The sequence below is a fragment of the Raoultella sp. T31 genome (assembly GCF_002806725.1).
GTDB lineage: Bacteria > Pseudomonadota > Gammaproteobacteria > Enterobacterales > Enterobacteriaceae > Klebsiella > Klebsiella electrica.
On the sequence record NZ_PIBO01000010.1, the window covers coordinates 1 to 56736 of the forward strand.

Consider the following 56736-nt stretch of genomic DNA (forward strand, 5'->3'; position numbering starts at 1 on the left):
GCCTGAGCGACCACCTTTAATCGGATGGCAATTACACAGAATTATTTACAGGGTCCAAAATGGTGGGTTTGAAGCGTTCAATCATTTCAACCAGGTCGTTAGTTGCAGGCTCATCATGCGCATAGCGCAACTGCGCAGGGCTGAGGTCCTCACGTTTCTGGTTGATGAGCCCATTGATATCCATTAAGCGGATGTGCTTAACGGCTTCTTCCTCGCTCAACCCCTCTGTTGCCATCTCTTTGACAATCAGTTTGGCGATGCCCAGCCCGGCTGACCCCGCGCCGAGGAACAGAACGCGCTGATCGACCAGCTTGCCGCCGGTGATATTCAGTGCTGCGGAAATACCAGCCAGCGCGATGCTCACTGTTCCCTGAATATCATCGTTGTAGCAGAGCACCTCATCTTTATAGCGGTCGAGATAGCGAATAGCATCAGTGCCCTTCCAGTCTTCAAAATGAATGCAGCATTCCGGGAAGACTTCCTGTACCGCCTCGACAAACTCTGCGGTCAGTTCATCCAGCTTACTCGTGCTGATCGGCTCCTCATGCAAGCCGAGATACATCGGATCGTTCAGCAGTGCCTTGTTCGTGGTGCCGATGTCGAACAGCACAGGCAACAGGCATTCCGGCGGGACACCTGCGCAAGCGGTGTAAAGCTGGAGTTTGCCAATAGGAATGCCCATACCGTTGGCACCGATATCGCCCAGCCCCAGAATACGCCCACCGGTAGTGACGCAGATAAAGCGCACATCTTTTACAGGCCAGTTGCGCAATACTTCCGCGATACGCCCCTGCATATGGTGAGTAATGTACATTCCGCGGGGGCGGCGATAAATGTGGCCGAATTCCAGACAGGCATCCGCAACCACCGGATCATAAAGAACAGGGATAAAGCGTTTCGGATCCGACATAATCGTTTTATAAAACACCACCTCATTACGTTCTTCCAGATCCTGTAAATAACTGTAGCGCTCAAGATCGTTTGCTTTTTTCTCCACGTTTAACAATGCGCGTCTGACCTGCAAATCCAGCGTTTCAACATTTGATGGCAACAGCCCTTCTAAACCACAGGTACGACGTTCTGATTGGGTGAAAGCCGTGCCTTTATTCAGGCCTGGATTTTTTAATAATTCACCCCCTTTCAGGATGGAGTTCTGCAGCACAGTCATATTCAACTCTCCAAATTAAATCATTGTCTATTGATGAATGAAACGTTCATCGCACCAGTGATATTGAATTGCGCGCGCCACTATTTAATAATAATTAACTCATTGATAAATAACGATTAGATTAAATTTTCGGTGTCAGACATTCCGGTTAACCGGAAAAACACGGATATCATGTTCGGTTTTCCGAACGGAACCGCGGGAGTTAAAGTTCTATACCGCTAGTCTGCCGGGTCTTTTTTTACCGAACGACATCGGGGGGCTCAGGAGTTGTCATGCCGGATGCGCACAAAAAAACGCGGGGAAGCACGGGAAACTCATCTGGTGGACGGGTATGTTCTGGCGGTGGTGATAAGGCGAAGAAAAAGAGAGCTGGCGGTGTAAATTTACCCGGTAAAGCAAGCTCCACCGACTCCAGAAGGAATGAAAGCGGGTTACTGCTGAACGGGACATATTAAAAAGATTGCGGCGCACTTCGCAACGTAGCCCGACGACGCTGTCGGGGGCGGGATGGGCATCCAGGGGAGTTTACGCCTGCTCCATCTGCTGTATTTATAACGCCATCAGGCAGATCTGAGACTCACGTGGCAGATCAACCCGTACTGGCTGGCGTCGGGATGCGAACAGTCTGCTTTTGATGAATTAATTTTCGATGGTAAAGTAAGACTGTTTTTTTGGATGCATTTTTATAGTTAAACCTTCGGTTTTGAATGCATTGAATAATATGTCCGCATCACCCGTTGACAGGATATCCATTGATTTAGTCAGATCGCCAGCATCTGAAAAACACTCAACCAAATCAATTCCCAGGATAAAAATAGCCGGCGCTTCAGTATTGATGTCCACATGCTTAACAGCTGTCCAGCTTCGTTGTTTCAGCGTGATATCTGACCACCCCTGACATTTAAGTATCCGGATCACTCGTGTCAATCGTGAGAGTGGAGAACCCTCCTGTGGCCTGATAATACTGGTTTTCCACAGTATGTCTAAACGTTGGCCTAACTTCGCTGATGGCCCCAGATCTCTGCTAAGTTGTATAAGGTAGTCAATGTCTTTTGCAACAGTCTGAGGGAAACGTCTTTGTTTTTTAGCGGTAACAAGCCAGTTTTGCAGAAAAATATGCTCCATTAGTGGTGAGGGAGTTTTTCCATCAATACGTGACAGATGCAGCGCTATAAGCGCACACCATAAAAAACGCTCTGTATCAGCCATTTTTTGTTGATGATTTATGTCAGGCCTGGAATTATTCATAACATCTCCAGTGATTAGTCATTGAATTTATCTGATAAACCCTGTTAACAGTATAATTTCTATACCATTATCTGAAAATTAAAACATCGGCTAAGGATACATTTAATTATACCCGACACATCAGTCATGACTTCCCTTTGGCATGAGGTTTATTATGCACCAGATGCGACGTATAGCTCACAACAACCATCACGATGATGGTACTTCCCAGACAGGAAACAAAAATCAGACCAAACTGTGCTCGCAGTAAACCCGTATATTGTATAACGCCTGCGCCAATCGGAACAAATAACAATGCCATATAACGAACAAGAAGAGTACATCCCGGATTAACCCACCTTTCAGGGATTATCTGAAATGAAAGAAGAACGAACAAAATAATCAACCCCAGAATACTGCCTGGAATAGCCACTGGTAATATCGGGGCTATAAATAAACCCAGATAGAGACAAACATAAATTATGACAAATGCACGTATATATTTCATAATGATAGCAGGCATGACATATCCCTCACCGGCTCGAAGTAACCAGATTACATTTAAAAACTTACAATACCCAGAATAACGCACCTACCAGTAATGATTAAAAATAAAAACATACTCTATATATCCACAGCCAATTATACTTAATGAGTATAAAATGCATTTTCTTACGACCATCCAGATAGGCATGATTAAATATCCTGTTATACTTAATAGTATCAGTATCAATAATAATGTTGGGTTCCGACCTGACGCAAACAGTCTGCCATAGATTTTCTTCTCTCTTTACGCCAGGCACCGGGCGATAGCCCAAAGGTACGAGAAAATACGCGGGTAAACGTTTGCTGAGAATCATACCCACAAGTCAGAGCAACTTCGTAGATACAGGCATCAGTGTGGGTTAACTGCAGAACCGCAAGCTCCATTTTCCTTCTTCTGATATAACTTGCCAGGTTTTCTCCCTTGTAATGAAAAAATAACCTCTGGATATGCCATTTTGAATAGCCTGAATGAATTGAAATTTCTTCAATAGATAGCTTTCGATGTAAATTCTCATTAATCCATTCCACAATAGTGTCGATAACAGAAGCTGAAATATGCATAAATAATAACCTCTGGATTATCTATTCAGTAGCCAGGGTACGAGAAACATGACTATTTTGAAAACATACGGTGCCAGAACTGCGGTTATGATTCCGCATAGCACCAAAGCCACGGAACTAAATGCGGCTTCTTCCGCGTCAATTTCAGCACAGCGGGAAGTGCCCAACGCATGACTTGCAGAGCCCATTGAAAGTCCCCGTGCGATCTTGTGATTAATATGCACAATGTTCAGATACACATGACCAAGCACGGCCCCCAAAATACCAACCAGAATAACGCATACTGCAGTGATAGCAGGGATACCTCCAATCGCGCTACTTGCCGCCATTGCAATGGGTGTTGTCACTGATTTAGGCAGGATGGTCGCGGCCATTTGAGGCGTCGCGCCCATTTCTAAGGCGATAATGCTGCCTGAAAACATTGCTGTAAGGCTACCTATCGTGCAGATGATGATCAACGATTTCCATTTCGCACGGAGCTGAACCAGTTGCTCATAAAGAGGAAAAGCCAGTGCCACAACGGCTGGCTGCAACAGAGCGTTGAGTGAAGAAGACCCCTGGAAATAGCTCGCATAAGGAATGTGTCCAAATGCCAGGATAGCAATGATGATAATCAGCGTAATGAGAAGTGGATTGAACAAAGGGTTTTTTATTTTATTCATTGCCAGCCAGCGAGCTGAAAAGAACAGACATAAAGTTAACGGTAGAGACCAGCAGATATTAAAAATCATTTACTTTTCACCTCGCATCTACATCAACAGATTCTCACCATCGCGACTATCATGGTCATTGCTGAATACATGACTCGACTTAAAACGGGTTCGGTTAAACTCAGATACCCCATGGAATATAAGAGTCGTCCTCAGTGTTCGCAGGACGCTTCACCGTTAGTGAGAAGATGATAGAGATAATGGCTAAAACGAAGATGACCCAGAAAGTTGACTGGAAGCCACCGAAAACCGAAGCAATCACAGACCCCAGGAAAGATCCGATCCCAAAACCCAGATAAATGACGCCATAATTCTTAGTGACATTATTCAGACCAAAGAACTCAGCCACCAGGGATGGAAAAGTGGTAAGGTGACCACCAAAATTAAACGCGACACACCCCAGAGCAAAGAAGAAACTATACTCATTCAGATGGCAAAAATTAAGCAGAACCATACCCACCAGCAGGATTATCTGACCAAAGGTGACAATTCGGATGATGCGTATGCTATCGGACATTATGCCCATCACCAGACGACCGACTAAGTTGGCGACAGCCACAACAGTTACCGCGTTTGCAGCCGTCACGCCATCGAGATGGGCGATGGTTTGCGCAATATCTTTTGCCACACCAATAATGTACAATCCTCCCATCATTGCGGTTCCGAACATTAGACATAACATCCAGAATTGCGCCGTACAAACAGCTTCACGCAGAGTATATTCTTTCTGGATCGCACCACTGGCAACTTTCACATTTTGATATGGCGCATCAGTCATTAATATCCCGCCAATGATGCAAACCACCGCAGCAATAACTCCCCAGTACAGTAATGCGGTATGTAATGAGTTATTGGCAAGCAGATCCATATTAATGAATTTGAAGGCTAGTGACCCCACCCCATAACAACCGATAGATAAAGCGGAAATGAGTCCTTTACGTTCCGGGAACCAGCGAATACAGTTGGTCAGCGTAAGTAAGTAGCCAATACCGTCAGCCAGTCCTACCAGGACACCGCCAAAAATCCACAGCATTGTCAGACTATGAGCGATCCCCGTCAGCCCTAAACCCAGTAACAGTGCGATACCAGAAAATATGGTAAGCACTTTAACGCCAAATTTATCCTGTAGCCTCCCCGCAAAACTGGATGCAAAGGCCAGACAGAGACACAGGATACCAAAGGTGAAAGCAACGTTTGGAACCGTAGTGTGGAGTTGTGTTGCAAAATGACTATTAAACAAACTCCAGGTATATACCGAACCCAAAGCGAACTGGGCCAGAAGAGTGCCTGTGAAAGTCAGCCAGCGAGTAACAGGTTGAGATGCTTGCCGTAAATCTTGTTTATGGGTCATAATGATACCTGTCAATGGATTTTTATTGGCAAATGATTATTTCTTAATTCCTGTATCATTCAGATTATCCCTGGTGCAGGATGATTACTGAACGGATCAGCTCCGTGTATTAAGACGATATTGACGTGGAGTTAAATGATAATGCTGTCGAAATGACCGACAGAAGGTGGACTGCTGTCTGTAACCGAGATACATTGCGATCTCTGTGATTGAACTGTTTGTTTCTTTCAGTAAATCCCTGGCAATAACCATTTTACGCTTTCTTATATATACACCTGGAGACATACCAGTCACTCCTTTGAAACTTTTTTGAAAGTGCCATTGGGAGTATCCTGTTTTTTCTTCCAGGACCCGAAGTGTTAACTCCTCTGTTAAATTAAATTCTATCCACTCCAGTATATCCTGAATGGTTAAACGCATAAGACAGGAAGAGGATTTATCTTTCATTTAAATGCCTTAATTAATATCCATTTTTCATTAGCCAAGGCTGGCGGATTAAAAACAACAGGGCAATCATACCCTAATCCATGTATTCTAAAAGTGAATATTTAGAATACATAACATTCCATTATGGAATGTTATGTAACGGTTGCATATCCGGGGGCGAAGGAGGATATCTGGCGGGAAAACAGCGACTTCTCATGTGTGGATCGGCCAAACTCAGGCAATGTGGAATGGCTGACGGATAATGGTTCGGCTTACAGAGCCCATGAAGCGAGGGGACGCGTCCGAATGGCGGGAACTGCGCGGTCATCCGCAAAGCCACGGTATAGCTCACCACGGGAATATCACGCTCTGCCAGTCGCCGCGATTAAAAGACCTCACGCTGCACGGGCGTTGGCGGCAGATGCTCATCTCTGTCATTGGCGCCGGGCTACGGCATTGCCGTGTCATTCGCCCTGTGGCCTCTGCCCTTCGGGAACAGCGCATGCGCTATTCCCGAAGGGGGATGCTTTGCCCTGCGACGCGCATGATTTAGGGTATCTTACGCGCCACGACGATAAGATTTACCCTATCCAAAGAACGGCGCAGGCGGCAAGAAGACAGTAGCCGCCAAAAAGGTGCCACTTGTCATGTTCCAGCCAGCCCGCCAGCCAGCGAAGCGCCACTAAACCGGCGATAAAACTGAAAACCATACCCAGCAAACTCGGCAGAACGATGGAGGAAACGGTCGGTGAGACCGCCTTGAGTGCGGCGCTGGCATGGAAAGCGCGCGCCACTTCTTTGACGATAACAATGGGCGTCAGCACAACCGCCAGCGCAAAGCTGAATTCTTCTGCGGTTTTTCGGGCAACGCCGACGGATAATGCAGTAGAAATTGTCGCGCCGGAACGGGATAACCCGCGAAAAGGCAGACAAAGCCCCTGCACCATCCCCACAATGACCGACTGGATTAAAGAGAGACGCTGACTATGACTTTCTTTTATTCGCGACGAAACAATAATGAGAATGCCCGACACGACAAGCCCGCAAGCAATCAGTTTACTGTTGCTGAACAGTGATTCAATTTCGAAATCTGGCGTATTGCCAGAGAAATAAACCTTGATGATATGTTGCAGGGTTAAGCCGACGATCCCCGTCATGATGGTGGCAATAATAATGCGCAGAGCATAATGTTTAAACGCCGCGCCAGAGCTAAAATAGGTGACACGCCAGGATTTCCAGAAATGAACGATAACAGCAAACATCGTCCCGGTGTGCAGCATAACCAACAGCAATGTCATGTCTGGTGCACTTGGATTCAGCCCCAGTATTTTTTCCGCCATAATAACGTGTGCCGAGCTGGAAACAGGCAACAGCTCAGCCAGCCCCTGAATGACTGCCAAAATCAATATGTTCAAAAAGGTCATATTTTCTCCGGGTGATGGATTCCCATGTTAAATACTAAGACAAAGCATCAGGTCATGAATCCATTCAGTACCCTGCGTGAATATAATCCTTAGCGGTGACATCTTTAATAGCGATACACAGCGCCGGGTTGAAGAAAACGTTTCGTTTAACCTTCGTTTGACTTTCCCCTGGAGCCGTTGGGGCGGCGGATTTTCGCGTCTCTGTTCAGCCGTTCTTGTTCCCGGATAAAAGACCTGCCCGCTGACATATCCGGCGGTAAAGATCGGCAACAAGCGCGCGGCCTCAGGTCAGGAAACAGGACGATGGGAAAAAATGCCCCGCGCAACGGGTGGCTGAGCGACTGCGCCATCATGGTGCGAAAGTTTGCACCCTGCACACTCTTATGACCCTTAGCGGCAGATTAACGCCGTTTTATGTGCAAAGTGCCCACTTCATTATGTTGCCTGTGCCGCGATATTTTTGGCATATCTCTTGCTAAACCTCTGGTATCGCTATTCGGATAACCACTCAGAGGTTCCACAATGTCAAACAGCAATGATTTTCCACTCGTCGAAGCGCCCGCCTCCGGGCGTAAGGGCGTGTTTTCGATTTCCATGGTCCTGTTCAGCTTCACCTTTTTTACCGGCACCATGTTTGCAGGCGGCAAGCTCGGCGTCTCTTTTTCCATCGTAAACCTGCTGTGGATCGCGGTTATCGGCAACTTTCTGCTGGCCCTGTATGCCGCGTCGCTCGGCTGGATTGCCGCGCGCAGCGGGCTGAATACCGTGCTGATGGGCCGTTTTTGCTTCGGTGAAATCGGCAGCAAGCTCGCCGATTTTATTCTCGGCTTCGCCGAACTGGGCTGGTACGCCTGGGGTACGGCGACGGTCGCTATCTCGCTGGTCAAGATCCTCGCCCTGCCCGAGGCGATGACTATTGTGCTGATGATTCTGTTCGGCATCCTGTTCTGCGTCACCGCCCTGGTCGGCTACAAGGGGCTGGATGCGCTGTCCCGCGTGTCGGTGCCGCTGATGTTTATTCTGCTGGTGGTCTCTATGTATCTTGCCGCTCATCACGCCGGTGGCTGGCAGGCGATGACCCAAATCGAACCGGGCGCAACCATGACCTGGTCGGCGGCCATCACCATGGTATTCGGCACTTTCGCCAGCGGCGCGACCCAGGCGACGAACTGGACGCGGCTGGCTAACTCCAGCCGTACCGCCATCGTCGCCAGCATGAGCAGCTTCCTCGTCGGCAACGGGCTGATGATTGTTGCCGGGGCGTGGTGCGCCATCGTCTATCAGCAGGCCGATATTGTGGAGGTGCTGATTCTACAGGGGCTGTCCGTGGCGGCGGTGGTAATGCTGTGCCTCAACCTGCTGACCATTCAGGGGCCGACGATTTATAACGTCTCGGCGGCCGCCTGCCACCTGCTGCGCAGCGAACGTCGCCGCACCCTGACCGTAGTCGCCGCCGGTGTCGGCATTCTGCTGGCCATTGGCGGGATGTATGAAATGCTGATCCCTTTCCTCGTGCTGCTGGGCAGCATCATTCCGCCCATCGGCGGCGTTATCCTTGCCGACTACTGGTTTTATCGCGGCGGCCGCTATCCTCTGCTGCACACCGCCCGCCTGCCGCGTTTTAACTGGCTGGGGCTTGGCGCCTACGCCGTGGGCGCGGTGGTGGCTTACCTGTCGCCGTGGATTGCGCCACTGGTGGGCATTACCGTTTCTGCGCTGGTCTACATCGCCCTGACGCGTCTGAGCAAACGTCAGCCCGCCGCTGACTCGGTCGCGGAGCAGTAATCATGGGCCTGACGGTCAGTGAAATCCTTGCACTTGACGGGCTCTCCGCCCTGCGCCTGCGCGCGGGGCAACAGGGGCTGCAGCTGGCGGTGCGCTGGTATTACGTGGCGGAAAATGAAAATATCGCCGAATGGATCATGGGCGGGGAGCTGGTCTTTATCACCGGGATCAACCATCCCCGCGATGAAAACAACCTGATTCATTTGCTGATGGAAGGCAAACAGCGCGGGATCGCCGGGATGGTGATCCTCACCGGCGACCAATATATTCAGGCGATTCCGCCGCGCCTGATCGCGCTGGCCGACGAGCTGGGTATTCCGCTGATCGAACAGCCCTATCTGCTGAAGATGGTGATGGTGACCGAACGCATCGGCACCGCGCTGGTACGTAGCGAGAATGCCCTGCAATCACAGCGCGATATTCTGCTGCAGCTGCTGACCGGCGACTACCCCGACCTGCATATCCTGCATCAACGCGCGCTCCACCAGCAGCTGGACTTTACCCGCCCGCTGCGGGTGGCGGCGCTGCGCCTGGAGGGGATACCGCGCCTGTTTCGCCAGCTGCCGCCGGAGCAGGCCGAAACCTGGCTCCAGCAGGCTCGCCGCACCGTGCGCCAGCGCCTGCAGCAGCAGCTCAACCAGCAGGGCAATCCCTTTCCGCTGATTGAACGCAGCAATATGTTTCTCTTCCTGCTTCCGGACGAGGAAGGCGAATTTTATCAGCAGAAAAAGGGGTTAGAACAGTGGCTGCTGACCCAGGCGGAAGGCCGCGACGGGCTGTCGATGCTGTGTGGTCTGTCGGCGCCGGTGCAGCAGCTACAGGGCTATCAGCGCGCGCTGTCGCAGGCGCGCCAGGCGCTGGATCTCAGCGATAACCTGCGCCCGGCCCAGCGCATCAGCGACTATCAGCAACTGGGCTTTATCAAGCTGCTTTCCGCCGTCAGCGACCCGACTCTACTCACCGACTTTATGCATGACACCCTCGGCTGCCTGATCGAACCCGACCGCAAAAGTCCGTGGCTGTTAATGGAGACCCTGGAAACGCTGCTTCAGGAGAGCGGCAACGTGGTCAGGGCCGCCGAGCGGTTGGCTATTCACCGCAACACGCTGCATCAGCGCATCCAACGTATTGAAAAACTGACCGGCTATCCGGTCAGCCATCCGCAATTTCATCTCAACGCCTCGGTCGCCCTGGCTATCTGGCGTATGTCGCAAAACCATTTACGGGAACAACCATGAACATTATCAACGCGCGCCTGCGCCATAAAGAAGCGCTCTATACCCTGGAGCTACAGGATGGTTTGATTAAAAGCATCACCGCGCAGGACGCCGCGCGAACAGCTGACACCGGCGATATCGACGCGCGGCACAAGCTGGTTATTCCGCCGTTTGTCGAGCCGCATATCCATCTCGACGCCACCCTGACGGCGGGCGAACCGGAGTGGAATATGAGCGGCACGCTGTTCGAGGGCATCGCCCGCTGGAGCCAGCGTAAAGAGCGCGTCACGATTGAAGATACGCGCCAGCGGGCGCTGAAAACCATCGGCATGTTGCGCGATAACGGCGTGCAGCATGTGCGTACCCATATTGATGTCACCGCCCCCTCGCTGACGGCGTTGGAAGCGATGCTGATGGTGAAAAAAGAGGCGGCCCACCTTATCGATCTGCAAATCGTCGCTTTTCCGCAGGAGGGCATCGAATCCTTTCCCGGCGGACGCGACCTGATGACCCGTGCCATTGAGATGGGCGCCGACGTGGTGGGCGGTATTCCGCATTACGAAAACACCCGCGATAAGGGCGTCAGCTCGCTGGTTTTTCTGATGGATCTGGCCCAGAGCCATGGCTGCCTGGTGGATGTCCACTGCGATGAAATCGACGACCCGCAGTCGCGTTTTCTGGAGGTGCTGGCGGAAGAAGCCCGGGTACGCGGCATCGGCGCCCAGGTAACGGCCAGCCATACCTGCGCCATGGGCTCCTACGATAATGCCTACTGTTCGAAGCTGTTCCGCCTGCTCAAATCCTCAGGCATCAACTTTATCTCCTGCCCGACCGAAAGCATTCACCTGCAGGGGCGCTTCGATAGCTGGCCAAAACGCCGCGGCGTGACGCGCGTCGCAGAGCTGGATCGCGCCGGGATCAACGTCTGCTTTGCCCAGGACTCCATCCAGGATCCGTGGTATCCGCTGGGCAATGGCAACATCATGCGCATTCTCGACGCCGGACTGCATATCTGCCATATGCTGGGGTATGAAGATTTGCAGCGCTGCCTCGATCTCATTACCGAGAACAGCGCCCGGGCGCTGTGCCTGGGCGCTAACTACGGTATTGCCGAAGGGCGCCCGGCCAACCTGCTGATCCTTGATGCGGAAAACGACTATGACGCGGTACGTCGCCAGGCCAAAGTGCTGACCTCTATCCGCCACGGTGAGGTGATTATGCAACGTCAGCCGGAGCAGATTTGCTATCCGGAGTGAGGCGTCGAGTATGCCCGTTCGACGATGGAGAACGGGCCCTTCCCCCTCACCCTTTGCCCAGTTTTGACAGCATCTCCGGGCGCATAAACTTATGGATGACCAGCATAAACAGCAGCGATGGCACCAGCAGAATCAGGGCGGTAATGGACGACACCTGATAGTTCCCCGACATACTGGCGTTGTACAGCAGCAGCGGCAGCGTGCTGATGTCCGGTGCGCCGACGAAAAACGTGCCGGTAAATTCATCCAGCGATTCGAGGAAAACAAAAATACTGGCGGCAATAATGCCCGGCGAGGCCTGCGGCAGCACAATATGCCAGAAGGTGTAAATCGGCCCGGCGCCGAGGTTACGTGACGCCCTCGCCAGCAACGGATCCACGGCGGAAAAGGCCGCCACGCAAATCCATACCGAGTACATCAGGCCGTGCATGCTATGCACCAGCACCACGCCCGCTACCGTCCCGTTTAACCCCCACTGATAGAAAAGCCGGGCGATATTCATGTACACCGTCAGGTTCGGAAACGCCTGCGGAATCAAAAACAGCAGCATGAACAGCACCCGCAGCGGCATCCCTCGCCGTGAAAGCGCATAACCTGCCGGCACCGAAATCACCAGACACACCCCCACCGCCAGCACCGCAATCAGCACGCTGGTGAGGAGTGAACCGGAAACATCGCTGTAGGGACTGAACACCTGATACCAGTATTTCAGCCCCCACTGGCTGGGCAGCGCATGGGGGAAAAACCAGCTCTCCGCCACCGTCCAGATGAGTAAGTTCAGCAGCGGGCCAAACATCGCCAACAGCATAAACACCAACAGCAGCGTCTGCAGCGGCAGACTGGCGCTCAGTTTTCGCCGCCCTTTCGCCAGCCACGTCTCCGGTAAAGTCATACTGACCTCTTTCATAAATCGCCCCCCTTCTGTTGCAGGCTATGGCGCAGGTAGAACCACGACAGCGCGCTGCATATCAGCAGTGATACCACGCCCAGCGCATTGGCCACCGCGTAGTCGCCGTAAGAGTTGACGCGAAACGCCATGTCCACGGTCATCATCGTCGGCGTGCCGACACCGATCATCAGCGGCACGGAAAGCACCGACATCATGGTCACGGTCGAGAGCACCAGCGCCACGCCGATAGCAGGCAGCACCTGCGGCAGAATAACGTCGAACAGAATACGCACGCGCGAAGCCCCAAGATTGCGAGCGGCCAGGATCTGCGACTGCTCCAGCGCCGCCATCGCGCCGCAGATAAGCAGCGTGGCGAACGCCAGTTGTTTCCAGACAAAGGTAATGATGATCCCTTTCCAGCCCAGCCAGGAGACGGTCTCCATCGGCGTAAACAGATCGGTTGCCACCAGCGCATTGTTCATCAGGCCGTTTTTAGCGAGGAAGGTCCGCATCATCTGCGCGGCGACAATAAAAGGGATAAACAGCGGCAGACGGTACAAGAACCCCAGCATGCGCACAATCGGCCGACAGGGTGACAATGTGATCACCGCCGAGAGGGTGATCGAAATCGCGGCCAGCAGCGCCACGGAGATCAGCACAATCACCACCGTAAAGGCGATATCGCTGGAATAGAGAGCATAGACCTTAGCGAAATGGCCCAGGGTCAACTGCCGCGCATCGTTGGTAAACGCGGCAATCAGCGAGAACCCCAGCGGGTACAAAAAGAGCACGGCGATCATCAGCGCGGCAGGCGCGACCAGTAACAGATATTTCAACGAACGGCGCATAGCAAACCTGACATCAGAACAAAAAACGCTCAGGGCGACGTCATGTCGCGCCTGAACATTGACGGTATACCCTCAATAATTCCCGCTGCAGGCTGGCGGTGAACGAGTGTAGCCAACGCGCCTGCAGCGTGAAGTATGACGGGTATAATTAGTTGGCGACCTGGCTTTCGTAGCCTTCTTTTATGTCGTCAAAGTAAGGGGCGATCGGGAAGCTTTTGCCGTAGTCCGCCAGCGCTTTCGGGGAGATTTCCGCGAACAGCTTCTGCCAGGTCGCCGGATCCAGCTTCGGCTTCACGTACTCCGCATTGATCCCAGGGTACCAGTTAAACTGTTTCACGATCCCCTGCGCCTGCACGTCCGGGCTGGTTGCCAGCTCGATAAATTCACGCGCCAGCTGTGAGTTTGCCGCCTTCGCCGGGATCACGTAGTACATCGGCTGTCCCGGCATCCCCGGCGACAGCAGAGCCAGTTTGATAGACGGCGGCAGCTTGCCCTGATCTTTCCAGCTGTAGAACATATCCACCCACACCGGCCCCATGGTGATCTCGCCGCGGCTGAGCATATCGAGCGTACCGGCATTGCCTGGCGTGAAGGTCACATTCTTATTAAAGGCCTTCAGCTTCTCGTAGGCCTGGCTCCAGTTTTTCTCCACGCCTTTGTCGTAAGGCAGCGCAGACAGACGCCGGGCGTCCGTGCCGTAGGCGTACATCCAGCCCACCACAAAGCTCACGCCGGACATGCCGTTTTTGATGCCGTTATAGCCGAAAGCCTGCGGGTTTTTCTGCGCCCAGCTCACCAGTTCATCGTAAGACGCCGGGGGCGTTTTGATGGCTTCGCTGTTCCATGCGATAGCGGTCTGGCTTAAGAACATCGGCATCACGTAGCCGTCGACGTTCACGCCGAGGGCATTTTTGGCGCTATCGGCGCTCACCATGCTGCCAGTGCTAATCTGCTGGCGGTATTTCTCCAGCAGCCCCTTTTCCACCAGTTCGCCACCGGCTTTCTGATGAACGACCGCCACATCAATATCCCAGGTCTTCGCGCCACTCTCTTTTTGCGCGCTCAGTTTCTCGATGATTTTATTTGAGCCGGCATCGCCGGGACCGGTCCCCACCACCTGCACTTTTACGCCCGGATGCGCCGCTTCAAACTTCGGCCCCAGCCAGGTTTTCACGTAATCCACCATATTCTGATCGCCTGCGGTGGCAACGTTCAGGATGGTGTCGGCCTGCGCGCCGTAGCTCAGAAACAATGCAGTCACTACCGCAGCTTTCGTTTTAGTCAACATGGTCTATCCCCAAAATGAACACAATGAAATTAATTTGCTTGAGACGATGGAAAAATATGTAACGCGGCGGCCGGAACGTGCAGTTGCACGGATGACTGCGCGGGCCAGCACTGGCTTGAATCCGCCAGTAACACGCGGTCGCGACAGCGCACGCTGTGGCGATATAAATTGCCAAGAAAAACACTTTGCTCGACTACGCCATTCAGGCTTAAGCCCTCGTCAGGCATACGGGTGGTTAACGCACCGAGCGCCGTATCGGCGCTGCGAAAATAAAGCGTCCGGTCGCGAAAATCGTCAGCGGAATATTTCCCCTGGACGCGCAGGGAAATGTCCCGAGCGGCAAAGAGTTGGTTGGCAGAAATTTTATTGTCCGCCCCCATAAAATCCGCAACAAATGGTGTCGCGGGACGTTGATAAATATCTTCCGGCGTGCCTGTTTGCTCGATGCGGCCATTATTTAACACCGCGATGCGGTCAGCCATAACCAGCGCTTCCTGCTGATCGTGGGTGACAATTAATGAGGTAAAGCCGAGACGTTTTTGCAGGGTTTTTATTTCATGCCGCACGTTGAGACGCACTTTGGCATCGAGATTCGACAGCGGTTCATCCAGCACCAGCACGTCCGGCTCAATGGCCAGCGCCCGCGCCAGAGCGACACGCTGCCGCTGCCCACCGGAAAGCTCCGTCACCTTCACATCCGCCAGACCGGTCAAATTGACGATGCCGAGCAGTTCCGTGACGCGGCGGTCAATATCGTCACGACGCCATTTGCGCAGTTTCAGCCCATAGCCAATATTGCGCGCCACCGTCAGATGCGGCCACAGCGCGTAGCTTTGAAATACCATCGTGATATTGCGCTGCTCCGGCGCACTGTGGGTAATATCGCGATGGGCAACGGTAATCTCCCCGGTTTTTACCGGAATAAAACCACAAAGCGCATTGAGCAACGTTGTTTTTCCGCAGCCGGACGGCCCCAACAGGGCAATCATCTCGCCTTTCCCGACCTGCAGATCGATATTATGCAACACAATCTTTTCGCCATAGCTAATTTGAAGCCCGGCAATCTGTAAATAACTCATATTCATTACCCAAAAATCGCTGCGTGGACTTTTTTTACTGCAATGAACACGTGTTCATTCGAATGTAAAAAAAATGCAATGTTGACTCGACATTATGTGAGCCTACTTTGTCGGGTATTTGTGACAATTTAATTAAGCGTCAAACATTTTTTGGTGAGGGAAAATGAAAATAGATGTACTTGGGTGCGGCAGCGCCTTCTCCCGTGAACAAAATACCTCTGCGCTGCGGATAATCGATGAGGCGAACCGGCAATGGTTGATTGACTGCGGCCCCACCATTCCCCGGGCCTTGTGGCAACGCGGGGGAGACGCCAATGATATCGACGCCGTCTATTTTACCCACGTTCACCCGGACCACTGTAGCGGGCTGGCGGCGCTGCTCAACTACTGGCACAGCTTCTCGCGCCACAAAGCGTTGATTATTTACAGTCAGCCGCAGCAGCGCCCCGTGCTGAGGCAACTGGCCGCGCTCGCCACCTGGCCGCAGACCACGCTGTGTTTTGATCTCGACTGGCGCGACACCGCCGACGCATGGACGTGGCACGACTGGCATATCCAGACCGCCGAAACCCGGCATGAGCTCACCAACTGCGCCATTCGTATCACCCAGGGCCAGCAGACGCTGTTTTACAGCGGTGACGGCCGCCCAACGCCAGAGTCAGTGGCGCTTATGGAGGGCGCCGATCTTGCTTTCCAGGAATGTGCGTCGCTGACGGCCCTCAGCAGTGAGGCGTCACACGGCGATTTTCCCTCTTGTCTGACGCTGTTTCAGCAACTGAATCTCCCGGCGCTGGGACTCTATCACTGTCACGACGCGATACTGGATGACCTTAAGCGCGCTTGCCAGCCGTGGAACGGATTGTTCGTCAGCCATGACGGCCTGCAATGCGCGCTCAACGCCCCCGTGATTTCTGCGCAGGAACGCCCGGCATGAGTTCAGTCCCCCGTAAACAGAGCGTCACCGCGCAGGATGTCGCCCACCGTGCGGGCGTCTCACGGGCGGTGGTCTCACGCGCGCTGAGCAATAATGGCAGTATCTCCCCCGACACCCGGGAGCGGGTCCTGCGCGCGGCGGAGGAGCTGGGTTATCAGGTTAACTTTCTCGCGCAGGGGCTCAACCGCCGCCGCAGCCATCTGGTTGGCGTGATTGTCTCACGCATCAGCGACCCGTTTCGCAGCAGCCTGCTGGATGCTCTGCTGAGCGAGATCCAGCGCTGTGGTTTTCAGGCGCTGGTGAGTGAAATTCGCAGCGAAAAAGACCTGGCCCGCACGCTGCGCCGTTTTTCCCAGTTCCGTGTGTCCGGGATGATCGTGACCTCGGGTCAGCCACCGGAATCGCTGGTGAATGAGTGCGTGTCGCAACAGATCCCGGTGGTAGGCATCAACCGCCAGCCGGATATCCCCTTTGTGGATTACGTCAGCTCAGACAACGTCTACGGCGCAACCCTCGCAGCCGGGCAACTGGTGCGCAACGGCTGCCATAGTTTCGGCTGGCTTAATACCGCGCACTCCACCTGGGCCGGACGAATGCGCGGCGATGCTTTTTATCAGGCGCTACAGACCTTCGGTGTCGACACCGCCCGCAATCTGCAGGCGATCATCGCGCCCGACGAGGGTTATGACGGTGGGTTTCAGGCCGCAGTCGGAGCCGATGAGACTCTTGATGGCATCTTCTGCGCCAATGCGCAGCTCGCCTGCGGTTTTCTTGACGGGATGCGCCAGCGCGGCAGGCACGCCCCGGACGATTTTCAGCTCATCGGTTTTGACAATACGCCACAAACGGCGCAATACAGTTACCAGCTCACCACCCTGCATCAGGACATTGCGGAGATTTCCCGCCAGGCATTAACCCGCCTGCTGGAGCGCGCGGACGATCCGTTGCAACCCTCGCGGACAACCTGGGTGGATGTAGAGCTCATTTCCCGGCGCACGTCGCCATCACCTCAAAAGAGCAGGCCATGACGGAAGAACAGCAACAATCATTATGTGCATTGATTCGCCGGTTGGGTGCAGAAGCGCAGGCATTACGCAATGCCGGGTTACAGGTGGATAAAAAAGCCCGCCAGGATTTTGTTTCGCACGCCGATCTGTATGTGGAAAAAGAGATCAAAAGCTGGCTGAACACCCACTGTCCGCAGGATGGTTTTCTCGGCGAAGAGAGCGGCCTGCAGGCCGGCGAGCACGGTACCTGGGTACTAGACCCTATCGACGGGACCACCAACTATATTCAGGGGATGGATTACTGGTGCATCTCGCTGGCTTACGTTCGCGAGAACACCACGGAGCTGGGGATTATCTACGCCCCGGATCGGAATGAGTTTTTCTTTGCCCGGCGTGGCGCAGGGACATTTCTTAACGATCGGCGTCTGACGCTACGCGAGCCGGATCCGGAAACGGTGGTTATCGGTATCGGGCGCTCGAGCCGCGCGCCGGTCGAAAACTATACCCGCGCCCTGGGCCGCGTGCTCAATGGCGGAATGGAGTATCGCCGCTTTGGCGCCGGGGCGTTGATGCTCGCCCACGTTGCCAGCGGGCAGGTGCATGCCTATTACGAAGAGCATATGAACAGCTGGGACGCGCTGGCGGGGATGCTGATCATTGTCGAAGCGGGCGGTGTCAGTAATGCGTTTCTCGCCGATAATGGTCTGTTAAACGGCAATCTGGTGCTGGCCGGATGCGCCGCTGTGCTGGCGCGTCTTTCCACCCTGCTGGAGAACCCCTAACCGTTCGTGCCATGCGCCGATAAAAAGCCTGCGCGCAGCCGCTTTTTATCGGCTCACCCTGGCGCTTTGTTTCGCCGCTCGCCTGTCAGCATGCCGGTTTTAGTTCCACGCGCTTTTTGCGATTTCCGGGTTTACCGCTGGCGGCAGGTTATTCAGGCGCGGTTGTATTCCGTCAGTCATTGCGCAATTTCTGATGCATGAAATCAATGAGCGCTCTTGTTTTAGCGGGCAAGTAACGCCGGTCGGAATACAGTGCGAACAATTGCAATGGCGCCGGCGCTTGTTCAAACTCAACCTCAATCAACCGTCCATCGCTAATGTAGGGTTGGCAGGCTTGTTTCGATAGAATTGCAAAACCGACACCTGCTAGCGCCGCGCGGCCTGCCATCTCTCCGCTGTTTACCCGATAATGCCCATTAACCTTAATAGTCTCGAATCCCCCCTTTATATTAACAAACTGCCAGGGCGCGCCTTTCAATGCACTTACCGTTGTAATACAGGGTAATTCTGCAAATTGCCGGATATGAGAAGGGGTACCATAACGCTGAATAACGGACGGGGCTGCCACAATAGTGCAAGGGATAGTCACCAGATGACGGGCTATATAGTCACCGTCCTCCATCTGACCACGGGTAATAATGATAGCTAAATCCAGATCATCGCGCAGAGATTCAAGGCCAGACAAATTTGTAATACAGCTGATCTCCAGGTCCGGGTACAGACAGGCAAAATCGGCAATAACAGAACCCAGCAATGCGGGACCTATTTCATTGGGAATACAGATGCGTAAAGGCCCCTTGAGTTGCATTTGCCGCAACGTTAATTCTATCTCAGTTTGCTCAAGCGCCTCCAGTAATGGCTTCGCTCGGGTATAGAGCAGACGCCCCGCCGGGGTGAGTTTCATATGTCGGGTGCTGCGCTCTATGAGTTGAAGATTGAGTCTTTCTTCTAACTGAGAAATACAGCGGCTGACATTTGATGTCGGCATTTCAAGGACTTTAGATGCCCCAACAAAACTTTCTCTTTCAACCACCGCAATGAACACTTTCAGGGTATTAAAATCAAGAGCCGGACGCATCAATTATCCCATATTTGATAATAATAAATGCCATTTCTATCATATAACACACACCATTGATAGCGGTTAAACTCAGGGTATCTTTTATCCATAGGTTGCTTGCTATGCTACAGGTCACACAGACGTTTAATCATAAAGCCCTCATGCGGATAGCCATTGTCATGGCTTTTATCCAGTTCACTAATGCGCTGGAGTATATGGCGTTAACGCCGGTTTTTGCTTTTATGGCAGACGGGCTTGCAGTTCCCGTATCATTTTCTGGCTATGTTTCCGGTATGTACACACTGGGTGCCGTCCTTTCCGGAATGGTTGCTTTTTATATGATCGACCGGGTTAATAAAAAACGATTCCTGATCAGGAATATGGTGCTGCTGGCAGTGTTAACATTTTTGTCCACACTGATGACTCATTTTGGCGCTCTACTCGCCCTCCGATTTTGCGCAGGACTGGTTGGTGGCACAACAATGGGAGTGGGCATGAGCATTTTGATAAACTGTGCCCCGCTTAACTTACGTGGAAAAATGCTGGCAACGGTGATTGCTTCATTTTCGATGGTCAGTATTGTCGGCATGCCAGCGGTCTTATTTTTGTGCACGCACAATGGCTGGCATAGCGCGCTGTGGTTAATCAGTTCACTCTGCCTGCTTTCTGTACCGTTGATAATATTGATTGTCCCCAGGGATACGCTTCCAGCGGGCGTGAAGAGAAATCTGTCTATTGACGCTCAAACCTTACTTTTCGCCTCTTGCCCTGCACTGGTACAATTTAGTCCCATGCTGATCATTCCTGTTTTGACTCCATTAATGACGCAGTATATGGGCGCAGCACAAAACTTATTACCCTTTTTGTTTTTAAGTGGCGGGATAGCAGGTTATTTGTCTACAAAAATAACAGGTATTCTGATATCGCATTTATCTGCGCTGATGCTGGCAACCATTTCAACTCTGTTGTTTGTCGCAAGCTTGCTGCTGCCTGCAACGGGTTATCATAATGCAGTTCTATTTATAACCTTATTTACTGGTGCTGCATATAGCCGACTTGTTGCCGCTTCATCGGTTGCTGTCCGGTATCCTGAGGATGAACGACGAGCTAGTTTTACTTCACTACAGACAGCAATAATGTACCTGATAACAACTCTCGCATTCTTTCTGTCTTCCTTATTACTACCTGATCCGGGAATAACAACGCAAAATCTCAACAGACTGTTGGTTGTTAGTGCATTAGCCGCCTGTGGATTTCCTGTTATGGTCATAATACTGCAAAAGAAACTGGCTAAACGTATTATCCGGCCTGTTGTTGAACTGTCTGGCAATGATGTTTAGCCTTTGCTGGCTATGAATCGATAAGTCAGTTCCTTGCGGAAAAGACGTCCTGAGCAATTGACCGTGATGTCATTGCTGAAAGTGGCGAGCTGACACGTTTCCCCCACTACCGGCTGTACCTCAACTTTTGCGGTTTTAATCTTTCCGCCCGTCAGAGCGGACAAAAGCACAGGGGTTACAGATTGTCGAAACGTGGTACTGCGCGATTAAGATATGCCTTCTGGCTTGCCGCCACCGTAGCCGTAAGAACGAGAGAAAACAACTTCCGCTACAAATAATGAGCTGGCAGGATCCGTGCACGCAAAAACGGCAGACTCTGCGTCGCAGCGCAAACGGAGTCGTATGCCGAATATACGAATAAAAGCGCCATCCGGTCTGATAAAGATATGAATATTTTCTCAAATTAATGTAAACGACATTTACTTAACTATATAAAACCCAATAGGGAATATGAATTATTGTGCTAAAAACTGGCGGAAAAACATAGAGGTTAAACAATAAATTTGAACTAGAATATAATTTCACATCATCCGCAAATTAATGATTGATTAATTAAAAGAATGTCGTCATTTTAGTATTTTGTTACATAACAGAGCTTTTATTTCATGCTCCTGACAAACTCAAAAACAACGTTTGGCCTTATATCCATAACCTTGCATTGGCTGACAGCAGTAGCAGTCTATGCGATGTTTGCCTTAGGTTTGTGGATGGTCACACTAGGCTATTACGATGTCTGGTATCACAAAGCCCCGGAGATCCATAAAGGAATCGGTATCCTTTTAATGATGGGATTGGTGATTAGGATTGTATGGAGAGTCATCTCACCACCGCCAGCCCCGTTAAAAAGCTATTCGCGACTGACACGCATTGGCGCGAGTTTAGCGCATATATTTCTATATGCTACCCTGTTGACCATTGTCATTAGCGGATATCTAATATCAACAGCAGATGGTAAACCCATTAATGTGTTTGGTTTATTTGAAGTTCCGGCAACATTAACCGATGCGGCAATACAAGCGGATCTCGCAGGAACAATCCATCTATGGGTTGCCTGGGCCGTTGTTATTGTCTCTGTGATGCATGGGCTGATGGCCGTTAAACACCATATTATCGATAAAGACGAAACACTTCTCAGAATGCTTGGTAAATCGTCATCACAAACTGGAGTTAAAAAATGAAAAAACACCTGCTGGGTCTTTCGCTGTTTGCTGTCCTGTTTTCATCCGCTCCTGCTTTTGCAGCTGATTATAAAATTGATAAAGAGGGGCAGCACGCATTTATAAACTTCAAGATTAAACATCTCGGCTATAGTTGGTTATATGGTACCTTCAAAGACTTTGACGGGACTTTCACCTATGATGAATCTAACCCAGCGGCTGATAAAGTGAGTGTGAAAATCGCTACCGGCAGTCTCGACACTAACCACGCAGAACGAGATAAACATCTGCGTGGTGCTGAATTCCTGAACGTAAGTAAATTTCCGGAAGCAACTTTCTTGTCGAAGGAAGTGAAACAAAATGGTGACAACCTTGATATTACCGGTGACCTGACACTCAATGGTGTAACGCACCCGGTCACCCTTAATGCAAAACTAGTTGGTAAAGGGGATGATCCATGGGGCGGTAAACGCGCAGGTTTTGAAGCCAAGGGCAACATCCACCTCAAAGACTTTAATATTAAAAGCGATCTTGGACCAGCGTCACAAGACGTTGAGCTGATAATCTCTGTCGAAGGCATTCAGCAATAAAATCTTACCCCGGCATAATATGCCGGGTTTTTGACTTCACATCAGGCAGATTATTTTTTGATAAGACGCCAACGCATCATTCAGAGACCATCCCAACAGAATTTCATTCCTGATAATAATACTGCGGCGTTGTTGAATAAATCAGTTTTCCCGAACGTCACGGCTACGGCGTTTCTGTGTCCAGAATCATCCGAGAAGAGAAAAATCCTTGTCTGAAAAACCATTGTCTGAAAAATCGATCATGAGACATGATGGTCCACTAAATGCCATTTCCCGCTTAATAACGACAGCATTTTCAGACTGTTTTTCTCTCTGTTATATTTTGATATATCATAAAGTTACCCACTAACGTATGATCTCGTTCCATTGGTCCTCCCTCCCCCGTTTATATCATATCCGGACTCATAAACAGGCGTAGTCCGCTATGAGCGGACGTTAGCAGCAATGTGCAATATTCAGACTGAGCCATACAGACAATATGTGCCCCCATGATCTTTAAACTTATGGCGATTCGGTCAATACCCCCTGACCAATTCATGGCATAAGCTACCGAGTTGTTCCACCGCATGTAAAAGCTGGCGGGTGGGTTCATTCGCGCAGTTCAACCGCAGGTAGTTTTGCAGTTCCGCCGCCCCAGGGGAAAACAGCGGTCCCGGACTGACGCCAATGCCAAGGGCGAGTGCGCGACGATGGACCTCCAGCGCCTCTATCCCGGACGGGAGTTGTACCCAAATCAGAAAACCGGCTTCTGGCGCGGCGACGCGCGTGCCCGGTGGGAAGCTGGTTCCAACCTTTGCGATAATAGCCCGGATGCCTTGCGCAATCCGCAGCTTCAGGTGCCGCAGATGCCTGTCATAATCACCGCTGGCCAGAATCTCGTTTGCCGCGGCTTCCATCAGCGGCGAGCCTGCCCACTCCCCTGCCATGCGGGCCTGCAATACCGTTGCGTGATAGCGTCCGGCAGCAATCCAGCCGATTCTCCAGCCCGGCGCCAGGGTTTTAGACAGCGAGCTGCAATAAATAACATTTCCGCACCTGTCAAAGGCTTTACACGCTGGCGGCCGCTGCGCGCCGCCGGCCAGATCGCCATATACATCATCCTCAATTAACGGAATGCCCTGACTGGCAAGCAGGGTCACCAGATCCCGCTTGCGTTCAACGGGCATGCTGGCACCCAACGGATTTTGCACCGTGGGTGAGGCCAGAACGGCGGCAGGACGGTGGCGCAGAATGGCCTCTTCAAGCGGCGCCAGCAATAAGCCTTCAATCGGGTCCGTGGGGATCTGTAATGCCTTCAGACCCAGACTCTCCAACAGCAGGAGCGTGCCGAAGTAGGCGGGCTGCTCAATCGCCACGGCATCGCCTGGCCGGCACACGGCATGGAGCGCCAGACGTAGCGCCTGTGTTGCCCCGGCGGTAATGATCAGGTCATCCGCGCCAAAAAGGCCCCCCCACTGCGCAGCGCGAGCGGCAATCTTGCGGCGCAGGTCTGCTCTCCCCGGAGGCAGGCTGTAGCTCTGTCCGCGCGCATCAAGCCGACGACCGGCTGTCTGTAACGCCCGCTGCAGCGCATCTACGGGAAGCCAGGCGGGATCGGGTAGCGCGGCGCCAAGCGGGACCAGGCGCGCTTCAGCGCTACCGAACAACGAGCGGGCTATAGCGGACATGGTTACCGGCACGGGCCCTGGTAAAGACGCGGGGCTTTGCGCCTCCCCGCCGGGGGTTATCTGGCGAACAAAGTAGCCTGAACGCGGTCGCGCGATAATCAGCCCCTCCGCCTCAAGACAGCGCAGGGCTTCCAGCGCCGTGGGGAGACTGACCTGCTCGCGCTCGGCCAGTTTACGCGCGGAGATAATACGATCGCCGGTTCGTAAAGCGCCTGACGCGAGCGTAAGCCGCAGCATTTCGGCGATTCGGCGGTAGTGGGGAGTCGGCGGGAAGGGGTCGCACATCGCTATCTGTATAGTCTGGTTTTTGATAAATCTGACTATACAGGCGATGCAGAGCGCCATCTATAGTGTGTTCAACACAAACCAGCCAAGGAAGTCACATGCACAGCGACAATTTTGACCTTTCCCTTTACTTCCGGCGCATAGGCTATAGCGGACACGCGGCTGCGGATACCGCTACGCTGCACGCGCTCATGCGTCACCAGCTCTTTTCGATCCCCTTCGAGAATCTGGATGTCCAGGCCGGTCATATCGTTTCGATGGTACCTGATGATATTGCCGATAAGCTATTACGCCAGAGACGAGGCGGCTACTGCTATGAACTCAACGGACTGTTTACCATGGCGCTGGAGGCGCTGGATATGACCTACCGTTTTGTCGCGGCGCGGCCAATGTTCTATCCTGCGCGCCGACCTAAAACCCATATGGCGGTCATCGCCGAAGTCGATGGCCGTCAGTGGCTTTGCGACCTTGGATTTGGCAGCTACGGTATTCGCGCGCCGATGGCCTTAGACGAACTGGAGACGGACATCATCCAGGATTTCGATACCTTCCGGCTTAGCCGTGATGCGAGCGGCGACTATCTGCTGCAGGCAAAGGTTGAAGGAAGCTGGGCCGATCAATACGGTTTCGACCTCTCACCTCAGGAATGGATTGACTTTGTTCCGGCTAATTACCTTAACTCCACGCACCCCGATGCCGTCTTTGTACAGAAGTTGCTTGTCATACAGCATCGACCCGAGGGACGATTCATCCTGCTGGGCGATACGCTTAAGACGATTACAGCGGACAGAGTAGAGAAGCAATTGCTGACTGAAGATGAAATTGCCCATGTCCTTGAAAACCGCTTTGCGCTATCTGCCCGCGCATAAACCAACCAGCCAATGCGTCCACAGTTAAACGGATACTTTTGCGAAAACGGCCCCATCTCTGGGGCCGTGGCTCGCAAGAGGTCTACGTGCACTATGTCGGCGATGACGTTGGGGCGGGAGTAGCAGAGTGCCCTTCTGCAGCCCAGGGGATTCAGGCAAAGATAAAGTCGTTTCCCTGGTGGCTCATCTTTGCGCTGTCACCTTTCAACACCACGCTGCATGAAATGCTGGAGATGCGATATTTGTGGCAACAGCCAATCCGGATGGACAATGCAAAACCGATCGATTTTCTGGGCTACGAACCACATCCCCCTCTTATTGAGGCCGTGCACAAGACCTTAACGGGTCTGGGCTTATTCATCATGCGCCAGAAACGCCTCAAATTGCACAACATGATATCTTTATGTGGTAGGGTTATATTCTGTCGTTCATAGAGGAAAAGCTAATGATTGTAAGGACCTGGCACGGTTGTGTTCCGCTTAAGCATGCAGAAGGTTTTGCGAATCATCTGCAAAGAACAGGTGTCGAGCACTCAAGGAGTATCGAGGGTAACAAAGGTGCATTTGTACGCAGGGAAACCCAGGGCGAGCGGGAGCATTTCTTTCTGGCGACTTACTGGCAGGATTTACAGGCGGTAAAAGCCTTTGCTGGAGAAAACTATCACGTCGCGGTGACTTATCCAGATGATGAAGAATTTGAACTCCTTTCCGACCCCTACGTTTTTCAACATGTTGTAGAAGCCATTACGCCGCTTTAGTTTTTTCCGCGGCCCCCCGGGACAGGCGCCAGAGGGAATGTCTGACGCCTTTTTAGTGCTCTCCGGCTTGCTCAGATCGCGTGGCAGAGGTCAAAAATCGCCGGGCGCGCACTGCAGACAGGTCAGTCCCGCGCTACGCCAGAAATCCACGACGGCCTGGCGGTCGTCGATCACCAGCCATGGCTGATAGCCATCGGCGATGATTTGCTGCAGTAGCCCCTTTTTGACCTCTTCATCTGCCACATGATCATCGCCTTCCGGGCGCAGATAGAGGCCATCATACGCAATATTGTGCCGCGCCAGCCACGCCTCGGTATGGTGACGAAATCCATCGGGGCGCCCGCTGCAAATCACAATCGACTGCTGCCCGGCGTGCAACAACGCCACCAGTTTGCCGATCGCCGCATTCGGTAACGCCTGCGACATAAACGCAAAAAAAGGGGGCCACTGTTTCTCGCTCCCCAGTACCCAGTCACGCATTTTTTCCGCATCAAACTCCGCCAGGGTACCGTCAATATCCACAATAATGCAGGGCTTAGCGCTCATCGGCTTCCTCCAGCGGAACAATCCGCCACTCATTCGCCTGTTGTCCGGGAGAGATCCACATCGGCACAACGTTACCCGGCCGGGCGCCATAAGGGGTACCGAGAGCATAGCGGCGCAGCACCCGGAACACGCCGGAATGGGCAATAATTAACGGACGGTCGTACTGCGTCAGGATCGTGTTCAGCACGTCAGTCACCCGGCGGCAAAACGCCTCCCAGCTTTCTCCTCCCGGCGGCGTCTCTTCATACGGCGGCTGTTCGGACCACGGGCGCAGCTCTAAATCGCCCCAGTCCCGCTCGCGCAGGTCATCAAAAACCGTATACGGCAGATCGGGGAGCGCCAGCTCCGCCGTTTGCCGGGCGCGCAATAGCGGACTGACGGCAATACCGCTCCAGCGATAGCGGCTCAGCAGCGAGCGCACTTCCTGCGCTTGCCACTCCCCCTCATCGGTGAGCGGCACGTCCGTTCGTCCGCCGATCAGTTTGTCCCGGTTAAGGGCGGTTTCGCCGTGGCGAACAAAAACAAAGGGCTTACAGATTATTGGCATAATTCCATCTCAATCATGGGATGAGTCATCAGCTGGCAGTTCAGCGCCTGTTGCCAGCGGACAGGATTATCAATCGCGGTAAATAGCGGCACAACGTAGCGGCACGACAGTTGAGAGACCAGCTTTTGCAGGCAGGAGAGCGTCGGATGCACATTCCAGCGGCAAAAATCGACCTCGCCTGCCAGCCACTGCTGATATGCGACCCGGTTCATATGGCCGGTGAATAAAACACGATGGTGGAAATCGTCACGCGCCCGCAGCACGCCCGCCATACCGTTCATCCCGTCAGGATCGGCGACCAACACCAGTGGCGCCTGAGTCGAAAATAGCGGGTTTGTCTGCGCCAGCGTCCGTAACGCCGTGGCGATACCCTGCTGCAGACTCCCCTCGTCATCTTCCGCCATCTGCACAAGCATCGCCCGGCAAGCGGCATCCAGGGCAATCTCCGGCTGGCTGTTATCTCGCGCCATCCATAGCGCCAGTTCGGCGGCGCGTCCGGAAGGGGGAACGGGGCACAGCGTGGGTTGCGACAGATAGGCCCGCAGTTTCTCCAGCTGCTGGCTCTGGGGAATATCGTATAAACCGTAGGAAGCATCCACCAGCGCAATGTCTGCGGGGGGCGGCGCATCAAAGCGAAACAGCATCGATTCCATACTGATGTCGCCGCTATAGAAAATGCCGCCCGCCACGTTAAGATGAAACCACACGCCCCCCCAGGCATGGCCGCAACTGCCGGTGGTCACGGTGATGTCGCCAAGGGAAAACTGCCCGCGTACGGCAATGGGATGGACGCGACGCCCGGGCGGCAGCGCCTGGGCCGTGACGGCGCTGCAATAGATGGGGATATCCGCCGGTAAACGGTTCAATCCGCCAATATGATCCACATGGTCATGGCTCAACAGCACCGCATCAATATCGGCGGGTACCGGCCACGGCGCTTCATCTGGCTCCAGCGCGCCGCCCGCATCCAGCAGGATGCGTTGGCTCGGCGTACTCAGCAAAATCGCGGCCGGGGCTTTGCGGTGTAAGCCGCTAACAATCTCTATCTTCACGCCGCCTCCAGACGCCAGCCCTGCCTCAGCTGTACGCGCACGCTCTGCTGCGCCCGCAGCGGCGAGTGATGGAAAGCGCTCAGCGATTGCCCGTCCGCCAGACGTAAATCCAGTAAATAGCGCTCTCCCTGATAGATACAGTTTTCGACTTCGGCACTCAGCCCTTCAGCCGTTAACTGCACATGCTCCGGGCGAACCAGTACCGACTGCCGGGCATAATATTGACCGCCGGAGAACCCCTCATGCAGAACAGCGCGATCCAGCTGTCGGCTGCCGCCGGGGATGGCCAGAGACAAAACCTGCCCCTTGCCAATAAAACGCGCTACCCACGCGTTTTGCGGTTGTTGATACAACTGCTGCGGCGCGCCCCACTGCATTAATGCCCCCTGATGCATCACCGCGATATGGCTGGCCAGCGCCATCGCTTCCGCCTGGTCGTGAGTGACATAGACAAAGGTTGCCCCGGTACGACGGTGAAACTCCCGGAAGGTCTGCTCCATCGTCGCGCGTAAATGTCTGTCGAGGTTAGCCAGCGGTTCATCCAGCAGCACAACCTGAGGCTCTGAGACCAGGCAGCGTGCCAGCGCCACGCGCTGACGTTGCCCACCGCTTAAATCCTGCGGCGAACGTTCGGCGTAAGCGCCCAGTTCGACAATCTCCAGCGCTTCGCTCACTCGCTGGCGACGCGCGGCCCCCTGCACTTTGCGCAGCTTCAACGGATAGCCCACGTTTTCCGCTACGGTCATATGCGGCCACAGGGCGTAGGACTGAAAGACCATTCCCATATCACGCTGTTCCGGCGGCAAATGCAGCGAGGTATCCGCCAGCAGGCGATCGCCCAGCAGCAAACGACCGCCGCTGAGCTGCTCCAGGCCCGCAAGGATACGTAAAGTGGTCGTTTTGCCACATCCGCTCGGCCCCAGCAGCGCGGTAAATGCGCCCTGCGGGATGGTCAGATCAAGATCCCGCACCACGGTCTGGTTGCCAAAGACTTTGCTAAGCTGTTCCAGCCTCAGTTCTGCCATGGAATCACTCCTTTGGGTAAATATTTGCCGAGCGCGCTGAGCAACAGCATCACCACCGCGACCAGTGCGACCACCAGCACCGATACCGCCGACGCCAGCACCTTATCGCCACTTTCATCAAGGTTGAAAATCACCACGCCAAGCGTCTCTTTTCCGGCGCTCCATAGCAGCGCCGATACGGTCAGTTCGTTCACCGCGGAAAGAAACACCAGCAGCGCGCCAGCGAACGCGGCGGGCGCCATCAGCGGCAGAACAATATGGCGTAATCGTTGGGAGACATTGGCTCCGGCCAGGCTTGCGGCCTCTTCCATCGCCGGGTCCAGTTGCAGCATGCTGCTGTGCACCGGCTTCAGGCAGACGGTCAGAAAACGGGCAAGATAGGCGAAAAAGATAATCGTCAATGTTCCGCTGAGGCTGATATTCAGCAACGGCAGCGGACGCGCAAACAGCAGGATGCAGGCGATCGCCAGAACCACGCCGGGGAGCGTGTAGGGAATATCAATGACGCCATGGAGCCAACGTAGCAACCGGGTAGGATGGCGCACCAGCAGCCATGCCAGCGGCAGGCTTAACAGCATCAACACCAGCGCAGCGGACACCGACAGCAGCATGCTATTGGTCAGCGCGCGCCAGGTGGCGCTCTGCGCATCGACGATCCCCCGCCAGGCGGCAAAGGTCAGCGTATCGCCATTCAGCGGAACGCCAAGCGTCGGCACCAGCGACGTCGCCATCAAAGCCAGCAGCGGCGCAATCAGAATAGCGAACAGCACAATCCCCAGCAGCACTTCCATCGCCAGCCGCCATTTCCCCAGCGAAAAGCCCAACGCGCGCCCGGCCATGCCAATCAGCGGCAGCGCGTAGCGTCGCTGCATACGGCTTTGCAGGATAACGATACCGATCGCCAGCACGCCCATCAGCACCGAGAGCGCCGCCACTTCATTAAGCATTGATGGCCCAAAGCTGGAGAGCGTCTGGTAGATATAAACCGGGAGCACAAAGTAGGATATAGGGATCCCCAGCATCGCCGGAATGCCGAAGTTGCCAAGCGCGGAGACGAAGGCGATCGCCGCGCCAGCCCACAGTGCGGTGCGGCACAGCGGTAGCACGATATCGAAAAAGACCCGCCACAGCGAGGCGCCATTGAGTCTCGCCGCTTCAATATGCTCTTTCGGCAGGCATTGCAGCTGCGTGCGCAGAGCCAGAAACACCAGCGGCGCATGCTGGATGCCAAGCAGCAAGGCGATGCCCTCGGCAGAATAGAGCGGATTCGCGCTGCCAAAACCCGGCGCAAGCCCGATGCTGTTAAGCAGAATGCTGCTCGGGCCGAAGAGCTGCAGCCAGCTCAGGGCGGTAACCTGAGGCGGGATCATCATCGGCAGCATAAACAGGAATACCCACACCTGCTTGAGGCGGATATTGGTCAACGCCAGGCAAAAAGCGAACAGGCTGCCAAGCAGCAGAGAGATAAGCGTTCCCAGACCGCTGGTATAAAGGCTGTTATATAGTGCAGTCCATGTGGCGGGATTGCTCAGCACACGCCACAAACTGCTGTCACCGCCCTGCCGCCAGTCAAGCAGCGCCGCGATGAGCAGCCGCAGGCTGGGCAGCAGGCTTATCAACGCAACGAGGCATAATAATAGCCATAGCAGCCCTTTAACCGGGCTGCTGCTGGCGTTCTGACGCAATGTCATATCGCTCATCAATTAACGGTTTCCAAACAGGTCGGCAAAGCGTTTTTTGTTGGCTTCAGCATCCGCCAGCGCTTTTGCCGCATCGAAAGGCATCAGCTTAATGCTGTCGCGTGGCGGAAAGCCTTTGGGTACCGGCAGCGAGGCATCCGCAGGTAAATAACCCTGCTGTAGCACCAGCTTCTGCCCGTCCGCCGACAGCAGGAAATCAATAAAGGCTTTTGCCGCCTGCGTATTTTTGGCATTTTTCATCATCGCCACCGGCTCGGTCACGATGCTGACCCCCTCTTTCGGGAAGACAAATTCGATCGGCGCGCCTTTGGCTTTTTCCCGGATCGCCATGTAATCCACCAGAACGCCGTAGGCTTTGCTGCCAGAAGCGATAGCATTCATGACCGCGCCGTTGCCGCTTTGCGGCATCGCGCCGTTCTCTTTCAGCTTCTCGTAGTATTGCCAGCCGAGATCAGGAGAGTTCATCAGCGTCGCCTGATGAATTTGCGCCGCGCCGGAGTAAAGCGGGCTTGGCAAGGTGGTCATGTTTTTCAGCTCCGGCTTCAGGAGATCCCGCCATGATGTTGGCTTGACCGGCGCTTTGCTATTCCAGGCGATACCGGTAGTAATCAGCTTGGTGCCGTAGTAGTAGCCGTCTTTATCATAGAGCTGCGCATCAAAACGCGCGGCCTGCGGCGAGTGATACGCGGCCAGTAAATTCTGCTGCTTCAGCGCTTCCATGTTGACGCTGTCGGCGATCAACAGGACATCTGGCGTCGCACCGCCAGCGGCTAACTCCGCCTGCAGGCGGGCGGTCAGCTTCGTGGTCCCGTCACGGATCCATTTCACTTCGATATCAGGATGCGCTTTTTCAAAAGCATTAACGGTCATCTGCGCATCTTCGTTGGGCTGGCTGGTGTAGAGCGTCAGCGTGGATTTGGCCAAAGCCGACGCGCTCATCATGGTCAACATCACCGCCGCCAACAGGTTTTTTTTGTTCATCGTTCCGTCCCCAGTGTTTTCGTTGCGACGATTAAAACAAGGGAATCTGACAAAAATATGACTAATTTCTTTCGTAGTAATAGTTTCACATTGCCACGCTAGCATGACCAAAAATAACGTCGCAGGAGGGGAAAATGACCCCCGAAATTCGTCGCAGCGCCATTGTCACCCTGGTGACAGAGCGCGGAGAAATCAGTATTGAAGCGCTTTCCCGGTACTTTAGCGTGTCGCTGCAAACCATACGCAGCGATCTGCGCGACCTAACGGCACAGGGGCTGTTGCTGCGTCGCCACGGCATGGTCGCCCCTTTCGCTCGCGAAAACATCGCCTATAAGCAGCGCGAGATCGTTAATATCAACGGCAAGCGCTGGATTGGCGAACAGGTCGCGCAGTTGCTCTGCGCAGCGCAAAGCTGCTTTCTTGGCACCGGAACGACGGTGGAGATGGTGGCGCGCGCCCTGCCAGAGAACCGTCCTCTCGCCGTTTTCACCAATAACCTGCATGCCGCGCAGCCGCTCAGCCGCCTTCCCGGTTGCGAGCTGACGATCGCCGGCGGGCGTATCCGCAAACGCGATCTGGATATTATTGGTAGCGATGCCCAGACCTTCTTCAGCCGCTATCGGGTCGATATCGGCGTGGTTTCAGTCGGCGGCGTTGGCGAAACGGGCGATCTGTATGATTTTAACGATGATGAAGTGGTGGCCCGGCTGGCCTTAACCGCCAGCGCAGATGTCACGGTACTGGTCATCGACAGCACGAAATTTGGCCGCACGGCGCTCTGTCGTAACGGTAATGTAGGTGATTTCGACTATGTCGTCAGCGAGCGTGCGCCGACGGTACAACAGCGGGCGATGCTGGCGCAGCGCCGGACAAAATGGTTATACCGTGACGACATCGAGGCGTTGGCCTAGCGGCAAATAGCCTGCCACAGCGCCTCCTGTTCCATGAGGTAGCGGCTGAGGGAACGCGAGCAGATAATCTGCGGCGCGATCGGGGGAGACGGTTCCGGTTGAGGATACGGGCAGCGAGAAAAGCCGGGCGTTAACACCAGCCAGCTCGACAGGATATGTCACTTGTCAGATAGCCTCTCCCTGCCGGCCACCGGCAGGAGAAATGACCAGAAAATTGGCAAAGAGTTAGTCGCATCTCTGGAAATTTTCGCCGGTTGGGAGGAGGATAGTCTCTGTGAAGCCGACCGTTATGGGCCCTCGTTATCCCCACCGTACCGGCGATGCGCCCGAGATACTGAACTGGAGATTCTTATGTATGACACGTCAGGAGATATCCCCCTCCACTTTTATCGCTATCAGTGCCGCTTCTACGTCGCCCATTGGGACGGCGGTAATGTGATGAGCGATAATTTCAGGCAGTTCATTGAGTTGATTACCGAAAAAACGGGCATTGATGCTAAGCGCGTCGAAGCCGTGGCGCGGGACTACTTCAATAACGTGGACTGACGCCGGTCGGAATCTGCCTACGTTTTTCTTCCTCATTCGGACACAGCCCCGCTGAGCGTTTATGGATGAACGACCCGCCGAACCCCGTTCCTGAATGACCATCGCGGGCGATCCGCGCGCGTATTGTGCTAAACCGTCCGCTTCAGCAGGTCTCCCGCGAGGCCTGCGCGCTTATTTTTACCCCACGCTCCCGACACGCCGCCCGGTTGCCATTTTCATTGAGTTATTAACCAGATATCGCCAGCTATCGACCTCTTGCCTCTATTTGCCTGCCGCACAGGCCAGCCATTGCGCCCCCGGTATTTTTGAGCGAAAAATCCGTCACAAATAACAATATAAAGCTAATTACCCTTTCATTTTTAGCACAAAACACTACACGAAAAGCACAAACAGAATTAAAAAAACTTTTCTTACATTCTATTAAAATATTTAGTTAGGATTTTTCTTAATCCTGGAGTAGATTCGCTGTCATAAAAGCAAGAATATCCATGAACTTCCCGGGGACTAAACCATATGGCAAACATATTCTTTTTAGTATTAGCTATAGTACTGCTTCTGGTTGCTGTTTTTTCTCTCGTTTCTTATCTCAAAGACAGAAAAAAACAGCAGTTTACGTTCAAAAAAAGACGTTAATAACAAAAGCAAAACCGGAGAGATACACATCCGTGAACTTTCCCGAATGAATTTGACTGAATGAATTTGACTGAACGATCGATAGTCTGACATGGCCAGTTTAACGCGATACCTCGTCAACGATTGATGTCGCTTTAAACACACGGGTCATGCGTATTAGCAACATTACGCATAAGAAAATCCAATTACTAATAGTGTATTAGTAAGATTTTAATTTCTCGTCGGTTAATCAAGCGCGTTATTTGACTGTCTTGTCAACAGCGAAAGGCGATTGACGTTGACAGGCCGTGCCGCGACATTAACATGCTGTTTGCCCTCTCGGTGGTCTGCCGGCCACCTGAGCGCGCTCGCCGCCGTCATCCCGCCGCCCCCTTGCCCGCGAAGGGTGCGCCAACGCCGGGCCATCTCATCCGCTGTGCCGCCAGAACGACGGCTCTTCTCGCCAGCCAGCGAAGTCCGTTGCTGCTCGACAATAAAAAGTCACTATTAAGCCGATCATTTCATTCAAATAATATTATTCTGACAGCGAACTTAATTCCCGTATAACATACATATGGCAATCGTTGAATTTTATTGCTTTTTTATTGTATTGCACCATGAAGGATTTACTTCATATTAATAAGAATATGCGGAGCACGGGGCGCGAATCCAAAAACTGAGCAGATTAAAATAACGGCAATCCGCGAAAGCATGCGGTGATTGAAGAAAATGAGATTTACCTGTCCGCCTGACGCGGCGCTATAGTGGGCCATCGTGGTGGTGCAATATTGCCAAAAAACCCGGGCGCGGATAGCGCGCCCGGGTTAAACGGTGCTGAAGTAAGAATTACGGATGCTTTTCGATATACATCGTACGACTATAGGCAACATCTTCCGGGTTATTAATCGGATAGCCTTTCAGCCACGGCTTAATCAAACGCCCGTTGGTATACTGGTAAATGGGAGCAACAGGCGCTTTGCTCATGATGATTTTTTCTGCCGCATTATAATCATCATTGCGCGCTTTATCCGAGGTTTCCAGCGCCGCCTGGCTCAGAATCTTGTCATAGGTCGGGTCGTTAAAACGGGAAATATTCCCGCTGTGGGTCGAGGTCAGCAGCGACAGGAAAGTGGAAGGCTCATTGTAATCCCCGACCCACGAGGCGCGAATCACATCAAAATTGCCGCTATTGCGGCTATCGATATAGGTTTTCCACTCCTGATTCTGCAGCTTCACCTCCACGCCGAGATTCTTCTTCCACATTGAAGCGACCGCTATCGCGATTTTCTGGTGGTTTTCCGACGTGTTATACAGCAGCGTTAACTTCAGCGGACGACCAGGACCGTAGCCCGCCGCCTGCAATAGCGCTTTGGCCTGGGCATTCAGCTCCGCCTGGCTCATGCTTTCCATCTGCGACGGCTGCGGGGTAAACCCGGCCGTCACGTCCGGCGTAAAGTGCCAGGCCGGCTTTTCGCCGGTTCCCAGTATCTTCTCCGCCATCAGACGACGGTCGATAGTCATACTCAGCGCCAGACGCACGCGCTCATCGGCGGTGGGACCTTTCTGAGTATTAAAGGCGTAGTAATAGGTTCCCAGCTGCGGCGGCGTATACACCTGGCCCGGAATCTCCTTCAGCAACTTCTGATACAGATTCTTCGGGAAAGACTCGGTGATATCAATATCGCCGGCCAGATAGCGCTTCGTTGCCGAGGACTCCTGATTGATTGGGACAAAAGTCACCTGCTGAATCACCGTTTTCGCATTATCCCAATAGTGGCTGTTCGGCACGAGCACCAGTTTTTCGTTAACCACGCGATCTTTTAACACGTAAGCGCCGTTGCCGATAAGATTGCCCGGACGCGTCCAGTTGGCCCCGCTCTCGACGTTAGCCTTCTGTACCGGATAAAACGCGAAGCTGGCCGTCAGATTACTGAACCACGGCAGCGGCTTATCCAGCTGCACGCGCAGGGTACGCGCGTCAACGGCGGTGACGCCCAGCGTTTGCGGCGCCGCTTTCCCGTCGATAATATTTTGCGCGTTGCCGATCCCCGCCAGCGCGGCGAACCAGGCGAAAGGCGACGTGGTTTTCGGGTCGACCAGACGCTGCCAGCTATAGACAAAATCCTGCGCCGTCACCGGCGAGCCATCGGACCAGCGCGCGTCATCACGCAGGGTAAACGTCCAGACGCGGTTATCGTTACTCTGCCAGCGGGTCGCCACGCCGGGGATAATATTGCCTTTCGCGTCCTGGTTGACTAAACCTTCAAACAGATCGCGAATCACCTGAATTTCCGGCAGGCCAACGGCTTTAGCGGGATCTAATGATGCGGGTTCATCTTTAATGTGCCGTACCAGCAGCTGCTTTTCGGCTAATACGGTTCCCTGGGGGACATCCGCCGCCCAGGCAAGAGAAGAAATGCTGGCTAACCACAGCGCGCCGCATGTCAATGTGACAGGATACTTCATGAGATCCCCTTTAAAATAAAAAAACAGAGCTGGCAGAGCGATAATTATTTGTTTCATCACCTGAAATTGCAAACGGCTTGTGATAGAAAATTGACATGTCTACCGATTTAACCGCCTCAGGAAACTATTTGATTCCGGGAGGCTTTTACACAACACTGCAGAAAATAACCTGCTAACAGGATGCCCTATGCCCGTTTCCCGTCCTCGCCCTCAGCGCGGCGCCTTCCCGCCCGGTACGCAGCGCTATGGTCAGTCACATCTTGGCGCGCCGCTGCTCTGGTTCCCTGCGCCGCTGGCGGACAGCCGCAGCGGCCTGATTCTTGCCGGTACCCACGGCGATGAAAACTCATCGATCGTGACGCTCTCCTGTGCGCTGCGTACCCTGAAGCCGGAATTACGCCGCCATCACGTCGTGCTGGCGGTGAATCCCGATGGCTGTCAGCTGGGACTACGGGCCAACGCCCGTGGCGTCGATCTGAACCGCAACTTTCCCGCGGCAAACTGGAAAGAAGGGGAAACGGTGTATCGCTGGAACAGCGCGGCAGAGCAGCGCGACGTGGTGCTGTTGACCGGTGACAGGCCCGGCTCAGAACCAGAAACCCAGGCGCTGTGCCAGCTGATCCATCAGATCCACCCGGCGTGGGTCATCTCCTTCCACGATCCGCTGGCCTGCATTGAAGATCCCGGCCACAGCGAGCTGGGACAGTGGCTGGCCGACGCGTTCGCCCTGCCGCTGGTCGGCAGCGTCGGTTACGAAACCCCCGGCTCTTTTGGCAGCTGGTGCGCTGATATCGACCTGCCCTGCATCACCGCCGAGTTTCCGCCTGTCTCGGCCGACGAAGCCACGGAAAAGCATCTGTCGGCGATGATGGATCTGCTGCGCTGGCACGCTCAGAGATGAAGCACGCCGGTGCTGAAATGCAGCGCCGGCTCAACATCCACCGCCAGCCAGGTCGGGCCATCCAGATCGGCGAAACGCGCCAGCGGCACCAGCGGGAGCGCCGCCGCAATCGCCCGCGACGTGCAGAGCATACAGCCCAGCATTCGTTCAAACCCCAGCTCGCCGGCCTCCTGCGCCAGAAACAGCGCCTCGGTCAAGCCACCGGTTTTATCCAGCTTAATATTCACCATCTCATAACGCCCGCGCAGCTGCGGCAGGCTCTCACGGGTGTGACAGCTCTCGTCGGCACAGATCGGCAGCGGGTGAATAAAATTTTCCAGCGCGTCGTCGGCGTCCGCCGCAAGCGGCTGTTCGAGCATAGCCACGCCGATGTCCGCCAGCAGCTGGCAGCGCGCCGCCAGGCCATCGCTGGACCAGGATTCATTGGCATCCACAATCAGCGTCGCCTGCGGCACTACGTTGCGAATGGCAATCAGTCGTTCGCTGATCAGATGATTATCCAGTTTCACCTTCAGCAACCGGGCGCCCTTCTCCCACAGCGCGGCGGCGCTGGCCGCCATCTGTTCGGGAGGGCCGATCACCACCGTTTGCGCCGTCACCACATGGGCAGGGAGCCCGATGCCCAGCAGTTGAGGAATCGTTTTCCCGACGCGACGGGCCTGCAGATCCCACAACGCGCAATCTACGGCGTTGCGCGCGGCCCCGGCCGGCAGCAGATGCTGGAGTTGTTCGCGGGTCACCCCGCTTTCCAGCTGCTCGCCGATGGTGAGGATCTGCGCCATGACCGATGCGATGCTCTCACCATAGCGCGGGTACGGCGTACACTCGCCAACCCCTTTGACGCCGTCCTCCTCAATTTCCACGACCACCACTTTCGCCTCGCTGCGGCTGCCGCGGGCAATCACAAAAGGCGTATGTAACGGCCAGGCTTCTTCGTACACTCGCAGGTTTCGCATTCCCAGGTTCCTCCAGGGGAAACATTAAATAGGATTTGCCGTGCCGATAACGGATGTCATACACTATCCGTGACGTTAACTATATGTAAACAGGAAGATAAACATGTCACAAACCGTGCATTTCCAGGGCAACCCCGTTGCTGTTCAGGGCTCCATTCCGCAGGCTGGCGCTACCGCGCAGCCGTTTACGCTGGTCGCCAAAGATCTCTCTGACGTCGCGCTGAGCCAGTTCGCCGGCAAACGTAAAGTACTGAATATTTTCCCGAGCATCGATACCGGCGTCTGCGCGGCATCGGTTCGTAAATTCAACCAACTGGCTTCCGAGCTGGATAACACCGTGGTGCTGTGCATCTCTGCCGACCTGCCGTTCGCCCAGTCTCGCTTCTGCGGCGCGGAAGGCCTGAACAATGTCGTCACCCTGTCCACGCTGCGCGCTCCGCAGTTCCTCGCCGATTACGGCGTCGCCATTGCAGCCGGTCCGCTGGCTGGTCTGGCGGCACGTGCGGTGGTCGTTGTTGATGAAAATGACCAGGTTGTTTACAGCCAGCTGGTGAACGAAATCACCGAAGAGCCGGACTACGATGCGGCCCTGGCTTCGCTGAAAGGCTAAACCACAGGCTATCCTGGAGGGCAGCGTCAGCGCCAGCCTCCGGCTACCTCAAGCCTCCGTCCTGCGGAGGCTTGTTTATTTCTGCGGCGCATAACGCGAGATAAAACGCGCAATCATTGGGCCGGTCAGCAAAATGGTAAACAAGCGCAACGTCTGCATCGCCATAATAAACGACATATCCGCCCGCGTACCGGCGGCAATGATCGCCACCGTATCCAGCCCGCCGGGGCTTGTCGCCAGATAAGCGGTCATAAAATCGAGCGGCAGCACCTGGGTCACCCCCAGCGCCATCAGCGCGCAAACCACAATCAGGCCGATAATGGCGGCGATAATCTGCGGCAGCGTCTTCAGGGCCAGCAGGAAGATCTCTTGATTAAACTTTAGTCCAACGCTCCAGCCAATGGCGGCATACGCCAGCGCCAGCAGCCATTCGGGCAGCTCCAGCATCCACCAGCCCTCTCCCCGCACCACCGCGCCCGCCAGCATCGGGAAGAGCATCGCGCCGGACGGGAAACGCATTCTCAGCCCCAGCCATCCCGCAACCATCGTCAGCAGCAGGGTCCACGGCAGTTGCCACGTCACTGGCGGGAACCAGACGATCTGCTGGGTCATCGCCTGCGCATCATCGCCCAGGGCAAAACGCACCACCAGCGCCGCCGCGCCCGCGACAAACAGCACCCGCAGATACTGCATCAGCGCCACCAGCCGCACGTCGGCGCCGTAATCCTGCGCCATCACCACCATGGCCGACGCCCCGCCAGGCGAACTGCCCCACGCGCCGGTGGCGCCGGGGAGCGCGCTATAGCGCACCAGCAGCCACCCCGCCAGCGCGCTGACGGCAAGCGTGGAGAAGAGGATAAGCAGCACCAGCGGCCAGTGCCCGATGAGGACGCTAAAAACAGAGGGGGTCAACGTGCGGGCAATCATGCAGCCGATAATGGCCTGAGCGGCAATAAAAAACGGCCGCTGAACGCGAATGGTCGCCCCGCGCAGACTCAAGGTTATTCCGGCGATCATCGGCCCCAGCAGCAATGCCGCAGGCAGGTGCAGCCAGAACAGAACCCCGGAGAGTCCGGCAGAGAGTCCCAGCAGTTTCATCCACTGAAGCAGATGACCCGGCGAAGTTGACATCCGTATTCCTAAAAGATGAAGAAAACTGAGTATATCCAGAAGCGGACGAAAGGCAGAAGCCTCCTTGACATCAGATGGTCACCGGCCGCCTGAGCCGCCGGTGATCGCGCTACTCTTCGCCTTTTTTCTGGTTCAGACCGTATTCACGCAGCTTGTTGGCGATCGCGGTATGCGATACGCCGAGACGCTTCGCCAGCTTACGGGTACTCGGGAAGCTGCGATAAAGCTGGGTCAGGACCGAGCGTTCAAAGCGACGCGTAATATCATCCAGCGACCCTTCCATCGCCTCTTCGCCAACCGGCAGCGAGGCCACATCGTGATCCGGCAACAGAATATCCTGCGGACGCATCTCATAGCCTTCGAGCTGGGTCAGCGCGCGGTAAACCGCGTTCTTCAGCTGGCGAACGTTGCCGGGCCAGCTATAGCGGGTCAACACCGTGCTGAGGTCGGCGGAAAGCTTCGGTCGCGGGATCCCCTGCTCGTCGGCAAACCGGGAAACAAACAGCTCCGTCAGCGGAATGATATCCTGCGGACAGTCGCGCAGCGGCGGCAGGTAGAGGGTGAGCACGTTGAGGCGGTAGTAGAGATCCTCGCGGAATAATCCCTTCTGCACCAGCTCCAGCAGATTTTTCTGCGTCGCGCAGATGACCCGCACATCGACGTGAACCTCGTGATCTTCCCCGACGCGCCGGAAGGTGCCGTCATTGAGAAAACGCAGCAGCTTGGTCTGCATCCGCGGCGACATTTCACCGATTTCATCCAGCAGAACCGAACCGCCGTTCGCCTGCTCAAAGAACCCTTTTTTACCCTGAATGGCGTCGCCAAACAGCTCGCTTTCCACCGCATCTTCCGGGATGGAACCACAGTTCAGCGCCAGATAGGGTTTGCTTGCCCGCGGGCTGGCGAGATGGCAGGCGTGGGCGAGTAGATCTTTGCCGGTTCCGGTATCGCCGACGATCAGCAGCGGCGCGCTGAGCATCGCCAGCTTGCGGGCCTGCTCGACGACATGGCGCATTTTCGGGCCGACGGCGAGGATTTGGCTAAAGGCGCTGGTGTCCTGCGTGGTCATGGTTTGCAGTTGCCGCCCCATCCGGACGGTGGAACGCAGCATTGCCACCGCGCCGGTCAGAACCCGTTCGCCGTGTTCGCCTTCAAGATACACCGGAGTGATTTCCAGCACGAAGTTCTGGCCGTTAACCACCACATGTTCGCTATGCGACTCCAGCGGGCTGCTCTCCAGCCAGCGCTGGACGTTAAAATCGGTAATTAACTGGGCGACCGGATGACTGCGCAGCCGCTCCGGGCTCTGCGCAAACAGCTGGCAGCTGGCGGGGTTCGCCAGCTCAACCTTGCCTTTGGTGTCCAGCGACAGCACCGGCTCCGGCATCGCCACCAGCAGCGCGCTGAGCGCCAGGTGTTCGCGTTCCGACGGCATCCACGGCACGGTACGCACGTCGGTCACGCCGGCAATCCGGCGGATTTCCGCCATCAGGCTGCTGAAGCTGGCAAACTCCAGCTCGGCAAAATTAAGATAAATTCGGCCAATGGGATCAATGTCGATGCCGCGCAGATCGATCCCGCGGAGCACCAGCAAATCAAGCAATTCACGAGTCAGACCAAGACGGTCTTCACAAAAGACTTCAAGACGCATGGGAGTATTCACCCTAAAAAGGCCAATGACCGATGAATAATAGGACAGTTATTTGCTGGCGTGAAGATAGCTGTCAACAATTATTGACAGCATCGCGGAAAAACGGCCGTTATGGCGTAAAGATATCCGTTCAAAGCCCCGACGGCTGCGGAAGCGAGCGAAAACCGCCGTTCGGGCGGCGGTTTTCAAAAGGCGATCAGGGCTGTGGACCGCTTTTACTTTTTTGCAGCGTCTCTTTCAGCTGACCTATCAGTTCACGGCGGAAATCGCCCAGCCGCGGCTTATCATCAGCAATCCACGGCAGCGGGCGGCACAGTTCCATGGCCTTAATCCCCAGACGCGCGGTGAGCAGTCCGGCGCCAATCCCCTGCGCCGCACGCGCCGAGAGTCTGGCCGCCAGGTCCTGCGACATCCAGTCCATACCCACTTCCCGCACCAGCTCGCTGGCACCGGCAAAGGCGATATTCAGCAGCACCAGGCGGAACAGACGCAGGCGGCTGTAATAACCCAGCTCAATGCCATACAGCGTGGCGATACGGTTGATCAGGCGTAAATTACGCCAGGCGATAAAGGCCATATCCACCAGCGCCAGCGGGCTGACGGCGATCATCAGCGTGGACTCCGCCGCCGAACGGCTGATTTCCCGTCGCGCCTGGGCATCGAGCACCGGCTGTACCAGCTGCGCATACAGGCTGACCACTTCCCGGTCGTTTTGCGTTTCATGAATCGCCGCATACCAGCGTTGCAGCGCAGGATGCGCCTGATCCAGCCCGGCCTGCTGCGCCAGTTTCTCGCAAAACGCGCGCCCTTTTCCGACCGCATGACTGTGCAGCAAATCCCGCGCCTCATCGCGCTCGTGGGCGCGCTGGCGCAGGCGCCACAGCCGCCGCCATTCGGTGGCGACCGACCCGACACCGGCGCCGACAATCAGCGCTCCCGCCGCGCAGCCGCCCAGCGCAATCCAGTCCTGGGTTTGCCAGGCGCTCAGGGTCCACTGTACGCCCTGCGCCACCACGCTGACGCCAAAAATAGCCAGACCGGCGCTGACCATGCGGCGCCATAAGCTGCGTTTCGGCCGCAGAACCGATTCAACCACCGCTTCTGCCGCCCCCTCGTCCTCCTCCGGGGCATCGACTCGCGCCGGGGCAAACTTCGCCGCCTCTGCACCGTCAAAAGCACGGGCCGATTTCAGCGCCGCCATTTTCTCCGCTTCCAGCGGACCGTCGAAGTCGATACGCGGTTTTAAAGGTTCGCTCATCGCAATTTATCTCCGATCAAAAATTCAAGCGCGGCATCCAGGCGGATATGCGGCAGCGGCTTATCGACGTCCATCACCTGCGGACGGAAATTCTCAAACTGAAACCCCTGCTGCTGCCAGAACGCCTGTCCCGGCAGCCGGGCCGGAACCTCTCCGGGGTAGACGGTCAGCGGCTGACCGTCGCTCAGGCGGTTGCCGCGCAGCGCGGGGATCTTCTCGCCGTTCACCTCAATCAACCCGCTCTGCGTCGCCTGAATCGATGCCAGCCCGAGGCAATCCATACTGATGCCTTCGAACGCGGCATTCTGCCAGGCGTCCTGAATCAGCTGCTGCAGCAGGGAAACCATATTGCCGTGCTGATCGACGGTAACGTGATCGGCTTTGGTCGCGGCAAACAGCAGCTTGTCGATCACCGGGGAAAACAGGCGGCGGAACAGGGTTCGCTGACCGTAATGGAAGCTCTGCATCAGCTGAGTCAGCGCCAGACGCATATCGTTAAAGGCCTGCGGACCGCTGTTCAGCGGCTGCAGGCAGTCCACCAGCACGATCTGGCGGTCGAAGCGCAGGAAATGGTCTTTGTAAAAGCCCTTGACCACTTTTTCGCAGTAATATTTAAAGCGCTCGCGCAGCATCCCGGCGTTGCTGTGTTTATCCGCCTGGGCCAGTTTCGCTTCGCCGATCGCATCCACGTCCGGCCAGGGGAAAAACTGCAGGGCCGGCGCCCCGGCCATATCCCCCGGCAGCACAAAGCGCCCCGGCTGAATAAAGTGCAGCCCTTCTCGCTTGCAGGCATGCAGATACTCCGTCCATGCGGCGGCAATCTCCGCCAGACGATTTTCATCCGCCGGCGCCAGTGGGTCCAGCCCATCACAGAGCTGACGCCAGCGGGCCGACCACGCCTCACGCTGCCCTTGCAGCAGGCCGGTCATCTGTCGCGACCAGCTGAGGTAATCCTGCGCCAGCATCGGTAAATCAAGCAGCCATTCGCCCGGGTAATCGACGATTTCCAGGTACAACGTGGAGGTTTCTTTAAAATGGCGGAGCAGCGATTCGCTGGAGCGATAGCGCAGAGCCAGACGAATTTCGCTTACCCCGCGGGTTGGCGTCGGCCACACCGGCGGCGAACCGTACAGCTGCGCCAGCCCTTCGTCATAGGTGAAACGTGGAATGCCGAAATCACGTTGCGGAACCCGCTTAACGCCCAGCAGGCGCTCTTCTCTCACCGCGCTGAGCAGCGGCAGACGCGCCCCGGAGTGAATATTCAGCAGTTGATTGACCAGCGCGGTGATAAAGGCGGTTTTGCCGCTGCGGCTTAAGCCCGTGACCGCCAGACGCAAATGGCGGTCAACGCCGCGGTTCACCAGCGCATTAAATTCAGTTTTGAATCGCTTCATTGCCATCCTGTTATGCTCTGAAGGAAAGTGCTTTGATTATAAGCTATTAGATGAGGATAAGTTGAAAGATTCCCGCCCGTGATGCCGGAGGCTGAGCGCTGATGGCATTCACCTCAGGGGCTGCGCGCAGGCGCGCCTGCGCGAGTTCACCCCGTCCACCCCGTCGACGTCGGTACGATGCGCCTGACGCATCGCCTCGTTCGATCATTTCATCCCGCGGGCAAAACGATTGGCCAGACGGCTGAGCAACGGTTCCAGCGCCACCGCCAGCAGCATTTTTAATGGCCGACGCGCCACCGATTTCACCGCCCAGCCGGCAACGCCCGCCGGGCCATAACGTAACGCGGTCAGCACAACCAGCTTGCCCGCGATTTTCAGGCCGGGTTTCACTTTTTGCCCCGCCTGCTGCCATTTTATATTCATACGTGACCTCAGATTTCAGTTAGAGCTGGCGAAAACGGCTGCGTAACGTAAAGGTATCCGACGTGACATAGCGTTCCATTTCGCGCAGGCGGCGTTCGCTGGCCGCCAGCTCTTGATCCGCCGCCGCCAGCAGCTCACCGCTGGTCGGCATTTTCTCGCCGTACAATTCACTTTCCGGCATCGGATCGAGAGCGAATGTCAGGATGATGTACGCCACCACCACAAAGAAAAACAGGCCAAAGATCATCGCCAGCACGGTAATCAGCCGTACCAGCTTGACCGGCACATCCAGATACTGCGCGATACCGGCGCAAACGCCTTTTACCATGCCGCGCTGCGGCACGCGCCACAGTTTTTTATTCAGATCCAGTCCGCCCATTATTTGTCTCTCCAGTTCGGATGTTCGGCATCAAGAATGTCTTCCAGCGTCTGAATACGTTCGCGCATGCGCTTTGCATCGTCGGTCAGTTGCAGCAAACGCTGCTGTTCATTCTGCGATAAGTTGCCGCTCGCGGTGCGGTTGTTGTAGTGCAGCCAAAGCCAGACCGGTAAAACGAACAGCACGAACAGCGTCAGGGGTATGGCAATAAAAAGCGTACTCATGTGTACTCCTTACAGTGAGTGAACTGCGGCGCATGGCAGCGCCGCAACGCGTTATCCTTCAGAACGTCAGGGCACCGGGTTACGGCCGACATTAGCCGCAACCGCCGGACCCGGCCCACCGGTCCTGAGGGCGCTGGCGTATGCCATTAGTTGTTTTGGTTCATTTTACTTTTCAACGCCGCCAGCTGCGCGCTGATTTCATCATCCGCCTTCAGGTCGGCAAACTGCTGATCCAGCGTTTTCTGTTTACCAAAACCGTGGCTTTCCGCTTCGGCTTCCATATGATCGATGCGGCGTTCAAAGGATTCAAAACGCGCCATCGCTTCATCAATTTTACCGCTATCCAGCTGACGACGCACATCGCGGGAAGAGCTGGCCGCCTGATGACGCAGCGTCAGCGCCTGCTGGCGAGCGCGGGTTTCGCTCAGTTTATTCTCCAGCTCACCAATCTCTTTTTTCATGCGCGTCAGCGTTTCATCCACCATCTGCGCTTCATTTTCCAGACTGCCGATAAGGTCGGTCAGCTTTTGTTTTTCGATAAGCGCGGCGCGCGCCAGATCTTCTTTGTCTTTACGCAGCGCCAGTTCCGCTTTTTCCTGCCACTCGGCCTGCTGGGCAAGCGCTTGTTCGATGCGGCGGCTCAGCTGTTTCTTTTCCGCCAGCGCACGCGCCGAGGTCGAACGCACTTCGACCAGCGTATCCTCCATCTCCTGGATCATCAGGCGAACCAGCTTCTGCGGATCTTCCGCTTTCTCCAGCAGGGAGTTGATGTTGGCGTTCACGATGTCGGCAAAACGAGAAAAAATACCCATAACGTTGATCCTCATAGTTCTGATTTCAGGCGGTGGCCTGTGTGATACTTACGTTGGTTAATACAAATCCTGTGCCAACTTTTTATCCTGTTGATTTTAAAAGGGGTGGTTGTTATCTGCACAACGGGTTGCTAGAGTAACCTGGTGAATCACACGATTAAATGGCGAATTTCATCATGGCGGAATACAAGGACAATCTGCTCGGAGAAGCGAACAGCTTTCTCGAGGTGCTGGAACAGGTGTCGCGGCTGGCGCCGCTGGACAAGCCGGTGCTGGTCATTGGCGAGCGCGGTACCGGTAAAGAGCTTATCGCCAACCGCCTGCACTTTCTCTCTTCGCGCTGGCAGGGACCGTTCATCTCCCTCAACTGCGCGGCGCTGAATGAAAATCTGCTGGATAGCGAACTGTTTGGTCATGAAGCCGGCGCCTTTACCGGCGCCAGCAAGCGTCATCCGGGGCGCTTTGAGCGCGCCGACGGCGGAACCCTGTTCCTGGATGAACTGGCGACAGCGCCGATGCTGGTTCAGGAAAAGCTGCTGCGGGTGATTGAATATGGCGAACTGGAGCGCGTGGGCGGCAGTCAGCCGCTGCAGGTCAACGTGCGTCTGGTGTGCGCCACCAACGCCGACCTGCCGCAGATGGTCGAGGCCGGCCATTTCCGCGCCGACCTCCTCGACCGCCTCGCCTTCGATGTGGTGCAGCTGCCGCCGCTGCGCGACAGACAGAGCGACATTATGCTGCTGGCAAATCAGTTTGCTATCCAGATGTGTCGTGAGCTGGGGCTGCCGCTGTTTCCCGGCTTCAGCGACCGCGCCCGCGAAACGCTGCTCGGCTACCGCTGGCCGGGAAATATACGCGAGCTGAAAAACGTGGTCGAGCGCTCGGTCTATCGCCACGGCACCAGCGACAGCGAACTGGACAACATCATCATTAATCCTTTTCATCAATCTCTGTCGTTGCAGTCGCCTCCCGCAGACGTTGCCGCAAATCCCGCCGGGCCAGCGCTGCCTCTGGATCTGCGGGCCTTCCAGCAGCAACAAGAAAAAAACCTGCTGCAGACCAGTCTGCAGCAGGCGAAGTACAATCAGAAACAGGCGGCGGCGCTGCTCGGGCTAACCTACCACCAGTTGCGGGCGCTGCTCAAAAAACATCAGCTATGAGGCCTGCGCGGCAGCATCAGGGCGCTGACCAGCGTGGCCCCCAGGCACATCGCCGCGTTAAACCACAGCGCATACTGCGCGGCGCTGGCCATACCGAGCGGTAAAAACAGCGCGAAAAGTGACGCCGTCACCGCAATCCCCATCGCCCCCCCTAGCGAGCTGCCCATCTTGTAAATCCCCGAGGCGACGCCCACTTTGTTTTCCGGCGCGTTCACGACCGCCGTGTCGGTAGACGGTGTCGCATAGCACCCCAGCCCGAGGCCAAACAGCACATTGCTGAGAAAGACGGTGACAATATAGAGCGATTTATCGAGAAAGGTGCAGGAGATTAGCACAATCGCCACGGCGGTTAAGAGCGGCCCGGTCATCATTGGCAGCCTCGCCCCGTAGCGCTGAAGCAGCTTTTCCCCCACGCGGATCATCGCCAGAACGGTCACCAGATAGCCCAGCGTCATACCGCCGGTCTCCAGCGGGCTCATATTGTGCCCTTTTTGTAGCCAGATACTGGTGATCATCATCGTGCCAATCGCGCCGTTAAGCAGAAAGTTTGACAGCACGGCGGCGCTGTAGGCCCGATTGCGAAACAGGGCAAAATCAATCAGCGCGGAGTCCCCTTTGCGCCGTCCGCTGCGGATGAAAAACCCCGCCGCCAGCAGCGAACCGGCAAACATCGTCAGTGACAGGCCGCTGCTCCAGCCCCAGCCGTGCCCCTTACTGATAAACAGATTCAACAGTACCAATGACGCGATCAGGCTCAACAGACCGCTGATGTCCAGCTTTTGCTGCTGCGCGCCGGCGCTACGGCTTTCCGGCGTGCCGCGAAGCAGCATCAGCGCCACCAGCGCAACGACAATGGAAAAGCCGAAGATCCAGCGCCAGCCGAGCCCGGTGGCGATGGCTCCCCCGACGAACGAACACAGCCCGCTACCGCCCCACGAACCGATAACCCAGAAGCTGACTGCACGTTGGCGGGCCTTGCCTTGGTACCAGGTTTTGATCAATGCCAGGGTAGCGGGCATGATGCAGGCCGCCGACAGCCCCTGTAAAACGCGTCCGGCGAGAAACAGCCCTGGCCCCTGGGCCAGGATCAACAAAGCACTCCCGGCAATACTCAATCCTAAGCCAATATGGGTCATGCGCATCCGGCCAAACTTATCCGCCAGCCCGCCACTGGCGACAACAAAGCAGCCGCTGAAGAGTGCACTGAGGCTGACGGCGAGTGTCAGCGTCTCAAGGGAAATATCCAGACTACTTTTCATAGCTGGCACAACATTGATGACCGACTGAGCAAACAACCAGAAGGTCAGCACGCTCAGCACAATGCCCGCCAGCAGGCGATCGGTGCCGACAAACGGTGTGTCGGTCAGAGATACGGAGCTCATAATAGGGTCCTCCCCGTCGCGGGTCGTTAGCGCAGATAATGTTCTGTCAGGCCGCACCACAGCGCCGCGCCCTTGACCAGGATCTCGTCGTTAAAATCATATCCGGGGTTATGCACCATACAGCGATCCGCTTCGTCTCCGGCGCCGATAGTGAAGTAGCACCCGTTCGGATTATGTTCGAGCATAAAGGCAAAATCTTCGCTGCCCATAAAGGGTTTCACCTCCCCCACCTGCGCCTCGCCAAACAGCGACGTCGCCACCTGGCGCACCATCTGATTCGCAGCGGGATCGTTTTTCAACACCGGGCTGCCGTTGACATGGGTTAAAGTGGCGGTAGCGTTAAAGCTTTCCGCCTGTGCAACGGCAATATCATGAATACGCTGCAGAACCGTTTCACGCACCTGCTCGTTCAGCGTGCGGACCGTCAGCTTCATCAGCACCTTATCGTTGATAATGTTTGGCGCATGTCCCGCCTGAATACTGCCGACGGTCACCACCACCGGTTCAAATGGCGTGATATTGCGTGAAACGATGGATTGCAGCGCCAGCGTGATGTGACAGGCAACCAGCGTGGCGTCAACGGTATGCTCCGGTACCGCCCCGTGCCCGCCCACGCCCTTGACCTCAATATGCAAGGTATCGGAGGAGGCCATCATGGCGCCATTGCGCAGGCCAATTTTACCCAGCGCTTGCCCCGGCATATTGTGCAGACCAAAGATCAAGTCACAGGGGAATTTATCAAACAGGCCGTCCTCCACCATGACCCGACCGCCGTACAGCAGCTCCTCAGCAGGCTGGAAAATCAGCTGTAGCGTGCCATTAAATTGCCGGGTACGCGCCAGATACTCGGCAGCGTAAAGGAGCGTGGTGGTGTGCCCGTCATGACCGCAACCGTGAAAACGGCCATCAACCTGACTGGCCCAGGCTTTACCGCTCGCCTCCTGCATCGGCAGCGCATCCATATCGGCGCGCAGGCCGAGGCGACGCTGGCCGCTGCCGACGGTTAACGTTCCGACCACGCCGGTTCCCGCCAGACCACGATGCACCTCATAGCCCCATCCGGCGAGGAGGCGGGCGACTTCATCGCTGGTGTGATGTTCTTCGAAGCCGATCTCCGGCTGCTGATGGAAACGGCGACGCAGAGCAATAAACTGCGCTTCATTAACCTGTAATGCCTCAATAAGTGGATGTGTCATTTTTGTTATTCCTTCATGGGGTTTGCGCGACACTTTCGAGTTTATGCGGTTAAAAAGCCTCCGATGCGCTGTTTTTTGTTTTATATTGACGGATTATTCATGAGTGTTTTTCATACAAATCGGTTATGACAAAAAATAACCTGTTATTTTTTGTCTTTGAGAGGACGTTACGGTGGAACACCATTCATCAGGCGATTTTAGCGTCGTGGTTCGCGATGTTCGTCAGTACAGTCAGCAGGATAGCGATGCATTAACATTGCTGTGGGTGCTGGAAGGCAGCGTCGTGCTGCATGACGGCGATCTTCGCCAACCGTTGCCTGCTGACAACCTGGCGATAGTGAACCGTCATCAGCGCTGGAGCCTGACCGCAGCGGACGCCAATGCGGTCATGCTGCTGACCCTGTCTTACGGCTGGCTGACGCGTCTTGACGGTGATTTTTTCGCCGTCGACTACCAGGTTTCTGACGCCACTCGCGATGCCGATGATAACCTGCGCCATCTGATGCGCCAGCTGTTGGTCATTGAACTGGTTAATCACCAGTCCCGCTACCGTCTGGAGGCCAATCGCTGGCTCAGTGAAATTGCCCTGCTGCTGGCCACTCGCTATACCCGGCCCGTCATCGCCAGGACACAGCGTGGGGGGGAGAAGTGGAGCCGCCGCATTGCTCGGGTGGTGGCACGTATCGACGCCAACTATCAGCAGCGGCTTTCGCTACAGGATGTCGCCGCGGCTGAATTTGTTTCCGAAGCCTGGCTATCGCGCCTGTTTCGCAAAGAGGTCGGCGTAAGCTTTATGCAGTACATAACCACACTGCGGCTCAACAAAGCAGCGGAACAGCTCCTTACCACCCGCAAGCCGGTACAGCAGATTGCCCAGGAACAAGGGTTTGCCAGCACCCGCATCATGAGCGACCTGTTTAAACGACTGCATGAACTGACCCCGCGTCAGTTTCGCCAGCAGCATCCGCAGAGCCCTCAAGAGTACAGTCGTTCACGCGCCGGTCAGGCCGATATCTGGCAGCCGGTCGCCGTGGAGCGCATCTATGCCCGGTTGAATGAGCCGGAGAAACACGGCTGGGATAATCCTCCGCCGTTGCTGAATCCGCAGCAGACCCGCCAGATTGATCTACGCCAGTTGCCGAGCCGCGCCGCGCCATTACGCCACACCCGAATCGTGGTCACCGTCCGTGAGCTGGATGATTTATTACGTGAAGATGTCCGCCGCGAGCTGGAACGGCTGCACGATAGCCTCCCAGTCTACGCGATTGATATTAACGATCCGTTTCTCAGCAGCAGACTGTTCGCGACCGGCTGGGATGACCCGCAGATGGCAGGCTATGCCTGCTGGTACCAGTTGCAGCAACTTTTCAGTTGGCTGACCAGCAGGGGCTGGGGGCTGATTTTGCATACCGGGCTGACCACCCGCTGCGATCTGCTACAGCGTTTTTTACGCCTCGCCGCGAATCATTTCCCCCCGACGACGCTCGCCAGCTGGCGATTTGTCTGGCACTGGTCGCCACAGGCCAGCGAAGAGGCGCGCCAGCATGCCTGGCAGCAGCAGAGCGACGCGCTGCGGGCGATACTGCCGCAGCCGCAGTTGGGGATCTGGCATCGCTTCCCGGAGAACACCATTGGTGAAGACGCGCTGCTCCGTTCGCCGCTGTTGAGCGAAGCCAGTTTTCTCGCCTGCCAGGCCGACGCGAATGAGCTGCTGGATCTGGCCCAGCTCGATAGCAGCAGGCTGGCCGCCAGCGAAAACTACCCGGTACATAAACTGCGCCAGATCCACAGCGCCCTGCGCCAGCGCCAGCTGTCGCTCCCCGTCTGGCTGCTCTCGTGGAATACATTGACCGGCAACACCCGCGACACCAACGGTCGTTTCTTTCGCGGCGCGCTGTTGATGGATAACCTGCTGGGGCTGGCGGATCAGGTATGGCTAGCCGGGTTCTGGCTCAATTCAGGTCTGCAAGGTGAAGCGCGTGCCAACGGCAAGCTGGATACCTCGAGCCTGGCGCTGCACTATCTGCACGGCCTCCCGCGCCCGGTTTACTGGGTGCTGTGGCTCTGGCGGCGGCTGCGTGGGGAGGTACTGGTGAATGACAAAAATCTGCTGCTGTTACGTCACGGGGAACATTATCAGCTGTTGTTACGCAATACGGTAGTGTTCAACCCCTGGCTCTCCAGCGAAGAAGCTTTTATCCAACGCTTCAGCCAGCCCTATAGCGTGCAGCTATCGGGGTTGGAGGGCCGCTGGCGGGTTAAACAGCATCTTTTCGATCGCCATCACGGGGCGTTATTCCCACTTTTTGACGCATTCCGCAGCCAGAGCGGGCCGGATGAAGAGGATTATCACTGGATAATGCACAAAGCACGCCCGGCGCTGAGTGTCTCAGAAGAGCGGCCGGAAAACGGCTGGCATGTCGTCGATTCGCTGGAAAGCAACGCCCTGGTTCTCTACGAATTTACCCCACTCAGTGGCTAATCTCGCCCCCATCGAATCACTGTTTTCCTTACTGTATCCCATGATGTATTTTCACCCGGCTCGCTTCGGTAGCCGGGTTAAACACCATCATGGAGCGCCGAATGGGCAGCCAGGCGGACCGGGCATGCTGGACAATCGGCGTCATCTGCATCGTAAAAGTGACGCCGTCACAAAACCAATACTCGCACGCTCGCTGGTGCGGCCGCACTTTTCTCTCGCCTGTCTCGCCGTGCGGATAAATATGTCAGACAAAATTGATGCGCCACGCATTATCTACGGTGAAAGCGGAATAAGGTAGTTTCGCTACTCCATCGAGGATAAAACCGTGAAAAAGTTACTGATATGTTGCCTGTCAGGCGAGACGGCAAACATCTTAGCGAAGAAAATGCAAAAAATAGCGGATGCTCAGGGTCTGAATCTGTTAATTAGCGCCGTAGGACTGGAGAATGTGTTTAGCGTTGCGCCAGCCTACCACGCCGTTTTGGTGGCACCGCATATTCAATATAAAAAGGATGAAATCGCTAACGTGCTGCAAGATAAGCAGGAGATTGCGGTTATTGAGAGTCTGCCCTACGCCTCATTCAACGGCGACAGCGTGCTTAAATTCGCGCTGGCAAATCTGTCGCAATCGCTCGCCTGACAGAGCATAAACACTGCGGGCAGGTTGCCAGACCGCCCGCATTATCCCGCCTCACCACCAGCGAAGTCACCCCGCCTGGGTTAATTACTTGTAACTGGTAAGATCCACCAATGTGAATTATAGTCTGCGCATCATCGTTCAATGGACTGAAAATGCACATGATTCCGGTTAATATTCATACTCTTAGTCGCTATGCGGCCCATGTCAGTTTGACCCACACAATGAAAAACCATCGATCGCCCGCCCTCTCCGTGATGATGATCTTCTCCGATTTATGTATCCGTTCAACCCTGGATTCCTACCGGGATCAGGGCTGGGAAATTAGCGAGAAGCGTAGCGGGCTGGTGCTGCGAAGCTTTGTTGCCACCCATCGGGGCGGGAAGGCTATCGAAATCACCCCCAGGGACTACATGGGTCGATATAACCGCTTACTTGCGCTGTAAGCGTCGGCGAACGAACAGCCAACTGGAGAAAGTGGCGATAAAAAGATACCATGTTTCATTATCCGCCATACAGCGCATGAATATGCCGGGAAGCGCCTGAAAGAGCACCATATCCTCAGGTTTTTGATAAATATCAATCCGTAACCCCCTTTGCAGCATCACGATCGGCAGCCCCATACTTTCGTGCGCGTTGTCCGTTTATTCAGGGGGATGGCGGATTAAAACGCCGGGTGATTTTACGAGGTATACTCGACGTAGCGGCGTGACAGGCATGCGAACCGACGCCGTCGCCGTGATAGTGTCCCTGTGAGCGTTGAAGGTGATGGAATATGTCATTCAATATTAATAAGATGGAGCACTGCTCCGTCATCATAAAAACATTATGCGCCTGAAAATATCTTCTCTTCTCGCAGTAGCGTCGCTGCTGTGCGGGCAGGCTCTTGCCGCGCCCACGCTGCCCGCGAATGCCGATATTCGCGATAGCGGCTTTGTTTACTGCGTAAGCGGCCAGGTTAATACTTTTAACCCGCAGAAAGTCAGCAGCGGTCTGATTGTCGACACCTTAGCCGCCCAGCTATACGATCGCCTGCTGGATGTCGATCCCTATACCTACCGTCTGGTCCCAGAACTGGCCGAAAGTTGGGAAGTACTGGATAACGGCGCGACTTACCGCTTTCATCTGCGTAGCCACGTCCCTTTCCAGTCGACATCCTGGTTTAAACCCACCCGCGCCTTTAACGCTGACGATGTGATTTTCACCTTCAGTCGTATTTTTAACCGCGACGATCCGTGGCACAGCGTCAACGGCAGCAGCTTCCCCTATTTCGACAGTTTACAGTTCGCCGACAGCGTAGAAAGCGTGCGCAAGCTGGACAGCCAGACCGTCGAATTTCGCCTGAAGTATCCGGATGCTTCGTTCCTCTGGCACCTGGCGACCCACTATGCGTCGGTCATGTCTGCAGAATACGGCGCAAAGTTAACCAAAGCCGATCGTCCGGAACAGCTTGACCGTCAGCCGGTTGGTACCGGCCCGTTCCAGCTTGAAGAGTATCGCGCCGGGCAGTACGTGCGCCTGCAGCGTCACCCGGACTACTGGCGCGGCAAACCGCTGATGCCGCAGGTGGTGATCGACCTCGGTTCCGGCGGCACCGGCCGCCTGTCGAAACTGCTCACCGGGGAGTGCGACGTTCTGGCCTGGCCTGCCGCCAGCCAGTTGACCATTTTACGCGACGATCCCCGTCTGCGTCTGACCCTGCGCCCGGGAATGAATATCGCCTGGCTGGCGTTCAATACCGCCCGGCCACCGCTGGATAAACCGGAAGTGCGCCATGCGCTGGCGCTGGCTATCAATAACCAACGCCTGATGCAGTCTATTTACTACGGGACGGCGGAAACCGCCGCCTCGATGTTGCCGCGCGCTTCGTGGGCCTACGATAACGACGCTAAAATTACCGAATACAACCCGAAAGAAGCCCGCGAGCGCCTCAAAGCGCTGGGGCTGGAGAATCTGACGCTTAAGCTCTGGGTGCCCACCAGCTCACAGGCCTGGAACCCCAGCCCGCTGAAGACCGCCGAGCTGATTCAGGCGGACATGGCGCAAATTGGCGTGAAGGTGATTATTGTGCCGGTCGAAGGCCGTTTCCAGGAAGCCAGGCTGATGGACATGAACCACGATCTGACGCTCTCCGGCTGGGCCACGGACAGCAACGACCCGGATAGTTTTTTCCGCCCGCTGCTGAGCTGTGCGGCCATTGCCTCACAGACCAACTTCGCCCACTGGTGCAATCGCGAATTTGACGAAGTGTTGCAAAAGGCCCTGCGCTCCCAGCAACTGGCGTCGCGCATTGAAGCCTATAAAGAGGCGCAGCATATCCTCGCTCGTGAGCTGCCGGTGCTGCCGCTGGCTTCATCGCTGCGTCTGCAGGCGTATCGCTATGATATGAAAGGTCTGATACTGAGTCCGTTTGGCAACGCCTCCTTTGCGGGGGTCTCGCGGGAGAAAAAAGACGAGGTGAAAAAACCATGATTATTTTTACCCTGCGCCGCCTGCTGCTACTGCTGGTCACGCTCTTTTTCCTGACCTTCGTCGGCTTCAGTCTGAGCTATTTTACCCCCCACGCCCCGCTGCAGGGTGCCTCGCTGTGGAACGCCTGGCAGTTCTGGTTCGGCGGGCTGCTGCACGGGGACTTCGGTGTCTCCAGCATTAACGGTCAGCTGATTTCCGAACAGCTGAAAGAGGTTTTCCCGGCCACCATGGAGCTGTGTATCCTCGCGTTTGGCTTCGCGCTGCTGGTGGGTATCCCCGTCGGTATGCTGGCGGGGATTATGCGCAACAAGTGGCCCGATACGCTGATCAGCGCCCTGGCGCTGCTTGGTTTCTCGATTCCCGTGTTCTGGCTGGCGCTGCTGCTGACGCTCTTTTTCTCTCTGACTCTCGGCTGGTTCCCGGTCTCCGGGCGTTTCGACCTGCTGTACGAGGTGAAGACGGTCACCGGTTTTGCGCTGATTGACGCCTGGCTCTCCGACTCGCCGTGGCGCCATGAAATGATCGTCAGCGCCGTACGCCATATGGTGCTGCCGGTGCTGACGCTGGCAGTCGCCCCCACCACCGAAGTGATCCGCCTGATGCGCATCAGCACCAGCGAAGTGTTTGATGCCAACTACGTGAAGGCCGCCGCCACCCGCGGCGTCTCGCGGCGTACGATTTTGCTCCGCCACGTTCTGCACAACGCCCTGCCGCCGGTTATCCCTCGCCTCGGGCTACAGTTTTCGACCATGCTGACTCTGGCGATGATTACCGAGATGGTCTTCAGCTGGCCGGGACTCGGCCGCTGGTTGATTAATGCTATCCGCCAGCAGGATTATGCCGCCATCTCGGCTGGCGTCATGGTCATTGGCGCGCTGGTGATTACCGTCAACGTGATATCCGATATTTTAGGGGCGATGGCTAACCCGCTGAAGCATAAGGAATGGTATGCCCTGCGCTAGCAGGGATAAAAAACATTAATTCAATATAAATCAATTTGATATAAAATTTCGTCATCAAATTTTACTGATTGTGGTCCGCCAAAACGTCCGCATCGGC

Annotated in this window: 56 protein-coding genes and 1 pseudogene; 24 read left to right on the forward strand and 33 right to left on the reverse strand. The window is 55.2% G+C overall.

The genetic code is table 11. The annotated features are described in order from the left end of the window. Positions 1-31: 31 nt before the first annotated feature. The 8 genes from maeA to CWM52_RS09345 form a co-directional block, all read right to left on the reverse strand. On the reverse strand, positions 32-1168 hold the full coding sequence (maeA, locus tag CWM52_RS09310; protein WP_100683845.1) for an oxaloacetate-decarboxylating malate dehydrogenase: 1137 nt from the start codon (positions 1166-1168) through the stop codon (positions 32-34). A gap of 639 nt (positions 1169-1807) precedes the next feature. Beyond that, on the reverse strand, positions 1808-2416 hold the full coding sequence (locus CWM52_RS09315; RefSeq protein WP_100683846.1) for a DUF2913 family protein: 609 nt from the start codon (positions 2414-2416) through the stop codon (positions 1808-1810). 124 nt (positions 2417-2540) lie between these two features. Beyond that, on the reverse strand, positions 2541-2918 hold the full coding sequence (locus CWM52_RS09320) for a CidA/LrgA family protein (RefSeq protein WP_100683847.1): 378 nt from the start codon (positions 2916-2918) through the stop codon (positions 2541-2543). A 206-nt stretch (positions 2919-3124) separates the two neighbouring features. Then, positions 3125-3502, reverse strand: a complete 378-nt coding sequence (locus CWM52_RS09325; protein WP_100683848.1) for a helix-turn-helix domain-containing protein — start codon at positions 3500-3502, stop codon at positions 3125-3127. Positions 3503-3519: 17 nt separating this feature from the next. Beyond that, a complete protein-coding gene (locus CWM52_RS09330; protein ID WP_100683849.1) occupies positions 3520-4233 on the reverse strand; it encodes a CidB/LrgB family autolysis modulator in 714 nt (237 codons plus the stop codon). 100 nt (positions 4234-4333) lie between these two features. Continuing rightward, positions 4334-5563, reverse strand: a complete 1230-nt coding sequence (locus CWM52_RS09335) for an MFS transporter (RefSeq protein WP_100683850.1) — start codon at positions 5561-5563, stop codon at positions 4334-4336. Positions 5564-5659: 96 nt separating this feature from the next. After that, complete coding sequence (locus tag CWM52_RS09340; RefSeq protein WP_100683851.1) at positions 5660-6010, reverse strand: helix-turn-helix transcriptional regulator; 351 nt, start codon at positions 6008-6010, stop codon at positions 5660-5662. A gap of 560 nt (positions 6011-6570) precedes the next feature. After that, a complete protein-coding gene (locus CWM52_RS09345; RefSeq protein WP_100683852.1) occupies positions 6571-7413 on the reverse strand; it encodes an undecaprenyl-diphosphate phosphatase in 843 nt (280 codons plus the stop codon). 522 nt (positions 7414-7935) lie between these two features. On the opposite strand from CWM52_RS09345, the gene codB reads away from it, so the two are divergent. From codB to codA, 3 genes are read left to right on the forward strand one after another with little or no spacing between them, the layout of a single operon-like run. After that, positions 7936-9198, forward strand: a complete 1263-nt coding sequence (gene codB / locus CWM52_RS09350; RefSeq protein WP_100683853.1) for a cytosine permease — start codon at positions 7936-7938, stop codon at positions 9196-9198. A gap of 2 nt (positions 9199-9200) precedes the next feature. Beyond that, complete coding sequence (locus tag CWM52_RS09355; protein ID WP_100683854.1) at positions 9201-10436, forward strand: PucR family transcriptional regulator; 1236 nt, start codon at positions 9201-9203, stop codon at positions 10434-10436. Then, a complete protein-coding gene (gene codA, locus CWM52_RS09360; protein ID WP_100683855.1) occupies positions 10433-11671 on the forward strand; it encodes a cytosine deaminase in 1239 nt (412 codons plus the stop codon). Before CWM52_RS09355 ends, codA begins: the two co-directional genes overlap by 4 nt. 46 nt (positions 11672-11717) lie before the next feature. Here the strand turns inward: codA and CWM52_RS09365 are convergent, their stop codons facing one another. The 4 genes from CWM52_RS09365 to CWM52_RS09380 all read right to left on the reverse strand — a co-directional run bounded on the left by CWM52_RS09365 (position 11718) and on the right by CWM52_RS09380 (position 15775). Next, positions 11718-12578 carry an ABC transporter permease gene (locus CWM52_RS09365; protein WP_165785365.1) on the reverse strand — a complete coding sequence of 287 codons (861 nt, stop codon included), beginning with the start codon at positions 12576-12578 and terminating at the stop codon, positions 11718-11720. Continuing rightward, positions 12575-13408 carry an ABC transporter permease gene (locus tag CWM52_RS09370; RefSeq protein WP_100683856.1) on the reverse strand — a complete coding sequence of 278 codons (834 nt, stop codon included), beginning with the start codon at positions 13406-13408 and terminating at the stop codon, positions 12575-12577. Before CWM52_RS09370 ends, CWM52_RS09365 begins: the two co-directional genes overlap by 4 nt. Positions 13409-13556: 148 nt before the next feature. Further along, positions 13557-14696 carry an extracellular solute-binding protein gene (locus CWM52_RS09375; RefSeq protein WP_100683857.1) on the reverse strand — a complete coding sequence of 380 codons (1140 nt, stop codon included), beginning with the start codon at positions 14694-14696 and terminating at the stop codon, positions 13557-13559. A 29-nt stretch (positions 14697-14725) separates the two neighbouring features. Then, positions 14726-15775, reverse strand: a complete 1050-nt coding sequence (locus tag CWM52_RS09380; protein ID WP_100683858.1) for an ABC transporter ATP-binding protein — start codon at positions 15773-15775, stop codon at positions 14726-14728. 163 nt (positions 15776-15938) lie between these two features. On the opposite strand from CWM52_RS09380, the gene CWM52_RS09385 reads away from it, so the two are divergent. The 3 genes from CWM52_RS09385 to CWM52_RS09395 are packed head-to-tail and all read left to right on the forward strand — an operon-like array spanning position 15939 to position 18498. Further along, positions 15939-16709: an MBL fold metallo-hydrolase gene (locus CWM52_RS09385; protein ID WP_100683859.1), complete on the forward strand. Its 771-nt coding sequence runs from the start codon at positions 15939-15941 to the stop codon at positions 16707-16709. After that, positions 16706-17737 (forward strand): LacI family DNA-binding transcriptional regulator, encoded by a 1032-nt coding sequence (locus tag CWM52_RS09390; RefSeq protein WP_100683860.1) that lies wholly within the window; start codon positions 16706-16708, stop codon positions 17735-17737. The genes CWM52_RS09385 and CWM52_RS09390 overlap by 4 nt, the downstream gene beginning before the upstream one ends. Then, positions 17734-18498 carry an inositol monophosphatase family protein gene (locus CWM52_RS09395; protein ID WP_100683861.1) on the forward strand — a complete coding sequence of 255 codons (765 nt, stop codon included), beginning with the start codon at positions 17734-17736 and terminating at the stop codon, positions 18496-18498. Before CWM52_RS09390 ends, CWM52_RS09395 begins: the two co-directional genes overlap by 4 nt. 172 nt (positions 18499-18670) lie before the next feature. Here CWM52_RS09395 and CWM52_RS09400 read toward each other — a convergent pair whose 3' ends face one another. Next, on the reverse strand, positions 18671-19576 hold the full coding sequence (locus CWM52_RS09400; protein ID WP_100683862.1) for a LysR family transcriptional regulator: 906 nt from the start codon (positions 19574-19576) through the stop codon (positions 18671-18673). Positions 19577-19680: 104 nt separating this feature from the next. Here CWM52_RS09400 and CWM52_RS09405 point away from each other — a divergent pair, with 104 nt between their 5' ends. The 4 genes and pseudogenes from CWM52_RS09405 (at position 19681) to CWM52_RS09420 (ending at position 22645) form a co-directional block, all read left to right on the forward strand. Continuing rightward, entirely contained in the window at positions 19681-20898 is a 1218-nt protein-coding gene (locus tag CWM52_RS09405) for an MFS transporter (RefSeq protein ID WP_100683863.1), read from the forward strand. A 68-nt stretch (positions 20899-20966) separates the two neighbouring features. After that, positions 20967-21173, forward strand: a pseudogene (locus CWM52_RS09410) (transposase); the annotation flags it as partial. Positions 21174-21503: 330 nt separating this feature from the next. Continuing rightward, on the forward strand, positions 21504-22076 hold the full coding sequence (locus CWM52_RS09415) for a cytochrome b (protein ID WP_100683864.1): 573 nt from the start codon (positions 21504-21506) through the stop codon (positions 22074-22076). Further along, complete coding sequence (locus CWM52_RS09420; protein ID WP_100683865.1) at positions 22073-22645, forward strand: YceI family protein; 573 nt, start codon at positions 22073-22075, stop codon at positions 22643-22645. The genes CWM52_RS09415 and CWM52_RS09420 overlap by 4 nt, the downstream gene beginning before the upstream one ends. A gap of 515 nt (positions 22646-23160) precedes the next feature. On the opposite strand, the gene CWM52_RS09425 is transcribed toward CWM52_RS09420, so the two are convergent. After that, positions 23161-24657 (reverse strand): PLP-dependent aminotransferase family protein, encoded by a 1497-nt coding sequence (locus CWM52_RS09425; RefSeq protein WP_100683866.1) that lies wholly within the window; start codon positions 24655-24657, stop codon positions 23161-23163. Between the two features lie 38 nt (positions 24658-24695). On the opposite strand from CWM52_RS09425, the gene CWM52_RS09430 reads away from it, so the two are divergent. The 3 genes from CWM52_RS09430 (at position 24696) to CWM52_RS09440 (ending at position 26223) form a co-directional block, all read left to right on the forward strand. Further along, complete coding sequence (locus CWM52_RS09430) at positions 24696-25466, forward strand: arylamine N-acetyltransferase family protein (RefSeq protein WP_100683867.1); 771 nt, start codon at positions 24696-24698, stop codon at positions 25464-25466. A gap of 86 nt (positions 25467-25552) precedes the next feature. After that, positions 25553-25900 carry a hypothetical protein gene (locus CWM52_RS26730; RefSeq protein WP_416308800.1) on the forward strand — a complete coding sequence of 116 codons (348 nt, stop codon included), beginning with the start codon at positions 25553-25555 and terminating at the stop codon, positions 25898-25900. A gap of 11 nt (positions 25901-25911) precedes the next feature. After that, positions 25912-26223, forward strand: a complete 312-nt coding sequence (locus tag CWM52_RS09440; RefSeq protein WP_100683868.1) for a hypothetical protein — start codon at positions 25912-25914, stop codon at positions 26221-26223. Positions 26224-26313: 90 nt separating this feature from the next. Here CWM52_RS09440 and CWM52_RS09445 read toward each other — a convergent pair whose 3' ends face one another. From CWM52_RS09445 to CWM52_RS09470, 6 genes are read right to left on the reverse strand one after another with little or no spacing between them, the layout of a single operon-like run. Further along, positions 26314-26769, reverse strand: a complete 456-nt coding sequence (locus CWM52_RS09445) for a polynucleotide kinase (RefSeq protein WP_100683869.1) — start codon at positions 26767-26769, stop codon at positions 26314-26316. Beyond that, the gene (locus tag CWM52_RS09450) at positions 26759-27316 is read right to left on the reverse strand and encodes a histidine phosphatase family protein (RefSeq protein ID WP_100683870.1); all 558 of its coding nucleotides are present in this window, start codon (positions 27314-27316) and stop codon (positions 26759-26761) included. Before CWM52_RS09450 ends, CWM52_RS09445 begins: the two co-directional genes overlap by 11 nt. After that, entirely contained in the window at positions 27307-28368 is a 1062-nt protein-coding gene (locus CWM52_RS09455) for an MBL fold metallo-hydrolase (protein WP_165785366.1), read from the reverse strand. Before CWM52_RS09455 ends, CWM52_RS09450 begins: the two co-directional genes overlap by 10 nt. Further along, positions 28365-29393, reverse strand: coding sequence for an ABC transporter ATP-binding protein (locus CWM52_RS09460; RefSeq protein ID WP_100683872.1), 1029 nt, complete (start codon positions 29391-29393; stop codon positions 28365-28367). Before CWM52_RS09460 ends, CWM52_RS09455 begins: the two co-directional genes overlap by 4 nt. Further along, entirely contained in the window at positions 29381-31093 is a 1713-nt protein-coding gene (locus CWM52_RS09465; RefSeq protein WP_224742482.1) for an ABC transporter permease, read from the reverse strand. Before CWM52_RS09465 ends, CWM52_RS09460 begins: the two co-directional genes overlap by 13 nt. Before the next feature lie 3 nt (positions 31094-31096). Further along, a complete protein-coding gene (locus CWM52_RS09470; protein WP_100683874.1) occupies positions 31097-32074 on the reverse strand; it encodes an ABC transporter substrate-binding protein in 978 nt (325 codons plus the stop codon). Positions 32075-32208: 134 nt separating this feature from the next. Between CWM52_RS09470 and CWM52_RS09475 the strand changes: the two genes are divergently transcribed. The 3 genes from CWM52_RS09475 to CWM52_RS26295 all read left to right on the forward strand — a co-directional run bounded on the left by CWM52_RS09475 (position 32209) and on the right by CWM52_RS26295 (position 34164). Next, entirely contained in the window at positions 32209-32985 is a 777-nt protein-coding gene (locus CWM52_RS09475; RefSeq protein ID WP_100683875.1) for a DeoR/GlpR family DNA-binding transcription regulator, read from the forward strand. 351 nt (positions 32986-33336) lie between these two features. Then, the gene (locus CWM52_RS09480) at positions 33337-33531 is read left to right on the forward strand and encodes a hypothetical protein (RefSeq protein ID WP_100683971.1); all 195 of its coding nucleotides are present in this window, start codon (positions 33337-33339) and stop codon (positions 33529-33531) included. Positions 33532-34044: 513 nt separating this feature from the next. Further along, a complete protein-coding gene (locus CWM52_RS26295) occupies positions 34045-34164 on the forward strand; it encodes a small membrane protein (RefSeq protein WP_141964794.1) in 120 nt (39 codons plus the stop codon). 825 nt (positions 34165-34989) lie between these two features. On the opposite strand, the gene CWM52_RS09485 is transcribed toward CWM52_RS26295, so the two are convergent. Beyond that, entirely contained in the window at positions 34990-36609 is a 1620-nt protein-coding gene (locus CWM52_RS09485; RefSeq protein WP_100683876.1) for a peptide ABC transporter substrate-binding protein, read from the reverse strand. A gap of 187 nt (positions 36610-36796) precedes the next feature. Between CWM52_RS09485 and mpaA the strand changes: the two genes are divergently transcribed. Then, complete coding sequence (mpaA, locus tag CWM52_RS09490; RefSeq protein WP_100683877.1) at positions 36797-37510, forward strand: murein tripeptide amidase MpaA; 714 nt, start codon at positions 36797-36799, stop codon at positions 37508-37510. Here mpaA and ycjG read toward each other — a convergent pair. Further along, the gene (gene ycjG / locus CWM52_RS09495) at positions 37501-38466 is read right to left on the reverse strand and encodes an L-Ala-D/L-Glu epimerase (RefSeq protein WP_100683878.1); all 966 of its coding nucleotides are present in this window, start codon (positions 38464-38466) and stop codon (positions 37501-37503) included. The genes mpaA and ycjG overlap by 10 nt on opposite strands. 103 nt (positions 38467-38569) lie before the next feature. On the opposite strand from ycjG, the gene tpx reads away from it, so the two are divergent. Next, complete coding sequence (gene tpx / locus CWM52_RS09500) at positions 38570-39076, forward strand: thiol peroxidase (protein WP_100683879.1); 507 nt, start codon at positions 38570-38572, stop codon at positions 39074-39076. Positions 39077-39151: 75 nt separating this feature from the next. Here the strand turns inward: tpx and CWM52_RS09505 are convergent, their stop codons facing one another. The 8 genes from CWM52_RS09505 to pspA form a co-directional block, all read right to left on the reverse strand. Then, positions 39152-40207 carry an AbrB family transcriptional regulator gene (locus tag CWM52_RS09505; protein WP_165785367.1) on the reverse strand — a complete coding sequence of 352 codons (1056 nt, stop codon included), beginning with the start codon at positions 40205-40207 and terminating at the stop codon, positions 39152-39154. Positions 40208-40316: 109 nt separating this feature from the next. Next, positions 40317-41858: a transcriptional regulator TyrR gene (gene tyrR, locus CWM52_RS09510; RefSeq protein WP_100683880.1), complete on the reverse strand. Its 1542-nt coding sequence runs from the start codon at positions 41856-41858 to the stop codon at positions 40317-40319. A 196-nt stretch (positions 41859-42054) separates the two neighbouring features. After that, entirely contained in the window at positions 42055-43116 is a 1062-nt protein-coding gene (locus tag CWM52_RS09515) for a YcjF family protein (protein WP_100683881.1), read from the reverse strand. Next, on the reverse strand, positions 43113-44510 hold the full coding sequence (locus CWM52_RS09520) for a YcjX family protein (protein WP_015584552.1): 1398 nt from the start codon (positions 44508-44510) through the stop codon (positions 43113-43115). The genes CWM52_RS09515 and CWM52_RS09520 overlap by 4 nt, the downstream gene beginning before the upstream one ends. A gap of 204 nt (positions 44511-44714) precedes the next feature. Next, entirely contained in the window at positions 44715-44933 is a 219-nt protein-coding gene (pspD, locus tag CWM52_RS09525) for a phage shock protein PspD (RefSeq protein WP_100683882.1), read from the reverse strand. A gap of 19 nt (positions 44934-44952) precedes the next feature. Beyond that, complete coding sequence (gene pspC, locus CWM52_RS09530; protein ID WP_100683883.1) at positions 44953-45312, reverse strand: envelope stress response membrane protein PspC; 360 nt, start codon at positions 45310-45312, stop codon at positions 44953-44955. Next, entirely contained in the window at positions 45312-45536 is a 225-nt protein-coding gene (pspB, locus tag CWM52_RS09535; RefSeq protein ID WP_100683884.1) for an envelope stress response membrane protein PspB, read from the reverse strand. The genes pspC and pspB overlap by 1 nt, the downstream gene beginning before the upstream one ends. 146 nt (positions 45537-45682) lie before the next feature. After that, on the reverse strand, positions 45683-46348 hold the full coding sequence (gene pspA / locus CWM52_RS09540) for a phage shock protein PspA (protein WP_004861156.1): 666 nt from the start codon (positions 46346-46348) through the stop codon (positions 45683-45685). Positions 46349-46509: 161 nt separating this feature from the next. Here pspA and pspF point away from each other — a divergent pair, with 161 nt between their 5' ends. Beyond that, positions 46510-47508, forward strand: a complete 999-nt coding sequence (gene pspF, locus CWM52_RS09545; RefSeq protein WP_165785368.1) for a phage shock protein operon transcriptional activator — start codon at positions 46510-46512, stop codon at positions 47506-47508. Here pspF and CWM52_RS09550 read toward each other — a convergent pair. Together CWM52_RS09550 and CWM52_RS09555 are read right to left on the reverse strand one after the other, a co-directional pair. Beyond that, entirely contained in the window at positions 47499-48890 is a 1392-nt protein-coding gene (locus tag CWM52_RS09550; RefSeq protein ID WP_100683885.1) for an MFS transporter, read from the reverse strand. The two genes, pspF and CWM52_RS09550, sit on opposite strands and share 10 nt — an antisense overlap. Before the next feature lie 26 nt (positions 48891-48916). Then, on the reverse strand, positions 48917-50086 hold the full coding sequence (locus tag CWM52_RS09555) for a M20 aminoacylase family protein (protein WP_100683886.1): 1170 nt from the start codon (positions 50084-50086) through the stop codon (positions 48917-48919). A 172-nt stretch (positions 50087-50258) separates the two neighbouring features. Here CWM52_RS09555 and CWM52_RS09560 point away from each other — a divergent pair, with 172 nt between their 5' ends. The 3 genes from CWM52_RS09560 (at position 50259) to CWM52_RS09570 (ending at position 53651) form a co-directional block, all read left to right on the forward strand. Then, entirely contained in the window at positions 50259-52568 is a 2310-nt protein-coding gene (locus tag CWM52_RS09560; RefSeq protein ID WP_100683887.1) for a helix-turn-helix domain-containing protein, read from the forward strand. Positions 52569-52893: 325 nt separating this feature from the next. Then, entirely contained in the window at positions 52894-53208 is a 315-nt protein-coding gene (locus tag CWM52_RS09565; RefSeq protein ID WP_100683888.1) for a PTS sugar transporter subunit IIB, read from the forward strand. Between the two features lie 221 nt (positions 53209-53429). Then, positions 53430-53651, forward strand: coding sequence for a hypothetical protein (locus tag CWM52_RS09570; protein ID WP_227521277.1), 222 nt, complete (start codon positions 53430-53432; stop codon positions 53649-53651). Here CWM52_RS09570 and CWM52_RS09575 read toward each other — a convergent pair. After that, positions 53637-53828, reverse strand: coding sequence for a hypothetical protein (locus CWM52_RS09575; RefSeq protein WP_100683890.1), 192 nt, complete (start codon positions 53826-53828; stop codon positions 53637-53639). The two genes, CWM52_RS09570 and CWM52_RS09575, sit on opposite strands and share 15 nt — an antisense overlap. Positions 53829-54033: 205 nt before the next feature. On the opposite strand from CWM52_RS09575, the gene sapA reads away from it, so the two are divergent. After that, on the forward strand, positions 54034-55677 hold the full coding sequence (gene sapA / locus CWM52_RS09580; protein WP_100683891.1) for an ABC transporter substrate-binding protein SapA: 1644 nt from the start codon (positions 54034-54036) through the stop codon (positions 55675-55677). Then, positions 55674-56639 carry a putrescine export ABC transporter permease SapB gene (sapB, locus tag CWM52_RS09585; protein WP_100683892.1) on the forward strand — a complete coding sequence of 322 codons (966 nt, stop codon included), beginning with the start codon at positions 55674-55676 and terminating at the stop codon, positions 56637-56639. The genes sapA and sapB overlap by 4 nt, the downstream gene beginning before the upstream one ends. The last annotated feature ends 97 nt before the right edge of the window (positions 56640-56736 follow it).

Excerpts from the sequence above, each read along its gene's own strand:
- ycjG (WP_100683878.1), bottom strand. The coding sequence starts at position 38,466 with ATGCGAAACCTGCGAGTGTACGAAGAAGCCTGGCCGTTACATACGCCT.
- CWM52_RS09550 (WP_100683885.1), bottom strand. The coding sequence starts at position 48,890 with ATGAGCTCCGTATCTCTGACCGACACACCGTTTGTCGGCACCGATCGC.
- pspF (WP_165785368.1), top strand. The coding sequence starts at position 46,510 with ATGGCGAATTTCATCATGGCGGAATACAAGGACAATCTGCTCGGAGAA.
- CWM52_RS09365 (WP_165785365.1), bottom strand. The coding sequence starts at position 12,578 with ATGAAAGAGGTCAGTATGACTTTACCGGAGACGTGGCTGGCGAAAGGG.
- codA (WP_100683855.1), top strand. The coding sequence starts at position 10,433 with ATGAACATTATCAACGCGCGCCTGCGCCATAAAGAAGCGCTCTATACC.
- pspD (WP_100683882.1), bottom strand. The coding sequence starts at position 44,933 with ATGAATATAAAATGGCAGCAGGCGGGGCAAAAAGTGAAACCCGGCCTG.
- CWM52_RS09460 (WP_100683872.1), bottom strand. The coding sequence starts at position 29,393 with ATGGCAGAACTGAGGCTGGAACAGCTTAGCAAAGTCTTTGGCAACCAG.
- CWM52_RS09440 (WP_100683868.1), top strand. The coding sequence starts at position 25,912 with ATGATTGTAAGGACCTGGCACGGTTGTGTTCCGCTTAAGCATGCAGAA.
- sapB (WP_100683892.1), top strand. The coding sequence starts at position 55,674 with ATGATTATTTTTACCCTGCGCCGCCTGCTGCTACTGCTGGTCACGCTC.
- CWM52_RS09385 (WP_100683859.1), top strand. The coding sequence starts at position 15,939 with ATGAAAATAGATGTACTTGGGTGCGGCAGCGCCTTCTCCCGTGAACAA.
- CWM52_RS09390 (WP_100683860.1), top strand. The coding sequence starts at position 16,706 with ATGAGTTCAGTCCCCCGTAAACAGAGCGTCACCGCGCAGGATGTCGCC.
- CWM52_RS09505 (WP_165785367.1), bottom strand. The coding sequence starts at position 40,207 with ATGTCAACTTCGCCGGGTCATCTGCTTCAGTGGATGAAACTGCTGGGA.
- tyrR (WP_100683880.1), bottom strand. The coding sequence starts at position 41,858 with ATGCGTCTTGAAGTCTTTTGTGAAGACCGTCTTGGTCTGACTCGTGAA.
- CWM52_RS09315 (WP_100683846.1), bottom strand. The coding sequence starts at position 2,416 with ATGAATAATTCCAGGCCTGACATAAATCATCAACAAAAAATGGCTGAT.
- CWM52_RS09575 (WP_100683890.1), bottom strand. The coding sequence starts at position 53,828 with ATGGGGCTGCCGATCGTGATGCTGCAAAGGGGGTTACGGATTGATATT.
- CWM52_RS09335 (WP_100683850.1), bottom strand. The coding sequence starts at position 5,563 with ATGACCCATAAACAAGATTTACGGCAAGCATCTCAACCTGTTACTCGC.
- CWM52_RS09325 (WP_100683848.1), bottom strand. The coding sequence starts at position 3,502 with ATGCATATTTCAGCTTCTGTTATCGACACTATTGTGGAATGGATTAAT.
- CWM52_RS09430 (WP_100683867.1), top strand. The coding sequence starts at position 24,696 with ATGCACAGCGACAATTTTGACCTTTCCCTTTACTTCCGGCGCATAGGC.
- CWM52_RS09395 (WP_100683861.1), top strand. The coding sequence starts at position 17,734 with ATGACGGAAGAACAGCAACAATCATTATGTGCATTGATTCGCCGGTTG.
- CWM52_RS09320 (WP_100683847.1), bottom strand. The coding sequence starts at position 2,918 with ATGCCTGCTATCATTATGAAATATATACGTGCATTTGTCATAATTTAT.
- tpx (WP_100683879.1), top strand. The coding sequence starts at position 38,570 with ATGTCACAAACCGTGCATTTCCAGGGCAACCCCGTTGCTGTTCAGGGC.
- CWM52_RS09380 (WP_100683858.1), bottom strand. The coding sequence starts at position 15,775 with ATGAGTTATTTACAGATTGCCGGGCTTCAAATTAGCTATGGCGAAAAG.
- CWM52_RS09425 (WP_100683866.1), bottom strand. The coding sequence starts at position 24,657 with ATGGCGCTCTGCATCGCCTGTATAGTCAGATTTATCAAAAACCAGACT.
- CWM52_RS09420 (WP_100683865.1), top strand. The coding sequence starts at position 22,073 with ATGAAAAAACACCTGCTGGGTCTTTCGCTGTTTGCTGTCCTGTTTTCA.
- CWM52_RS09480 (WP_100683971.1), top strand. The coding sequence starts at position 33,337 with ATGTATGACACGTCAGGAGATATCCCCCTCCACTTTTATCGCTATCAG.
- CWM52_RS09355 (WP_100683854.1), top strand. The coding sequence starts at position 9,201 with ATGGGCCTGACGGTCAGTGAAATCCTTGCACTTGACGGGCTCTCCGCC.
- CWM52_RS09330 (WP_100683849.1), bottom strand. The coding sequence starts at position 4,233 with ATGATTTTTAATATCTGCTGGTCTCTACCGTTAACTTTATGTCTGTTC.
- CWM52_RS09475 (WP_100683875.1), top strand. The coding sequence starts at position 32,209 with ATGACCCCCGAAATTCGTCGCAGCGCCATTGTCACCCTGGTGACAGAG.
- maeA (WP_100683845.1), bottom strand. The coding sequence starts at position 1,168 with ATGACTGTGCTGCAGAACTCCATCCTGAAAGGGGGTGAATTATTAAAA.
- CWM52_RS09465 (WP_224742482.1), bottom strand. The coding sequence starts at position 31,093 with ATGAGCGATATGACATTGCGTCAGAACGCCAGCAGCAGCCCGGTTAAA.
- CWM52_RS09515 (WP_100683881.1), bottom strand. The coding sequence starts at position 43,116 with ATGAGCGAACCTTTAAAACCGCGTATCGACTTCGACGGTCCGCTGGAA.
- CWM52_RS09445 (WP_100683869.1), bottom strand. The coding sequence starts at position 26,769 with ATGAGCGCTAAGCCCTGCATTATTGTGGATATTGACGGTACCCTGGCG.
- CWM52_RS09345 (WP_100683852.1), bottom strand. The coding sequence starts at position 7,413 with ATGACCTTTTTGAACATATTGATTTTGGCAGTCATTCAGGGGCTGGCT.
- CWM52_RS09485 (WP_100683876.1), bottom strand. The coding sequence starts at position 36,609 with ATGAAGTATCCTGTCACATTGACATGCGGCGCGCTGTGGTTAGCCAGC.
- pspB (WP_100683884.1), bottom strand. The coding sequence starts at position 45,536 with ATGAGTACGCTTTTTATTGCCATACCCCTGACGCTGTTCGTGCTGTTC.
- CWM52_RS09470 (WP_100683874.1), bottom strand. The coding sequence starts at position 32,074 with ATGAACAAAAAAAACCTGTTGGCGGCGGTGATGTTGACCATGATGAGC.
- CWM52_RS26295 (WP_141964794.1), top strand. The coding sequence starts at position 34,045 with ATGGCAAACATATTCTTTTTAGTATTAGCTATAGTACTGCTTCTGGTT.
- CWM52_RS09375 (WP_100683857.1), bottom strand. The coding sequence starts at position 14,696 with ATGTTGACTAAAACGAAAGCTGCGGTAGTGACTGCATTGTTTCTGAGC.
- codB (WP_100683853.1), top strand. The coding sequence starts at position 7,936 with ATGTCAAACAGCAATGATTTTCCACTCGTCGAAGCGCCCGCCTCCGGG.
- CWM52_RS09400 (WP_100683862.1), bottom strand. The coding sequence starts at position 19,576 with ATGCGTCCGGCTCTTGATTTTAATACCCTGAAAGTGTTCATTGCGGTG.
- CWM52_RS09520 (WP_015584552.1), bottom strand. The coding sequence starts at position 44,510 with ATGAAGCGATTCAAAACTGAATTTAATGCGCTGGTGAACCGCGGCGTT.
- CWM52_RS09450 (WP_100683870.1), bottom strand. The coding sequence starts at position 27,316 with ATGCCAATAATCTGTAAGCCCTTTGTTTTTGTTCGCCACGGCGAAACC.
- pspC (WP_100683883.1), bottom strand. The coding sequence starts at position 45,312 with ATGGGCGGACTGGATCTGAATAAAAAACTGTGGCGCGTGCCGCAGCGC.
- CWM52_RS09415 (WP_100683864.1), top strand. The coding sequence starts at position 21,504 with ATGCTCCTGACAAACTCAAAAACAACGTTTGGCCTTATATCCATAACC.
- sapA (WP_100683891.1), top strand. The coding sequence starts at position 54,034 with ATGCGCCTGAAAATATCTTCTCTTCTCGCAGTAGCGTCGCTGCTGTGC.
- CWM52_RS09340 (WP_100683851.1), bottom strand. The coding sequence starts at position 6,010 with ATGAAAGATAAATCCTCTTCCTGTCTTATGCGTTTAACCATTCAGGAT.
- CWM52_RS09555 (WP_100683886.1), bottom strand. The coding sequence starts at position 50,086 with ATGACACATCCACTTATTGAGGCATTACAGGTTAATGAAGCGCAGTTT.
- CWM52_RS09570 (WP_227521277.1), top strand. The coding sequence starts at position 53,430 with ATGAAAAACCATCGATCGCCCGCCCTCTCCGTGATGATGATCTTCTCC.
- pspA (WP_004861156.1), bottom strand. The coding sequence starts at position 46,348 with ATGGGTATTTTTTCTCGTTTTGCCGACATCGTGAACGCCAACATCAAC.
- CWM52_RS09370 (WP_100683856.1), bottom strand. The coding sequence starts at position 13,408 with ATGCGCCGTTCGTTGAAATATCTGTTACTGGTCGCGCCTGCCGCGCTG.
- CWM52_RS09405 (WP_100683863.1), top strand. The coding sequence starts at position 19,681 with ATGCTACAGGTCACACAGACGTTTAATCATAAAGCCCTCATGCGGATA.
- mpaA (WP_100683877.1), top strand. The coding sequence starts at position 36,797 with ATGCCCGTTTCCCGTCCTCGCCCTCAGCGCGGCGCCTTCCCGCCCGGT.